Annotated in this window: 54 protein-coding genes, 11 tRNA genes and 2 rRNA genes (2 of these 67 only partly in view); 10 read left to right on the top strand and 57 right to left on the bottom strand. The window is 54.2% G+C overall.

Annotated elements, in window-relative coordinates; all coding sequences use genetic code 11:
• The 5 genes from L6439_RS07355 to L6439_RS07335 all read right to left on the bottom strand — a co-directional run.
• A protein-coding gene (locus L6439_RS07355) for a coproporphyrinogen III oxidase (protein ID WP_213471330.1) crosses the window boundary here: on the bottom strand, positions 1–248 show its 5' end (the start). The gene continues 1,321 nt to the left of window position 1, outside the view; 248 of the gene's 1,569 nt are visible here — the first part of the coding sequence; it begins with the start codon at positions 246–248; its stop codon lies beyond the left edge, outside the window.
• 119 nt (positions 249–367) lie between these two features.
• Positions 368–799, bottom strand: coding sequence for a flagellar basal body rod protein (locus L6439_RS07350; protein ID WP_168178697.1), 432 nt, complete (start codon positions 797–799; stop codon positions 368–370).
• Positions 800–1,038: 239 nt separating this feature from the next.
• The gene (locus L6439_RS07345) at positions 1,039–1,182 is read right to left on the bottom strand and encodes a hypothetical protein (protein WP_168178698.1); all 144 of its coding nucleotides are present in this window, start codon (positions 1,180–1,182) and stop codon (positions 1,039–1,041) included.
• A gap of 176 nt (positions 1,183–1,358) precedes the next feature.
• The gene (gene dtd / locus L6439_RS07340; protein ID WP_213471329.1) at positions 1,359–1,802 is read right to left on the bottom strand and encodes a D-aminoacyl-tRNA deacylase; all 444 of its coding nucleotides are present in this window, start codon (positions 1,800–1,802) and stop codon (positions 1,359–1,361) included.
• Positions 1,803–2,159: 357 nt separating this feature from the next.
• Complete coding sequence (locus L6439_RS07335; protein WP_213471328.1) at positions 2,160–4,337, bottom strand: RelA/SpoT family protein; 2,178 nt, start codon at positions 4,335–4,337, stop codon at positions 2,160–2,162.
• Between the two features lie 305 nt (positions 4,338–4,642).
• Between L6439_RS07335 and uraA the strand changes: the two genes are divergently transcribed.
• Positions 4,643–5,911 carry a uracil permease gene (gene uraA, locus L6439_RS07330; protein WP_168178701.1) on the top strand — a complete coding sequence of 423 codons (1,269 nt, stop codon included), beginning with the start codon at positions 4,643–4,645 and terminating at the stop codon, positions 5,909–5,911.
• 58 nt (positions 5,912–5,969) lie between these two features.
• On the opposite strand, the gene L6439_RS07325 is transcribed toward uraA, so the two are convergent.
• From L6439_RS07325 to L6439_RS07300, 6 genes are all read right to left on the bottom strand, one after another.
• The gene (locus L6439_RS07325) at positions 5,970–6,482 is read right to left on the bottom strand and encodes an adenine phosphoribosyltransferase (RefSeq protein ID WP_213471327.1); all 513 of its coding nucleotides are present in this window, start codon (positions 6,480–6,482) and stop codon (positions 5,970–5,972) included.
• Positions 6,472–8,925, bottom strand: coding sequence for a single-stranded-DNA-specific exonuclease RecJ (gene recJ, locus L6439_RS07320; protein ID WP_168178703.1), 2,454 nt, complete (start codon positions 8,923–8,925; stop codon positions 6,472–6,474). The genes L6439_RS07325 and recJ overlap by 11 nt, the downstream gene beginning before the upstream one ends.
• A gap of 21 nt (positions 8,926–8,946) precedes the next feature.
• Complete coding sequence (locus L6439_RS07315; protein WP_213471326.1) at positions 8,947–9,891, bottom strand: cation diffusion facilitator family transporter; 945 nt, start codon at positions 9,889–9,891, stop codon at positions 8,947–8,949.
• A 208-nt stretch (positions 9,892–10,099) separates the two neighbouring features.
• Complete coding sequence (gene secF / locus L6439_RS07310; protein ID WP_213471325.1) at positions 10,100–11,008, bottom strand: protein translocase subunit SecF; 909 nt, start codon at positions 11,006–11,008, stop codon at positions 10,100–10,102.
• Positions 10,998–12,278 (bottom strand): protein translocase subunit SecD, encoded by a 1,281-nt coding sequence (gene secD, locus L6439_RS07305; RefSeq protein WP_168178706.1) that lies wholly within the window; start codon positions 12,276–12,278, stop codon positions 10,998–11,000. The genes secF and secD overlap by 11 nt, the downstream gene beginning before the upstream one ends.
• A 96-nt stretch (positions 12,279–12,374) precedes the next feature.
• A complete protein-coding gene (locus tag L6439_RS07300; RefSeq protein WP_172879099.1) occupies positions 12,375–12,587 on the bottom strand; it encodes a post-transcriptional regulator in 213 nt (70 codons plus the stop codon).
• A gap of 242 nt (positions 12,588–12,829) precedes the next feature.
• Here L6439_RS07300 and spoVB point away from each other — a divergent pair, with 242 nt between their 5' ends.
• Complete coding sequence (gene spoVB, locus L6439_RS07295; protein ID WP_213471324.1) at positions 12,830–14,428, top strand: stage V sporulation protein B; 1,599 nt, start codon at positions 12,830–12,832, stop codon at positions 14,426–14,428.
• 14 nt (positions 14,429–14,442) lie between these two features.
• On the opposite strand, the gene L6439_RS07290 is transcribed toward spoVB, so the two are convergent.
• Together L6439_RS07290 and L6439_RS07285 are read right to left on the bottom strand one after the other, a co-directional pair.
• The gene (locus tag L6439_RS07290; RefSeq protein WP_213471323.1) at positions 14,443–15,270 is read right to left on the bottom strand and encodes a DUF421 domain-containing protein; all 828 of its coding nucleotides are present in this window, start codon (positions 15,268–15,270) and stop codon (positions 14,443–14,445) included.
• A gap of 159 nt (positions 15,271–15,429) precedes the next feature.
• The gene (locus L6439_RS07285; protein ID WP_168178709.1) at positions 15,430–16,743 is read right to left on the bottom strand and encodes an ArsB/NhaD family transporter; all 1,314 of its coding nucleotides are present in this window, start codon (positions 16,741–16,743) and stop codon (positions 15,430–15,432) included.
• Positions 16,744–16,955: 212 nt separating this feature from the next.
• Here L6439_RS07285 and L6439_RS07280 point away from each other — a divergent pair, with 212 nt between their 5' ends.
• Both L6439_RS07280 and L6439_RS07275 read left to right on the top strand, forming a co-directional pair.
• Complete coding sequence (locus tag L6439_RS07280) at positions 16,956–17,351, top strand: TIGR04086 family membrane protein (RefSeq protein WP_168178710.1); 396 nt, start codon at positions 16,956–16,958, stop codon at positions 17,349–17,351.
• Positions 17,352–17,465: 114 nt separating this feature from the next.
• Entirely contained in the window at positions 17,466–18,323 is an 858-nt protein-coding gene (locus tag L6439_RS07275) for a phosphatase PAP2 family protein (RefSeq protein ID WP_168178711.1), read from the top strand.
• 460 nt (positions 18,324–18,783) lie between these two features.
• On the opposite strand, the gene yajC is transcribed toward L6439_RS07275, so the two are convergent.
• The 18 genes from yajC to L6439_RS07185 form a co-directional block, all read right to left on the bottom strand.
• Positions 18,784–19,104, bottom strand: coding sequence for a preprotein translocase subunit YajC (gene yajC / locus L6439_RS07270; protein ID WP_168178712.1), 321 nt, complete (start codon positions 19,102–19,104; stop codon positions 18,784–18,786).
• 93 nt (positions 19,105–19,197) lie between these two features.
• Positions 19,198–20,337 (bottom strand): tRNA guanosine(34) transglycosylase Tgt, encoded by a 1,140-nt coding sequence (gene tgt / locus L6439_RS07265; protein ID WP_213471322.1) that lies wholly within the window; start codon positions 20,335–20,337, stop codon positions 19,198–19,200.
• Between the two features lie 23 nt (positions 20,338–20,360).
• Complete coding sequence (gene queA / locus L6439_RS07260) at positions 20,361–21,398, bottom strand: tRNA preQ1(34) S-adenosylmethionine ribosyltransferase-isomerase QueA (RefSeq protein WP_213471321.1); 1,038 nt, start codon at positions 21,396–21,398, stop codon at positions 20,361–20,363.
• 12 nt (positions 21,399–21,410) lie between these two features.
• Positions 21,411–23,597 (bottom strand): SpoIID/LytB domain-containing protein, encoded by a 2,187-nt coding sequence (locus L6439_RS07255; protein ID WP_237096777.1) that lies wholly within the window; start codon positions 23,595–23,597, stop codon positions 21,411–21,413.
• A 20-nt stretch (positions 23,598–23,617) separates the two neighbouring features.
• Positions 23,618–24,619 (bottom strand): Holliday junction branch migration DNA helicase RuvB, encoded by a 1,002-nt coding sequence (gene ruvB / locus L6439_RS07250; protein WP_168178716.1) that lies wholly within the window; start codon positions 24,617–24,619, stop codon positions 23,618–23,620.
• A 15-nt stretch (positions 24,620–24,634) separates the two neighbouring features.
• Positions 24,635–25,255: a Holliday junction branch migration protein RuvA gene (ruvA, locus tag L6439_RS07245; RefSeq protein WP_213471320.1), complete on the bottom strand. Its 621-nt coding sequence runs from the start codon at positions 25,253–25,255 to the stop codon at positions 24,635–24,637.
• Positions 25,252–25,755 (bottom strand): crossover junction endodeoxyribonuclease RuvC, encoded by a 504-nt coding sequence (ruvC, locus tag L6439_RS07240; protein WP_006679765.1) that lies wholly within the window; start codon positions 25,753–25,755, stop codon positions 25,252–25,254. Before ruvC ends, ruvA begins: the two co-directional genes overlap by 4 nt.
• A gap of 164 nt (positions 25,756–25,919) precedes the next feature.
• Positions 25,920–27,071, bottom strand: coding sequence for a cation:proton antiporter (locus L6439_RS07235; protein WP_168178718.1), 1,152 nt, complete (start codon positions 27,069–27,071; stop codon positions 25,920–25,922).
• Between the two features lie 105 nt (positions 27,072–27,176).
• A complete protein-coding gene (locus tag L6439_RS07230) occupies positions 27,177–27,908 on the bottom strand; it encodes a BofC C-terminal domain-containing protein (protein ID WP_168178719.1) in 732 nt (243 codons plus the stop codon).
• An 82-nt stretch (positions 27,909–27,990) separates the two neighbouring features.
• The gene (locus L6439_RS07225; RefSeq protein WP_213471319.1) at positions 27,991–28,782 is read right to left on the bottom strand and encodes an ABC transporter permease; all 792 of its coding nucleotides are present in this window, start codon (positions 28,780–28,782) and stop codon (positions 27,991–27,993) included.
• Positions 28,779–29,702 carry an ABC transporter ATP-binding protein gene (locus L6439_RS07220; protein ID WP_213471318.1) on the bottom strand — a complete coding sequence of 308 codons (924 nt, stop codon included), beginning with the start codon at positions 29,700–29,702 and terminating at the stop codon, positions 28,779–28,781. The genes L6439_RS07225 and L6439_RS07220 overlap by 4 nt, the downstream gene beginning before the upstream one ends.
• Positions 29,699–29,896: a PLD nuclease N-terminal domain-containing protein gene (locus L6439_RS07215; RefSeq protein ID WP_168178722.1), complete on the bottom strand. Its 198-nt coding sequence runs from the start codon at positions 29,894–29,896 to the stop codon at positions 29,699–29,701. The genes L6439_RS07220 and L6439_RS07215 overlap by 4 nt, the downstream gene beginning before the upstream one ends.
• Positions 29,897–29,918: 22 nt before the next feature.
• Positions 29,919–30,152: a sigmaY antisigma factor component gene (locus L6439_RS07210; RefSeq protein ID WP_213471317.1), complete on the bottom strand. Its 234-nt coding sequence runs from the start codon at positions 30,150–30,152 to the stop codon at positions 29,919–29,921.
• Entirely contained in the window at positions 30,149–30,559 is a 411-nt protein-coding gene (locus tag L6439_RS07205; protein ID WP_213471316.1) for a YxlC family protein, read from the bottom strand. Before L6439_RS07205 ends, L6439_RS07210 begins: the two co-directional genes overlap by 4 nt.
• Positions 30,543–31,085, bottom strand: a complete 543-nt coding sequence (gene sigY, locus L6439_RS07200; RefSeq protein ID WP_213471315.1) for an RNA polymerase sigma factor SigY — start codon at positions 31,083–31,085, stop codon at positions 30,543–30,545. The genes L6439_RS07205 and sigY overlap by 17 nt, the downstream gene beginning before the upstream one ends.
• A gap of 181 nt (positions 31,086–31,266) precedes the next feature.
• Positions 31,267–32,379: an alpha/beta fold hydrolase gene (locus L6439_RS07195; protein WP_213471314.1), complete on the bottom strand. Its 1,113-nt coding sequence runs from the start codon at positions 32,377–32,379 to the stop codon at positions 31,267–31,269.
• The gene (locus tag L6439_RS07190) at positions 32,379–32,969 is read right to left on the bottom strand and encodes a TetR/AcrR family transcriptional regulator (protein ID WP_168178727.1); all 591 of its coding nucleotides are present in this window, start codon (positions 32,967–32,969) and stop codon (positions 32,379–32,381) included. Before L6439_RS07190 ends, L6439_RS07195 begins: the two co-directional genes overlap by 1 nt.
• Before the next feature lie 438 nt (positions 32,970–33,407).
• Entirely contained in the window at positions 33,408–34,196 is a 789-nt protein-coding gene (locus L6439_RS07185; protein WP_213471313.1) for a hypothetical protein, read from the bottom strand.
• Between the two features lie 319 nt (positions 34,197–34,515).
• Between L6439_RS07185 and L6439_RS07180 the strand changes: the two genes are divergently transcribed.
• Positions 34,516–35,091, top strand: a complete 576-nt coding sequence (locus L6439_RS07180) for an RNA polymerase sigma factor (RefSeq protein ID WP_168178729.1) — start codon at positions 34,516–34,518, stop codon at positions 35,089–35,091.
• Between the two features lie 226 nt (positions 35,092–35,317).
• Here the strand turns inward: L6439_RS07180 and L6439_RS07175 are convergent, their stop codons facing one another.
• Positions 35,318–36,046, bottom strand: a complete 729-nt coding sequence (locus L6439_RS07175; protein WP_213471312.1) for a class A sortase — start codon at positions 36,044–36,046, stop codon at positions 35,318–35,320.
• A gap of 259 nt (positions 36,047–36,305) precedes the next feature.
• Here L6439_RS07175 and L6439_RS07170 point away from each other — a divergent pair, with 259 nt between their 5' ends.
• From L6439_RS07170 to L6439_RS07160, 3 genes are all read left to right on the top strand, one after another.
• On the top strand, positions 36,306–37,103 hold the full coding sequence (locus L6439_RS07170) for a DUF817 domain-containing protein (protein WP_213471311.1): 798 nt from the start codon (positions 36,306–36,308) through the stop codon (positions 37,101–37,103).
• A gap of 91 nt (positions 37,104–37,194) precedes the next feature.
• Entirely contained in the window at positions 37,195–37,671 is a 477-nt protein-coding gene (locus tag L6439_RS07165; protein ID WP_213471310.1) for a DUF2975 domain-containing protein, read from the top strand.
• Positions 37,672–37,680: 9 nt separating this feature from the next.
• Positions 37,681–37,902, top strand: a complete 222-nt coding sequence (locus tag L6439_RS07160) for a helix-turn-helix domain-containing protein (RefSeq protein ID WP_168178735.1) — start codon at positions 37,681–37,683, stop codon at positions 37,900–37,902.
• A 149-nt stretch (positions 37,903–38,051) separates the two neighbouring features.
• On the opposite strand, the gene L6439_RS07155 is transcribed toward L6439_RS07160, so the two are convergent.
• From L6439_RS07155 to L6439_RS07130, 6 genes are all read right to left on the bottom strand, one after another.
• A complete protein-coding gene (locus L6439_RS07155; protein WP_237096776.1) occupies positions 38,052–38,243 on the bottom strand; it encodes a TroA family protein in 192 nt (63 codons plus the stop codon).
• On the bottom strand, positions 38,233–38,460 hold the full coding sequence (locus tag L6439_RS07150; RefSeq protein WP_237096775.1) for a hypothetical protein: 228 nt from the start codon (positions 38,458–38,460) through the stop codon (positions 38,233–38,235). The genes L6439_RS07155 and L6439_RS07150 overlap by 11 nt, the downstream gene beginning before the upstream one ends.
• A 1,150-nt stretch (positions 38,461–39,610) precedes the next feature.
• Positions 39,611–40,405 (bottom strand): SDR family NAD(P)-dependent oxidoreductase, encoded by a 795-nt coding sequence (locus L6439_RS07145; RefSeq protein WP_213471309.1) that lies wholly within the window; start codon positions 40,403–40,405, stop codon positions 39,611–39,613.
• A 50-nt stretch (positions 40,406–40,455) separates the two neighbouring features.
• Positions 40,456–41,484, bottom strand: coding sequence for a helix-turn-helix transcriptional regulator (locus tag L6439_RS07140; protein ID WP_213471308.1), 1,029 nt, complete (start codon positions 41,482–41,484; stop codon positions 40,456–40,458).
• Positions 41,485–41,778: 294 nt separating this feature from the next.
• Positions 41,779–42,993 carry an MFS transporter gene (locus L6439_RS07135; RefSeq protein WP_168178738.1) on the bottom strand — a complete coding sequence of 405 codons (1,215 nt, stop codon included), beginning with the start codon at positions 42,991–42,993 and terminating at the stop codon, positions 41,779–41,781.
• Positions 42,994–43,124: 131 nt separating this feature from the next.
• Positions 43,125–43,427 (bottom strand): ArsR/SmtB family transcription factor, encoded by a 303-nt coding sequence (locus L6439_RS07130; protein ID WP_111156608.1) that lies wholly within the window; start codon positions 43,425–43,427, stop codon positions 43,125–43,127.
• Between the two features lie 303 nt (positions 43,428–43,730).
• Here L6439_RS07130 and L6439_RS07125 point away from each other — a divergent pair, with 303 nt between their 5' ends.
• Entirely contained in the window at positions 43,731–44,027 is a 297-nt protein-coding gene (locus L6439_RS07125; RefSeq protein ID WP_237096774.1) for a hypothetical protein, read from the top strand.
• 559 nt (positions 44,028–44,586) lie between these two features.
• Here L6439_RS07125 and L6439_RS07120 read toward each other — a convergent pair.
• From L6439_RS07120 to L6439_RS07100, 5 genes are all read right to left on the bottom strand, one after another.
• Positions 44,587–44,668, bottom strand: a tRNA-Leu gene (locus L6439_RS07120).
• A gap of 17 nt (positions 44,669–44,685) precedes the next feature.
• Positions 44,686–44,762 (bottom strand) — tRNA-Arg (locus L6439_RS07115).
• Between the two features lie 6 nt (positions 44,763–44,768).
• Positions 44,769–44,843 (bottom strand) — tRNA-Gly (locus L6439_RS07110).
• Between the two features lie 246 nt (positions 44,844–45,089).
• A complete protein-coding gene (locus tag L6439_RS07105) occupies positions 45,090–46,097 on the bottom strand; it encodes an asparaginase (protein WP_213471307.1) in 1,008 nt (335 codons plus the stop codon).
• A gap of 40 nt (positions 46,098–46,137) precedes the next feature.
• Positions 46,138–48,120: an alpha-amylase family protein gene (locus tag L6439_RS07100; RefSeq protein ID WP_213471306.1), complete on the bottom strand. Its 1,983-nt coding sequence runs from the start codon at positions 48,118–48,120 to the stop codon at positions 46,138–46,140.
• Positions 48,121–48,236: 116 nt separating this feature from the next.
• On the opposite strand from L6439_RS07100, the gene L6439_RS07095 reads away from it, so the two are divergent.
• Positions 48,237–49,109, top strand: coding sequence for a helix-turn-helix domain-containing protein (locus L6439_RS07095; protein WP_168178741.1), 873 nt, complete (start codon positions 48,237–48,239; stop codon positions 49,107–49,109).
• 61 nt (positions 49,110–49,170) lie between these two features.
• Here the strand turns inward: L6439_RS07095 and L6439_RS07090 are convergent, their stop codons facing one another.
• The 14 genes from L6439_RS07090 to L6439_RS07025 all read right to left on the bottom strand — a co-directional run.
• Complete coding sequence (locus L6439_RS07090) at positions 49,171–50,451, bottom strand: MFS transporter (RefSeq protein WP_213471305.1); 1,281 nt, start codon at positions 50,449–50,451, stop codon at positions 49,171–49,173.
• Between the two features lie 54 nt (positions 50,452–50,505).
• On the bottom strand, positions 50,506–52,194 hold the full coding sequence (locus L6439_RS07085) for a ribulokinase (RefSeq protein WP_213471304.1): 1,689 nt from the start codon (positions 52,192–52,194) through the stop codon (positions 50,506–50,508).
• A 16-nt stretch (positions 52,195–52,210) separates the two neighbouring features.
• Positions 52,211–53,320, bottom strand: coding sequence for an MDR/zinc-dependent alcohol dehydrogenase-like family protein (locus tag L6439_RS07080; RefSeq protein ID WP_168178744.1), 1,110 nt, complete (start codon positions 53,318–53,320; stop codon positions 52,211–52,213).
• A gap of 195 nt (positions 53,321–53,515) precedes the next feature.
• Positions 53,516–54,634, bottom strand: a complete 1,119-nt coding sequence (locus L6439_RS07075; RefSeq protein WP_213471303.1) for an ROK family transcriptional regulator — start codon at positions 54,632–54,634, stop codon at positions 53,516–53,518.
• Positions 54,635–54,854: 220 nt separating this feature from the next.
• Positions 54,855–54,930 (bottom strand) — tRNA-Lys (locus L6439_RS07070).
• A gap of 3 nt (positions 54,931–54,933) precedes the next feature.
• Positions 54,934–55,008: transfer RNA gene (locus L6439_RS07065), tRNA-Glu, on the bottom strand.
• A 17-nt stretch (positions 55,009–55,025) separates the two neighbouring features.
• Positions 55,026–55,102: transfer RNA gene (locus tag L6439_RS07060), tRNA-Asp, on the bottom strand.
• Positions 55,103–55,158: 56 nt separating this feature from the next.
• Positions 55,159–55,232, bottom strand: a tRNA-Met gene (locus tag L6439_RS07055).
• Positions 55,233–55,238: 6 nt separating this feature from the next.
• Positions 55,239–55,314: transfer RNA gene (locus L6439_RS07050), tRNA-Val, on the bottom strand.
• A 12-nt stretch (positions 55,315–55,326) separates the two neighbouring features.
• Positions 55,327–55,401: transfer RNA gene (locus tag L6439_RS07045), tRNA-Glu, on the bottom strand.
• Positions 55,402–55,405: 4 nt separating this feature from the next.
• Positions 55,406–55,497 (bottom strand) — tRNA-Ser (locus L6439_RS07040).
• A gap of 3 nt (positions 55,498–55,500) precedes the next feature.
• A tRNA-Asn gene (locus L6439_RS07035) sits at positions 55,501–55,576 on the bottom strand.
• Between the two features lie 46 nt (positions 55,577–55,622).
• Positions 55,623–55,739, bottom strand: a 5S ribosomal RNA gene (gene rrf / locus L6439_RS07030).
• A 60-nt stretch (positions 55,740–55,799) separates the two neighbouring features.
• A 23S ribosomal RNA gene (locus L6439_RS07025) occupies positions 55,800–57,671 on the bottom strand; it runs 1,075 nt beyond the window's last position.

Here is a 57,671-nt window from a genome sequence, read left to right as displayed (position 1 = left end):
TCCTTCCGCTCCAGCGAAGCGCGGACGCGAACCCGCCCCGGTGCCGCAAGCGGGAACGATTCGGGCGCAAGCCCGCCCTCCGGCTCGGTCTGCGCGAGACGGATAACCGCCTCGGCTTCCTCCGCCCGCTCGGCTTCCGGCTGCAGGCTGACCTGATACGTGACCTCCGGCCGCTCGATGAACAATTGAACAATATGAATAAGCGAACGTTCAAACGCCGCTTCATTGGCGATTAATCTAATGCGCATTTTCCTGCAAGCTCCCCCTCATAAGGCCCAAGTTGGCTCTTCGTCCCAAAAAGGCGCCCAACCATGCGGGCGCCAGTCCTTATCCTATCATATTGACTTACCGAAATAAAGGGAAGATATTAGCCCTCTTCTCCCGGATCGAAATATCCGTTGTTCTCGCGAATGAGCCGCGCCGCAGCATCATAGTCCGCTTCCTCCACCTTCGCGGTGACGACATAGCGCAGCCCGTCCGGCGGCTCCATGCGTTCGGAGGAAGCGGTATCGGTTCCTCCTTCATTATCGGTCAAGTCCGTGGCGGGAGTCGTCGCGATCGCCTCCTGCCCGTCATCGCGGGTCGTCACGAGGCCGCCCGGACCTACGGCGGAGATGCCGCCGTTATAAGCGGACCCATTCGCATTGCCGGTTATGAACGGCGCGAACAGCATCTGCTTGCTGCCAAGCGGGCCTCCCAATTCCCCGACCTCGATATTTGCGGCGCCGGCCGCGGTAAGCCGTGTGCGCAGCGTCTCGGCATCGTCCTCCGTCCGCGTGTATGCCTGAATTCGTCTCATCTTCCGTCACCTCGCCGTCTTCTGGTATCGTCACTTTTGTCACCCTAGCCGCCCTTCTGGCATGGTTACTTTTGTCACCCTCTCCTCATCCGTCGGGATCATGCGCCGCAAGATGAAGAGGCGGATTGTAGCGGAAGTCCTTCCGTACGACTTTATACCCCGGCGACCCAGCCGGCGAAACAGACAGCAATGCCCGGCCCCTTCCTGACGGAAGAAGACCGGGCATCGAATGACCGCGGCTAACGCTTTACATTGGCTCCTTGGCGGCGAAGGGCTTCCTGCTCGGCCTGCTCCTCCCGCAAGAGCGCAGCCGCTTCCTTGACGGATTGAACGGCTGCCCAGGTGCTGTACTGGATCGCGAGCTGATGCAAAGATTGTCGCACGATACGGCTCCTTTCCGCAGCTGCCGCCCGGTCCCGGATGCCAAGCGAAGCATCCGGCCGGTCTGGGCAGCACGCGCAGGGTTCCTCCCTAGTATGGGCCGCGTCCACGTCCAATTATTCCGCTATTCAACCCGATCGCTCCCCAGGCTGCGGGGCCGCGCTTGTCCGGCGCAAGATTACTCCCGGCTGTCCACGATGAGCGTGACCGGCCCCCAGTTCACCAGCCGCACATCCATCATCGCCCCGAAGCGGCCGGTCTCTACAGGGAGCCCGAGCCCGCGCAGCCGCTCATTGAAGCGGTCATAGAGCCGCTCCGCCTGTTCCGGCCGCGCCGCAGCCATGAAGTTGGGGCGCCGTCCTTTGCGGCAGTCGCCGTACAGCGTGAATTGCGACACGGACAATATCGCGCCGCCGATTTCCTGGACCGACAGGTTCATCTTCTCCGATTCATCCTCGAAGATCCGGAGCCCGGCAATTTTGCCGGCGGCCCAGATGACATCCTGCTCCGTATCCTCATGCGTCACGCCGACGAGCAGCATCAAGCCTGGGCCGATGCTCCCGACCGTCTCTCCCTCAACCGTTACCGCGGCTTCCTTGCACCGCTGAACCACGATTCGCATGCTTGCCTATCATCCCTTCCTGCAGCAGTTGAACTAACTCTTTGATTCCTTCTTTTGAAAAAATCTCTTTAAATTATGGGTTCAAAAAGTCCGGTTTTCGGCACCGAGAAGGTTGCTTGAACGCGAAGCATAAGCTTCCGAAGCGAATTTTAGCTTTGCAAAACTTACAGAGAGCAGCGGAGTGTAGGTAAGCTACATGAGCAGCTAAAATGTTTCCGCAGGAAACATGCTTCGAGAGCGTATGCTTCTCAAGAGTGAATGCAAGATTCGATGCCGGGTTGCGTCCTAAATTACACCGTGATCAAAAGCGGACTTTTGGAACTGCCTCTTAACATGCCAAAAAAAGGTGCAGCGAGCTCATTGCATGATCCGCTGCACCGTATACACGTCCTTCACCCGCTTAATCTTCTCGACCACCGAATGGAGATGGTCGGTATTGCGGATGAGAATCGTCATATGAATCATCGCCAGCCGGTTGCGATCCGAACGGCCCGAGACGGCGGCGATATTCGTCTTGCTCTCGGAGACGGCCTGCAGCACCTCGTTAAGGAAGCCTCTCCGATCCATGCCGGTAATCTCGATGTCGACGCTGTAATTCGCCTCGGAGGAATCACCCCATTGCACGTCGATAATCCGTTCCGCCTCTTCCCCATCGATCGTCGTCGGGATGTTCAGACAATCGGCCCGATGAATCGAGACGCCTCGTCCGCGGGTGACGTAGCCTACGATCTCGTCGCCAGGCACCGGATTGCAGCAGCGGGCGAAGCGAACGAGCAGATTGTCGATGCCTTCGACCCTGACGCCATGGGCCGGCCGGGATTTGCGCTCCGGCTCCTTCTTGACTTCCTTGACCTCGTGAGTCAATTCGATCTGATTGGCCTCTTCCGTTTCCTTGCGCAGCTTCTCCGTCAAGCGGGTCACGATCTGGGAGGCGGTAATGCCGCCGAAGCCGATGGCGGACATCATGTCCTCGATATCGTTGAAGGTGAATTTCTTCGCGACCTCGAGCAGCTTGTCGTCCGTCATCCATGCCGACGGCTCCAGCCCCAGCCGCTTCAATTCCCGTTCAATCCCCTCGCGTCCCTTTTGAACGTTCTCTTCCCGTTTCTCTTTTTTGAACCACTGCTTGATCTTGGAGCGGGCATGCGAAGATTGCGCGATTTTGACCCAGTCCGCGCTTGGCCCGTAAGAATGCTTCGACGTCAGAATCTCGACGATATCGCCGGTCTTCAATTGGTGATCGAGCGGCACGATGCGGCCGTTCACCTTCGCCCCGATCGTCCGGTTCCCGACCTCCGTATGGATGCGGTACGCGAAATCAAGCGGCACGGATCCGGCCGGAAGCTCGATGACTTCTCCTTTGGGCGTGAATACAAACACCAAATCCGAGAAAAAATCCATTTTGAGCGATTCAACGAATTCTTGAGCGTCGTTCGTCTCCTGCTGCAAATCAAGAATTTCGCGAAGGAACGTCATCTTCTCTTCGAAGCTGCCCGAATTGGATCCGCCTTCTTTGTACGCCCAGTGGGCCGCAATCCCGTACTCGGCCGTGCGGTGCATCTCCCAGGTCCGAATCTGCACCTCGGTCGGTTCACCCGTCGGACCAATAACGGTCGTATGAAGCGACTGGTACATATTCGTCTTCGGCATCGCGATATAGTCCTTGAACCGGCCCGGCATCGGCTTCCAGAGCGTATGGATAATGCCGAGGGTGGCATAGCAGTCTTTGATATTGTCGACGATGATGCGAATCGCGAGCAGATCGTAGATTTCATTGAACTGCTTGCTCTTGGCCGTCATTTTTTTGTAGACGCTGTAAATATGCTTCGGTCGGCCGGACAGATCGGCGGTGATGCCCATCTCCTCCAGCTTCTCCTGAATGCGCCCGATAACGCCGGTAATGTACTCCTCCCGCTCGGCGCGCTTCTTGTGCATGAGGTTGGCGATGCGGTAATATTGCTGCGGATTCAAATAGCGAAGCGCAATATCTTCCATCTCCCACTTGATGGCCGAGATTCCGAGCCGGTGGGCGATGGGAGAGAAGATTTCCAATGTCTCGTAGGCGATGCGCCGTTGACTCTCTTCCGATTGGTACTTCAGCGTCCGCATATTGTGAAGGCGGTCCGCCAGCTTAATAACGATAACGCGGATGTCATTGGCCATCGCCACGAACATTTTCCGGTAGTTCTCGTTCTGCTGCTCTTCCTTGGACCGGAACTGAATCCGCTCGAGCTTCGTTAATCCATCGACCAGCATCGCGCATGTGTTCCCGAATTTGGTGCGCACTTCCTCCAGGGAGACGGATGTATCCTCCACGACATCATGCAGCAGCGCGGCTACGACGGAAGTCGGATCCATCTGCATGCCCACGACGATGTCGGCCACAGCCAGAGGATGCAATATATAAGGTTCGCCGGATTTCCGGACCTGCCCCGAATGAGCCTGCTCCGCGAACAGATATGCTTCGCGGACGCGATCCAGATCCGATTCTTTCATATACGCCGAGGCCTTCTCTAATAATTGCTCGATGCCCATTGGAGTCGTTTCGGTTCCTTTCTTCTGCCGGGGATCATAATCTCCCAGACTACAGATTTATATCCTTCAATTATGCCTTTATTCGGTGTCTCCCGTCAATGGTCTCCCTGGGCTTTCCCGTTCAGCTTTGTCTTTTTTTGTCGAAAATTAGGTTTTTCATTGGAAACTTCCTCCTCTTTACTGCCCCGCCGCAAAAAATGTTGTTGAAAAATAGACCGAATAGCATGTAAATTATATAGTTGGGTCTAAGGGATACTATCCAGAAACGGATTGTGACAATTACATATTAAAGGAGTGCATTCGACTTGCAACGCGAAATTCAAGTACATGAAAAACCGGCTTTCGGGCCTGGACTGCTGCTAAGCATTCAACACATGTTCGCCATGTTCGGATCGAACGTGTTGGTGCCGAACCTGTTCCACGTCGATCCGGGCATCGTACTGCTGATGAACGGATTGGGCACCATCTTCTATCTTGTGCTGTGCCGGGGGCTCATCCCAGCCTTTCTCGGATCGAGCTTTGCGTTCATTTCTCCGGTTACAGTCGTTCTTACTGGCAATGGCGGCAGCTACGCCCAAGCGCTCTCCGGCTTCATCGTATGCGGAATCATCTTCGTCGCGGTTGCGCTTATCGTGAAGTGGGTCGGCACTCGCTGGCTGGATGTGCTCTTCCCGCCGGCCGCCATGGGAGCCATCGTCGCGGTCATCGGCCTCGAGCTTGTTCCGGTCGCTGCCGGAATGTCGGGATTTATTCCGTCCACTCCGGGAGCCGCGCTCGATTCGACGGCCATTACGCTGGCCTGCGTCACGCTCGGCGTGACCGTGCTCGGCAACGTGCTCTTTCGCGGGTTCTTCAAAATCATCCCTGTACTTATCGGTATCATTACCGGCTACGTCGTCGCTTATTTCATGGGCGTCGTCAGCATGGATCCGGTCCGGGAGGCCGCGCTGTTCAAAGTGCCGACGTTCACATTCCCTGAATTCAACTGGACGGCGATCGCGATTATCGTGCCTGCGGCACTGGTCGTCGTCGTAGAGCATATCGGCCATTTAATGGTAACCAGCAATATTGTAGGCAATGATCTGTCGAAAAATCCGGGGCTTCACCGCTCTCTGCTCGGCAACGGGCTCTCGACCGTCTTCTCCGGCTTTTTCGGTTCCACCCCGAATACGACATATGGAGAAAACATCGGCGTCATGGCGCTTACCCGTGTCTATTCTGTATATGTTATCGGCGGGGCGGCGGTCATTGCCATCATCATGTCCTTCTTCGGCAAAGTCTCGGCCCTCATCGCCAACATCCCGGTTCCCGTCATGGGCGGCGTCTCCCTGCTGCTGTTCGGGGTAATCGCGGCATCCGGCCTTCGGGTGCTCGTCGATGCCAAGGTCGACTACGGCAAACCGAAAAATCTGCTGCTCACGACGCTGATCATCGTCATCGGCATCAGCGGGGCCACCTTGAAGCTGGGCGCTGTAGAGCTGAAGGGAATGGCGTTGGCCACGGTGCTCGGCATCGTGCTCAATCTGTTCTTCATTATCATCGACAAGCTGGGCATGTCCAACGAGCAAGCCTGACGCATGCAAAAACCCCCTGAACGGGCATCGGCCCGGTTCAGGGGGTTTTGACATTCTATCAGTAAATCACCAGGGAACGGACATCAATATCCGGCAGCTTGTCGCGGCCGTTCAGGTCGCTCAGCTCGATCAGGAACAATGCCCCGACCACTTCTCCGCCAAGCTGGCGCACCAGATTGACGGACGTCGAGATCGTGCCGCCGGTCGCCAGCAGGTCGTCGGCAATCAGCACCTTCTGCCCCGGCTTGATCGCATCCTTATGCATCGCCAGCTTGTCGCTGCCGTATTCCAGCGCATAGCCGGCTTCGATCGTCTCGCCCGGCAGCTTGCCGCTCTTGCGAATCGGAACGAACCCGGCCCCGATCGCCAAGGCGAGCGGAGCGCCTACGACGAATCCGCGCGCCTCCGGCCCGGCAATCAGATCAATTTGCTTATCCTCGACCATCTGCTTCATCGCGGCGATCGCGGCTTGATAAGCCGAGCCGTCCTTCAGCAGCGTCGTAATATCCTTGAAGCTGATTCCCGGCTGAGGAAAATCGGGAATGACCCGAATATACGATTTAAAATCCATCTGAACTCCTCCTAAGTAATGAAACATCGCGGGCTTCGTCCCAGCAGGACCACAACCATGCCGCGAACGCCTCTGTCGCCGGTTCATACCAGCGCTGCTCCCAGGCGGCTGCGGCTGCCCAGTCCCGGTATCGTTGGGAAGCTTCCAACGAGGTCTTCGCCGGCTGTGCCGCCATTTCGAATGACGTTGTATGTCTATGATGAGTGCAAGTTAAAAATTGCAGCTCCTTGAACATATCGAGCAGCAGCATGAATTCCCGCAGGGACAGGTTAACGCGCTTGGCCAGCGACCGCATCGGCTCGGGTTCATTGGTCCATGTATGTACCCGTCTCAGTTCCGCATAAGCCCGCTTGATTCGATCGCGGGTCGGCATATGCAGCCGTCCTCCGATCGGTTCGCGAGGCAGCACGACATGCAGCCGTTCCATATGGCGAAGCTGGCGGGTTAACCGCCTCCAATCCTGCTCCGATGGCGGCATCCCGAACAGCACCATCTCACGGACACGCTCCGACATCGCGGCGATGAACGGATCGTCTCCCCGCCAAGCGCCCGGAACGACGACCGGTCCGTCCTCCTCGTCGCTGTACAGCCACGCGAAGGTTTCCGCGGCATGCACTCCCGCCTGCTCGCGGGTCGTGACGAGAACGCTTGCGCCGTCTCCATCCTGCTCCAATATGCGGGCCAGCTGCACGGCGGTCTCCCAAGCATCCGGGATCCCCCGCAGATCGAACAACTGCCGTTCCTGGATGCGGATATCTTGCATGAACAGCTGCGGCCTGCGCCGGCCGTTCCATTCATTGACCGACAGTTCGCCCAGCACATCCGCCTTCACGTCGCTCGCAATCCTCCGGGCCAGGCTTCCCCGGTGAAAAGCTACCGCATCCAATGTAGCACGGTCTTGGCTCAACATCAACTTCAAATGTTGGCCTTCCTTGCCCATCGTCCGGATCTCGCGCACCCGCGCGTTCCGGATGACGACCCGCGGGCTCGGATTGCCCATGCCGAACGGGGCCAATTGCTCGAGTTGCTCAATGACTTCCAGCGGGATCTCATTCAAGCCGCATTCCGCGTCCACCTCGACGCAAGGAACGAAGTGCTCCTCTGTCAGTATTCCCTCGGCAATCTGTTGCAAGCGCCGTTCAAGCTCCGCGAGCTTGTCCGCCTGAATCGTCATGCCTGCCGCGGCCTGATGTCCGCCATAATGCTCGAACAGCCCGCCGCACGATTGCATCGCCTCGTACAGATCGAAGCCGGGGATCGAACGGGCCGAGCCCTTGCATAATCCCGTCTCGCCATCGATGCCAAGCACGAAGGTCGGGCGGTAATATTTTTCGAGAATTTTGGAAGCGACAATGCCGATGACGCCGACATTCCAGCCCTCCGCGGCCAGAACGATGACATGGGGAGGCTCGCCCGTATCCTCCATTTTCTCCGCCAGCTGCGCCTCCGCTTCCTTGACGATGCCGTCGACGATCTTCTGCCGCTCCTTGTTCAACCGATCCAGCTCCCAGGCGAACGCCTCGGCCGCCGCGTCGTCTTCCGCCGTCAGCAGCCGGACCGCGATGTCGGCATGTTCGAGCCGGCCGCTGGCATTGATTCGCGGAGCCATCGAGAAGGCGATATGCGTCGAGGTCACTTCCTTCGGATCGATGCTGCACACTTGAAGCAGCGCCCGAATCCCGGCATAGCGGGAACGCTTCATCCGCTGCAAAGCCGCCCGCACGAGAATGCGGTTCTCATCCAGCAGCGGCATCAGATCGGCGACGGTTCCGATGGCGGCTAGCTCCAGCCACTCCTCCGGAATGCGTCCGAGCAGCGCGTGCGCCAGCTTGAAGGCTACGCCGACGCCGGCCAGCCCTTTGAACGGATAAGGGCAGTAAGGCAGCTTCGGATTGACCAGGGCGCAGGCGTCCGGAAGCTGCTCCGGAGGCTCATGGTGATCGGTTACCACGATGTCGATTCCGAGCTCGCGGGCATAAGCGATTTCTTCCACGGCGCTTATCCCGGTATCGACCGTTACGACGAGGGTGACGCCGCATGCCTTCGCATCTTCCAGCGCCGCTTTGTTCAGCCCGTACCCTTCGTTGGCCCGGTGCGGAATATAATAATCGAAATCCGCCTCCAGGCGGCGCATCAAATAAATCATTAGCGATGTGCTTGAGACTCCGTCCGCATCGTAATCGCCATAAATGCGAATGCGCTCGCGCTTCGCCAGCGCTGCCCGGATTCGCTCCACGGCGTCTTCCATTCCCGCCAATAAATATGGATCGTGCATCTCATCTATATCCGCATGCAAAAACCGGTGCGCCTGCTCTGCGTCTGCAATCCCCCGTACGGCCAGCATACGGGCGACCAGCTTCGAGACCCGGGCTTCCTGGGCCAGCTGCTCGATGCCGGTATCCGGCACGTCAGAGCAGATCCACCGGGAGCGTGGATGAAGCATCCTCCCACTCCTTTAACATTCTCATTGCAGCAGCGTTGACTCTCCGTCGGTCTCCGGAATCCGGTACGGATTGCCGGTGTCGAACGGGTTCACATGGACAAAAACATCGGCCACATGCAAAAAACGCTGCATTAAATGATTTTTGACCCGCTTCGCAATCGCATGGCCTTCCGCCACCGATATGCGGGGGTTTACACTGATTTTAACATCGACGATAACATAATGGCCATGCTCCCGCGCACGCAGATTGTCGACGGTAATGACGCCGTTGACCGACTGGACGGCCCGGATAAGCGGATTCGCTTCTTCATCATGAAGAACATGATCCATCGTCGAGTGAATCGCTTCCTTCACCAATCTTGTTCCCATCTGCAGCACAAGAAGCGCCACGATAAATCCGGCTGCCGGATCCAGATACAACAGCCATTCAATATGATACATCCCGCCGAGCATCGCGGCTCCGACCCCGATCAGCGCCGCGATGGAGGAATAGACATCGGAACGATGCTCCCACGCGTTCGCAATCAGAGCTTGCGACGATAAGCGCTTGCCCAGCCGGAACTTGTACTGGAACATCGCTTCCTTCACCACGATAGACGCCATTATCGCGGCGAGAGCGTACCATTTCGGGATATCCATCTGCCCTTGCCATACCGATTTCACGGCCGAGACGGCGAGCTCCAGCCCGACGACGAGCAGCAGCACCGAGACGATAATGGCCGCGATGGATTCCGCTTTGCCGTGTCCATATGGATGATCCTTGTCCGGAGGGCGCTTCGCTGCCTTCAAGCCGACAAGGACGGCGCCGGATCCAGCCACATCCGAGGCGGAGTGCCAAGCATCCGCAATGAGCGCCTGGCTCCCCGCGAAGAAGCCGGCGATCCCTTTGAGCAGGGCGAGCAGCAGATTGCCGATAATGCCCAGCCATGCCCCTGCCTCGGCCCTTGCAAACCGATCGGTCGTCATGTCGCAACCCTCGCAATTCATTTTTTCATTCCTATTGCGGATTCGACTTCGCATGAGTCTATTCTTGCTGGCAACATCAAAGCCGCGTCAGCATCCTGTACTGACGCGGCTTCATCTTTATGCTTGCGCCGCAGGCTGCGGCAGGTAAGCCAAGCCGGAACTCGAGCTCGTTCCATGGCCGCCGCATCCTTCGGCTTGAAGTTGGCGGTTACGCCTGCTTCGGCTTCGCCGGAGACTTGGACTTGTTCTTCTCCTTGCTCTTCAGGACGACCCACAGCGGGCTCGCGATGAAGATGGAGGAATAAGCGCCGAATGCCAAGCCGACCAGGATGGCCAGCGAGAACATGCGGATCGACTCGCTCGCGAAAATAAACAGACAGAGGGCCGCCACGAGAACGGTCAACACCGTATTGATGGAACGGGTCAACGTCTGATAAATACTGTCGTTCACGAGATGGGAAAGGTCATGAATATTCTTGATCTTGGCAAATCTCATATTCTCGCGGATCCGGTCAAAGATAACGATCGTATCGTTGATGGAATACCCGATGATGGTCAGCACCGCGATAATGAACGGCAGATTGACCTCAAGCCGGAAAATCGAGAAAATGCTGATAACCATAAACGCATCATGCAGCAAGGCGACGACCGCCGAGATGGCGAAGCGCCATTCGAAGCGGATGCTGATATAGATAATGATGCCAATGCTCGCGATCAGGACCGCGAGCAAGGCATTCCGCTGCAGCTCCCGCGCAATCTCGACATCGACCGTATTGATTTCGAACGAAGCGCCCGCGTCCAGCTTTTTGAAATCGGCCTTGAACTGGTTCTCCATCTGCTCGGTCAACACTTCCGTGAACCGGATCGTCACCCGGTCGCTGCCCATCGTAATGGCCGGCTCCTTCTTCAATTGGTACGGCTCCAGCATCTGCTCGATCCGGGCCTTCTCCACCGGCTTCGCGAGCTTAATGTCCACGTTCGTGCCCGAGCTGAAGTCTACCCCGTAATTCAGGCCGAGCACGCCGAGCGAGATGGCGCCCGCAATCGTAATAATAATCGAGAAAATAAAAAAGTATTTGCTGGAATGAACAAAGTTGAACGTTCCTTTAAAGCGCACGGATTTCACTCTCCTTCACGCCGAAATATCCCGGTTTGGACAGCACATTCGCTTTGACCAGCGCATGCAGCATGACGCGGGAGAGGAATACGTTCGTCATAATACTGACGATAACGGTCATCATCAGGATGAGCGCAAAGCCCTTGACTTGGCTCTCGCCCAAAATGTACATGACGACGCCGGCAATAATAGTCGTAATGTTCGCGTCCATAATCGTACGGAACGAGTTCTTGGAGCCCGCCTTCATCGCGGATTTGATCGACTTGCCGCTGCGGAGCTCCTCCTTAATCCGTTCATAGGTAATAATATTCGCGTCGACGGCCATGCCGAGACCGAGAATGAAAGCCGCAATGCCCGGCAGGGTCAGCGTAATCTCGGACAGCCAGAAGACAATCAGCAGAATCCATGTGAACAGAATCAGCGAGACGCTGGCAATGACGCCAGGCAGCCGGTAGATGACAAGCATAAATAACAGAATCAGCGCCGTGCCGATAATTCCGGCCTTCACTGTCTGCTCCAGCGATAGCTTGCCAAGCGTAGCCGTAACGGTCTGCGAGTATTTCTCGGTCAGCTTGAGCGGCAAGGAACCGAGATTGATCGTGTCCTTCAGCTCGTTCGCTTCTTCCTTCGTGCGCTGGCCGGTAATCGTCGCTTCCCCGCCTGGAATCTCATAATTGACGGACGGATCGGAGATGAGGGTGTCATCCATGAAAATCGCCAGATGGTTCCGCGCTTTCGTCGGATCCGGATCATACAGACCGGCGAGACGTTTTGTGATTTCGGCGAATTTGCTCGCATCCTTCAGCTTAATCGCGACGATCGGACGCTGCAGCTCGTCAAATACGACGCTGGCTCCGCCCTCGACGAAGTCCGTTCCTTTCAGTTCAATCTTGCAGTAGTCGGACGCGTCTTTACAGCCTTCAGAGCTGCGGAAGGTTAGCACGGCAGGCTCTTTGAGCTTCTTGCGCACCTCTTCCTCGTTCTGAACGTCCGCAATCTTGACGCGGATCCGGTCGGAGCCTTCAATCGTAATCTCCGGTTCGCTCGTTCCGGTTGCGTTAATCCGTTTATCCAGACTTTTGGCGGTCTGTTTAAGCGCATCGTTAGTCACTTTCCCGCCCGATTCCAGCGGAGAGGCTTGGTATAGAATCTCGAAGCCGCCCTTGAGATCGAGTCCGAGACGTATGTTGTTGACGATCGAAGGGCTAGTCCAGACAATGACACCTAGCGATACGACAACGATGAGCAGAAATGCTAACACCCTTTTCATATCGTCCCTATTCCCCTTTCATATTCAATATTCCTATTATATCGACCGTCATTTTTCGAGTCAATTTTTGTGATCATGGCATAAAAAAATCTCGCCTTATAAAAAGGGAGACCCGCGATAAGCCGCCATCGTCATAAAGTTCATGAACTGCGTTGCTTTCAAAGATAAAATATCATTGACGACCTGATGCATGGCCGGTTCAGCATCCTCTTTTTTATACTTCGCGCTGACGCATTCCCATACATCCTTCCCCGTTACCTGCTCGTAGCCGAGCAGCCTTAGTTCCTCCGCCTTGCTCTCACAGCACATTTCGATCGCCTCGACCCGCTCCTGTTCCGTGCATGGCTCAGACACGCCGCTCACTCCTTTCCGTGTCTATCTAGTATTCGCTATCCTTAATGCAATTCCTGCTTCGCGAACCATAGCAATCATTGGCTCTCCTGATTTTTCGCTTCCATCGGTACAAGCCAACCGTCATGGAATGGGGACAACCGCATATTTATGGTTATATCAGGTAGACAAGTCTCCAGGGGAAGAGGGATGATCGGAACGTGAAGAAGCAGTCATTCATACAGGGAACGCTGATTTTATTGGCCGCAGGCATTGTGAATCGCATACTCGGGTTCATTCCGCGAGTTACTCTTCCGCGCATCATCGGGGCGGAAGGGGTAGGAATTTACCAGCTCGGCTATCCCTTCCTGCTCGTCATCATTACTTTAATTACAGGCGGCGTTCCGCTCGCCGTAGCGAAGCTGATCGCGGAAGCGGACTCTGTCGGCGATCATTCCCGCGTGCGCCGCATTTTATCCGTCGCCATGAAGCTGACCGTGAGCGCGGGCATTGTCTTCTCCGCAGCCTGTCTCGTGCTCGCGCCGTGGATCACCACCCGCGTGCTGACGGATAGCCGGGTGTACTATACGTTCCTCGTCATGACGCCGATCATCGTTATGGTCGCCATCTCCGCGGTGCTGCGCGGCTATTTCCAAGGCATGCAAAATATGGTGCCGACCGCCGTATCGCAAGTGACGGAGACGTTCATCCGCATCGTGGCGGTTATCGGCTTCGCCTATCTGTTCCTCCCTTACGGGCTGGAATGGGCGGCTGCGGGGGCCATGGTCGGCGTCGTCGTGGGCGAGCTCGGAGGGCTGCTCGTGCTCGTCTTCCTGATTCGTTCGGCGCGCAGACAGAAGGAAAATGGCGCCGGAGAGTTCCCTCCGGATTCGGAGCAGCCGCTGCAGCAAGGGTATGGCCATAAGGTGGCTCCCCGCCTGCTCCGCATCGCGCTGCCCGTAACGGGAGGCAAGCTTATCGGCTCGCTCTCCTACCTGCTGGAGTCGATTGCGATCGCCCGCAGCCTGGCGGCGGCCGGGGTTCTCACTGCGATCGCGACGGCGCAGTACGGGGCTCTGCAGGGCATGATTATCCCGATATTGACGCTGCCCGGAGCGCTAACCTACTCCCTCGCCGTCTCTCTCGTGCCCTCGTTATCCGAGGCGCTCGGCCGCAATGACATACGCACGATTCACAAGCGGATCCATCAGGCGATCCGGCTGGCGCTCGTATGCGGCGCCCCGTTCGCCGTCATCATGTTCGTGCTCGCCCTTCCGCTCTGCGTCCTGCTCTATAATGATGCCAGCGTCGCGCCAATGCTCCGGTGGATGGCTCCGATTGCGGTCTTCATTTACTTGCAGGCGCCGCTGCAAGCCGCGCTGCAGGCCCTCGAACGCCCGGGAACCGCCCTCGTCAACACATTCATCGGGGCCGCGCTGAAGCTCCTGCTCATTATTCAGTTGGCTTCCCAGCCCCAGTTGGGCATTTATGGAGCTATTATCGCGATATGCATCAATATTGTCATCGTTACGCTGCTCCATGCGGGAAGCGTTATCCGTCATATTCAGCTGAAGATGCCTTGGCTTGACTTCCTCAAGGTGGGGTCCGCCATGGTGATTATGGCTGGCTGCATTCAGGCGGTCTATGTCCGCGCTCCGCTGCCGGAAAGCTACGGCCTGCTGCGGTTTATCGCTGGAGGGGCTGCGGGGGTCATCGTCTATCTCCTGCTGCTTATTATTATGGGCCTCATCGACCGCGATGATGTGACGCGGCTTCCGCTGCTCCGGCATTGGCTGCCGCCGAAGCCGCATCGCAAATAATCGTTCGGCGCCGCCTACTTGTGCTTCCGATCCACAAATAAATGGCCCCGATGATCGATGGAACAGAAAAAAACGTCTTTAAATTCGTTGACGCCTTTCAAATTAAGCTCGTTCTTCAACCAGAAGCGCGTCTTATTGATGACCGACAGGTTATGATCCTGCACCTTGCCATCCATAATCAGCGGCAGCGGCAGTGTCGTGAAATGGTAACGCTCCGGCTTGCGCAAGGCGGGGCGCTGCTTTTTGGCCTTCTTCCGGCCGCCCGCCGAGGAGGCTGAGCGGCCGGGGGTAACCGGACCGGGGCCTTTCGCATCCCCCGCGTAATCCTCCTCCAAAATGCCGCCCGATTGCTGGGCGCCGTTCTGGGCTTCCTCGGCGGCAGGGGTATCCGAGTCCTGTCTCAGGAATACGGTCAGCTTGCCGTTCGCCTCCAGGATCGCATAGCGGACATCCCCGATATTATCCACGCCCTGCTCGCGGAGCTGCTGCATCAGGTCGTCGAGATTGTAGCGCTGCCGGGCCATCTCTGGGCGGTCAAGCTGGCCGTTCTTGATAATAATGCTCGGCTTGCCATCGAACAAGTGCCGAATCCATTGGCTTTTCAAGGCTATGTAAGCCACGCTGATCTGAATGATGATAAGAACGATGATCGGGACAAGCCCTTGCCATAACGGCTTCTTGCTGTCTTCGATGACAAAGACCGCAATCTCCGCAATCATGATGGAGATGACGACATCGAAGACGGACAGCTTGCCGATCTCTCTTTTGCCCATCAGACGAAGCACGACGAAGACAACAATATACATCAGGATCGTGCGCAATACGAGAGTCCAGACTTCCATTAGCAACGCCTCCCGGTGCCATTTTCGGTGTGCCAGTACGTGTATTCTGACCCCGGGCCCAGAGAGGCATGCAGCTTTTTCTTATCGAAATGTTCCCATCCTGCATCTTACAATTCGGTTCACCGCCGATCCAAAAAGTCTGCTTGTGAGCCTGAACGGTTACAGGATGAAGAGGAAGATGTAAACGGTCGAAATCGCCAGCGACAGCAGCGTCAGCGGAGCCCCGATCTTGAGAAAATCCATATACCCAAAGCCATGTCCCTCGCGCTGCGCCATCCCGGCCACAATCACGTTCGCCGATGCGCCGATCAAGGTGCCGTTGCCCCCCAGGCAAGCGCCCAGCGCCAGTGACCACCAGAGCGGATTCAATTGGTTCGGATCCGTCATGCCCATCTGGCTCCCGACATCCTGCAGGAGCGGAATCATCGTCGCCACAAAAGGAATATTGTCAATGGTGGCGGACGCGATGCCCGAGCCCCAGAGCACGAACATGGCGGTACGCGTCATATCGCCGCTCGTGACGGTCAACATCCATTGGGCCAGTTGATTGATGACGCCGACTTCAATCAGCCCTCCCACCAGAATGAACAGGCCGATAAAGAACAAGATCGTCACCCATTCTACCCGATGCAGCGCTTCTTCCAGCTCTTCTTCGCCCTTCAGACCGATCAGCATCAGCAGCGTCGCCCCTGTCATCGCGATCACCGCCGGTTCCACATGAATGGCCGAATGAAGCACGAAGCCCAAGATCGTCAATACGAGGATCGTGACCGATTTCCTTACGAGGCGCTTGTCCGAAATATACGATTCCGCAGACAGCTGCATCAGGGCCTGGCGCTGACTGTCCGTCACCTTCAACTGCTTCCGGTAGATAAAGACAAGCACCGCAAGCAGCACCACCATAATCACCGCGATGACCGGGGCCAAATAAATCAAAAACATATTGAAGGTGAGATGCGGGTTCGCCGACCCAATCATAATATTCGGGGGATCCCCAATCAATGTCGCGGTGCCGCCCACATTCGAAGCGATGACTTCCGTGATCAGAAACGGAACCGGATTGATATTGAGCATTCGAGTAATGGAAAACGTAATCGGCACCACCAGCAGCACGGTCGTCACATTATCCAGAAAAGCGGATCCGACCGCGGTTAAAGCCGCCAAAATCACCATAATCCGGATAGGCCTGCCTTGTGTTCGCTGCGCCGCCTTCACGGCTGCATATTGAAAGATGCCGCTCTTGTTCGTAATTCCGACCAGTATCATCATTCCCACAAGCAGGAAAATCGTGTTCCATTCGATATGCTCGGTGAATGCGCGGTGCACATCTACGATTTGCAGCACAAGCATCGCCGCTGCTCCCAGCAGGGCGATAATGGCCCGGTTAATTTTCTCTGAAATGATGATGGCATAGGTCACCAAAAATACGATTACAGCAATCGTGACCTGCCATGTCGAGGCATCATGTTCCATGTCGTTCCATCCCTTCCTGCAGTAACTTCCATTCGGATCCGGACATTGCACGGCGGATTCGATATTTTTGCTCACACATTATAACGCCGTTCACTATTTTTCGTCTATGCCTTGTACTATTTCTATCTGCTTGCCCATACGATCTGTACTACGCATATATTTGTCCATCCCGCCCGGGAATGATAATTCAAGCCGAAAGGAGAATTCCAATCATGAATGCATTGCAGCGTGTATCTCAATGGAAGCCGAATCACCCCATTTTGGCCGGTATCGTCAATTCATTTATTTGGATGGCCATGGGCGCCCTGGCCTTATCCGTGCTGCTCTATTCCAGCTCCGCCACCGAGGACAAGACACTCGGCTATATTTATCTTGTCCATATCATCGCACTTTTTATCGGAGGCTGGACGGCAGGGCGGCGCAGCGGTCGCAAGGGCTGGTATTATGGAGGTCTGACCGGTTTCTGCTACGCTATGCTTGTGCTCGTTATCGGGTTTCTCGCCATGGATGCCGGCATTACCTTGCAGAAGCTGATTCTCGTTGCCGCGGCATGCGCCTGCGGCGCGCTCGGCGGCATCTTCGGCGTGAACATGAGCCGCAACAAATAAGCCCCCGAACCGGCAGCAAGAAATGGTCGCTTGGGTGCATATGTTCCCCCTTCTCTTTATGGTATACTAGATGAATTAAATAACCGTTTACCGGAATTATATAGGGGGATAGTTGTGGTATTATTTCACTCCATGCAGACGGTCACCTTATGGACTATCGCGGTCGTTATCCTGCTGCTATGGTTCGGATCCGGCAAGCAGCCGCTGGCTGTCGTCGCTGCATTTTATAAGGCTTTGCGGCATTCCCGCTCTTTCCTGTTCGCTTTTATTGGTCTCATCCTTATCTTGCTCGTGAACAATTTTGAGCTGACCATCGAAAAAGCGCTGGCCGTCAATTGGGACTTTACCTCCCATATTCATCAGCTGGAAGGCCAATTCGTGCACAGCATTCAGAAGCTGTTCCATCATCCGCTGCTTACCCAGGGCGTCGCTTTCTTTTATATTGTGGTCTTCCAGTCGCTCATAGTCGGATCGATCGCAATCTATATCGCGAAGGATAATCTTCGCATGGCGCGTGCGGTCTGCTATGCGGTCATCATCAATTACGCGGTGGCCATCCCGTTCTACCTCTTCTTCCCGGTGAACGAAGTGTGGTCCTATCCGCCGGCCGCCGTAGAGTTCCGCATGCTGGACGTGTTCCCGTCCTTCGAAGAGAACTATCGGCAATTATCCGGACTGGACAACTGCTTCCCGAGCTTGCACACGTCGATATCGGTGACGGTCGCGCTGCTCGCGTCGCAATCCGGCAACCGCCGTTGGGCGATTTTCACTTCGATAAGCGCCCTCATCGTCATCTTCTCGATCTTCTATCTCGGCATTCATTGGCTGACCGATATGATCGCGGGTACGATATTGGCCGTTACGGCCTCCTGGCTAGGGATGAAATGGGCGGGGGTCCGCGCTTCCTGGAAAACGGATCTATCCAACGGCGGCAAAGCGTACACCAAATCGTATCCGGATTCAAAAATCTGAAAATGGCAAAATTCAGATTGAAGACAAACTCCCGCGAAATACGGCAATCGCGGGAGTTCTTTACGTTTTTATCCCTATCATCTGCTCTACCAATACTGCAAGAATGCAGCAATTTCATGGACACGAGGCTGCGAAAATACGATTACTGCAAAAATACAGCAATTCCCGTGTGGCGAGGCATAATTAGTGTTTAAAATGGCGAAATAAGGTAATTTTGCAGGATTTTCTCGGAATTTAGCCTATTGAGGTTAAAAATGCTGCGCCTGTGCAGCAATTTCATACGGAGATTCGCTTGCTTCATGCGCAGATGCCCAGACCATCAAGCTTCACGCAGGGACCAGCTTGCCTTAGCCTAACTTGTTCTGCCTTCCCCGGCCCTGCCTTCCTAAGAAAAAGACTGTCGACAGGACTTTGTCGACAGTCTGAAGCGATAAATATCGTGTTCGGTAAAAGGCGACAACTATGATGACGCGCTTGCGGCTTCCTCGCTCTTGACCACCGTGCTAATCGCATTGCGGTCAAATGTCATCTTCGTCACATCATTGACACGCAGAACGACGATGTCGTCGGTAATCTCCATAATCGTGCCATGCAGGCCGCCAATCGTCACGATTTTGTCCCCTTTTTTCAATTGGCTCAGCATCGAATTGCGCTGCTTCTGCTTCTTCTGCTGCGGGCGGATCAACAGGAAATAGAATACCGCAAACATCGCAACGAATGGCAGCAGCATCGTCAACAACCCGCCGCCAGCGCCCGGATCAGCTGCTCCGGCTAAAAACATGGACCATCCCCCTTTCTCCAAATGGTTAACCTATGTATGGACTCCACCTGCCAATGCCCTTGTCTATCTGCGCACTCAGCCATCGGCGGTCCATTAAAAGCCGCTCTCGTTGCGATCCATTCCGTAAGCTTCAAAAAATTCATCCCGGAAATCACGCAAACGATCTTCGCGAATGGCTTCACGGACTTGACGCATCAGATTCAACAGGAAGTATAAATTGTGATACGTCGTCAGGCGCAAGCCAAACGTCTCATCCGCCTTGATCAAATGGCGGAGATACGCACGCGAATAATTGCGGCACGTATAACAATCGCAGTTCGGATCAAGCGGTCCGAAATCCCTCGTGAACTTGGCATTCCGCACGACGAGACGGCCTTGGCTCGTCATCGTTGTCCCGTTCCGCGCAATACGGGTAGGCAAGACGCAATCGAACATATCGATTCCGCGCATCGAACCTTCGACCAATGCATCCGGCGATCCGACGCCCATCAAGTATCGCGGCTTGCTGTCAGGCAAGAGGGGCACCGTCGTCTCCAATACCTCATACATCAACGGCTTCGGCTCGCCCACACTGAGTCCTCCAATAGCATACCCCGGGAAATCCATCGAAGTCAAATCCTTGGCGCTCTGTATGCGCAGATCTTCATACATTCCGCCCTGCACGATGGCGAACAGCGCTTGATCATGCGGCCGCGCATGACTGTTCAGGCATCGTTCCGCCCAGCGGGTCGTCCGCTCCAGCGAATGCTTGACGTAGCTGTGTTCGGCCGGATAAGGAGCGCATTCGTCGAACGCCATCATAATGTCGGAACCGAGCGCGTTCTGAATCTCCATCGCTTTCTCCGGGGAGATGAACAGTTTGTCTCCGTTCAGATGGGAACGAAAATGAACGCCCTCCTCTTCAATATTGCGCATCTCGCTTAAGCTGAAAACTTGGAATCCCCCGCTGTCCGTCAAAATCGCGCGATCCCAGTTCATGAATTTATGCAAGCCGCCCGCTTCCCGTATAATCTCATGTCCCGGGCGCAGAAAAAGATGATACGTATTGCTCAAAATAATCTTCGCGCTCATCTCCTTCAATTCTTCCGGGCTCATCGTCTTGACCGTCGCCTGCGTTCCGACCGGCATGAAGGTGGGAGTCTCGAACGAACCGTGCGGCGTATGGACGATGCCCAGGCGCGCGCCGGTCTGCTTGCATGTCTTTATCAATTCATAGGTTATTGCTGCTGCCATCGAATCATCATCCTTGTCGTAGGTTAGTCGTCTGTAAAGATAAACATCACATCGCCGAAGCTGAAGAACCGGTATTCTTGTTCTATCGCTTCCCGGTAAGCCGCCATAATGTGCTCCCGGCCGGCGAAGGCGCTGACGAGCATCACCAGGGTAGATTTCGGCAGATGGAAGTTCGTCAGCAGGGAGTCGACAAGCCGGAATTCATATCCCGGGTAGATAAAAATATCCGTCCACCCCGAGCATGCCGCCACCGGCTCCGATCCGTAGCGGCCGGCTACGGTCTCCAGCGTCCGGCATGAAGTGGTGCCCACCGCGACAATTCGGCCGCCCGAGCTTCTCGTCTCGTTGATAAGGGCCGCCGTCTCCTCTGACATTTCGTAATATTCGGAGTGCATCACATGCTCCTCGACCACGTCGGCCGACATCGGCCGGAACGTGCCCAGACCGACATGAAGGGTGATCATGGCGATTCGCACCCCTTTAGCCCGAATATCCTCCAGAATGCGATCCGTAAAATGAAGACCGGCTGTCGGAGCCGCAGCCGAGCCTTCGTGCTTCGCGTATACCGTCTGATAACGCTCCCGGTCTTGCAGCTGTTCCTTAATGTATGGGGGCAGCGGCATCTGTCCCAAACGATCGAGAATCTCATTGAATATGCCTGCATACTCGAAGCGAATGAGCCGCCCGCCCATCTCCCGCTCCTCGATGACGGTCCCCGTCAGTTCGTCCCCGAAGCGGACGGTCGATCCCTTCTTCAACCGCTTGGCTGGCTTCGCCAGCACTTCCCATACATCATCCTGCTCCTGCTTCAGCAGCAGCACCTCGACATGCCCGCCCGTATCCGGCTTGACGCCATGCAAGCGGGCCGGGATGACCCGGGTATCGTTCAGAACCAGCAGATCCCCCGGCTTCAAGTATTCAATAATATCGGGAAAAGTCCGATGCTCCACTTCTCCGGTCCGCCGGTTCAAGGCCAACAGGCGCGATGCCGTTCGCTCCGGCAGCGGCGTCTGAGCGATGAGGCGTTCCGGCAAATCAAAATCAAACAAATTTACATCCATGTCATTTATGCCCTACCGTTTCACTAAATCTACATTTTTATAGTAGTATTTCAAGATTGCTTCGTAGTCATACCCTTGATCGGCCAGACCCTTCGCGCCCCATTGCGACATGCCGACGCCATGGCCGTTGCCGCGTCCAACGAAGAGGAAGGAAGGTTCCTTCGACAGCGCCGAATCGGCCGACAAAGGCGTTCCGTTGCCGGCGCCGGAGCCTTGGACTGCCGAGCCGGCCAGCTTCGTGTCCTTCACCTTGCCGTCCGCGCCAATCACAGCGGCGGTTCCGGCCGGCACGATATCGAACAGCGTGCTCGGCAAGCCGCCGAACGCGCTGCGGAAGTTATCCGGATAGCTGACCCCGACCGGAACCCCGTTGGCTTCGATCTTGGTTACGCGCCCGGAAGGTCCGCGTTCGGTAATCTTCAAGTTCGTTACCGGTCCGTTCAGCTCCGTCTTGGTCCGCTCCTTGAGCCAGGCGGTAATCTGGGCCGAAGTATAAGGCCCCCGGATCCAATTCATCTCGGTTGATTCCGGCACCGTATCGATGACCGTCATCTCGGTCCCTTTATTCACCTTCGCCACGGGTGCAACGTTCGATTGAATCGCGGGGATTGGTCTTACGTTCGTTCCGTCCTCAATCGCGGTCACCTGTTCGAATCCGGCTTCATTGTTGCGGTTCACCGGACGAACGACATCTTCCCGCACATAGCCGTTCTTGCCGTCCGGCAGGATCACCTGGAACCATGATTTTTTGCCTTCCAGCACCCCTTCGTCCGGGCTGTCCACCACTTGAAAATAGCCATAGTCTCCGCCCCAAATCTCGCTCGGATCGGCAGTCTTCCCTCCGGCATTCGAGTGGAAGATGGCTTCGATCAGCTTCCCGTCCTGCATGAGCACTTCTCCCGCCGTCGCCTCGACGGCTTTGCGGATATTGTCATGCTCTTTCTCTACGCCGAAATACGCCTGGCTTAACGTCGTATCCACCACGTTGGCAATCTCGAACTTGTCATTCTGGTAGAGCGCGAACGTCCGGGCGGCGACCGCCTGAGCCTTCAGCGCTTCCAGCGGCCATTCGGCATATACCTCGCCGCCTACGACAGATACCAGATAATCCTCCAACGGAACTTCATTGACGAGCGCCAGCTTATCCTTGTGCACACTGACCTCCATATCGCCCCGGTAGGCCCGGCCGTAGCGCTCCGTGACCTGGATCGTGCTTGGCGCGCTCGTCGACACCATCCATTTGGCATCGCCATTTACGCGAAAATGCGCCATTGTCGTCTTGTCTTCGCCGGCTTCCTTCGTATGTATAAGGGCGCCGCCCGCCTGCACAGTTTCGGCAGTCAAGGAAGTGCGGGCTATTTTCTGCTTCGTGTCGCCCAGATCGGCTGCCGAGGCCGCTTGCCCGGCCCATACCGCTGTCCGGTTCTTCCCGTTGTCCGGCAGCGTCACGAGATAGGCATCGATATCGGCATCCAACAGCGTCTTCAGCGCCGATGCCGCCTCCTTCTCCGACGGATAGGTTCCTGCCTGCAAATAATTCGGACCGGCTAATCTGGGCTTGTAATCCTGCACCAGTTCCATCAGGGCTTGATCGCCTTTGATGCGGTCAAGCGCCTGTCCGGCCGCCTTCTCGGTCGGGTAGCTCCCCGCATAGACCGAATAGAATGCGGCGCCGCGGCGGCTGAATTCAATCATAACGGCGGTGTTGCTCGCCTCCGCCTGCTTCAGCACGGCCAGAGCAGCCGCCTTGTTCTTCGATTCATACAGCTTGACTTTGTAATCATCCGCACTGAAGCGGATCGCCCCATCTGCCTTCAATGCTGCAGACGTTCCGGCTTCACGGGCTCCAATCTGAAGCCCGACGGTTGAATTCAGGGTCACCTGAGGCGTCTGGCCTGGTGACCGGCTGCCCAAATCGGCAAATAATGCGACACGAATCGGTTCGGATACGATCTGCTCCGGTGATTGGGCTCCCGCCTTGGCTGCTGGTCCGTTATCTGCAAAGGCTACAACCGGCGCCGCGGGGAAGCCCCCTGGAGGCAGCATCGCGCCTCCCCCGAGCAGCAGCGTACCTGCTACGGCGCCGGTGACGGTTCTTCGAATCACATTCCGGTAGGTGGTGGTCATACTCTTCTGTTCCCCTTCCTGCTCGTCGAGTCTAGTAGATGTCGTTCCTATGATCCGTTGGTTCCATTGCATAATATCGATCGCACCTGAATTTATTTCTCTGGAATGGGCAATCCTAGATGGTGGTAAGCCTGATGCGTAACCATGCGCCCTCGGGGCGTCCGCTGCAAAAATCCGATCTGCAGGAGATAAGGTTCATATACATCTTCGATCGTCTGGCTCTCCTCCCCGATCGTGGCGGCAATCGTATCCAGACCGACCGGGCCGCCGCGAAAGTGCGAGATCATCGAATGAAGCATCTTGTGATCGATCGCGTCAAGGCCGAGCGCGTCGACCTGGATCAAGCGCAGCGCTTCTCCCGCCAATGCCGGGGTGATGATTCCGTCGCCTCGCACTTGAGCGAAGTCGCGCACCCGCTTCAACAGCCGGTTCGCAATCCGCGGAGTCCCTCGGGAGCGAACCGCGATCTCGTCGCTGGCCTCGCCTGTAATCTGGACGTCCAATATATCGGCGGCGCGGGTCACGATGAAGCTAAGCTCATCCTTGCTGTAATACTCCAGCCGGCTGACGACGCCGAAGCGATCGCGAAGCGGCGCCGAGAGCAGGCCTGCCCGCGTCGTCGCTCCGATCAGAGTGAAGCGGGGCAGATCAAGGCGCACGGATCGCGCGCTTGGGCCTTTGCCGATAATGATGTCGAGCGCGAAATCCTCCATCGCCGGATACAATACTTCCTCCACCGTCCGGTGAAGCCGGTGGATCTCATCGATGAACAGCACATCGCCTTCCTGCAGATTGGTCAGCAAAGCCGCCAAGTCTCCCGGCCGCTCGATGGCCGGACCCGAGGTCGTGCGGATGTTGACACCCATCTCGTTGGCGATAATGTTGGACAGCGTCGTCTTGCCCAATCCGGGGGGACCGTACAGCAGCACGTGATCGAGCGCTTCCTTGCGCATTTTGGCCGCTTCGATGAATATTTTCAGATTGTCCTTCACCTGGTTCTGCCCTATGTATTCCGACAAATAGCGCGGACGCAGGCTCAGCTCGACCGCCTGATCCTCCATCATATAATTGGCTGAAATGATGCGTTCTTCCATCTGTACCGCCTCTCTTTACCCTGTGAACAGCAATTGCAGCGCCTTCTTCATGAGCGAGTCGACCGACTCGTCCGCATGGACCCGATTCTGCAGATCGTTCCAGACCCGATCGAGCTCCACATCCTTGTACCCAAGCGCCTTCAGCGCTTCGCGGGCTTCGTCCCACGCGCCGTCTTCCCGCTCCTCCTCGATCGTCTGCATCTCTGCGAACAGAGATCCCGGCTCCACATCCCAGCCCATGCCGTCAAGCTTGTCCTTCAGATCAAGCACGATGCGCTGAGCCGTCTTCTTCCCGATTCCGGGCAGCTTCGTCAGGAACGAATAGTTCTCCTGCTGGATCGCCGCCACGACCGAATCCGGCTTCCCCGCGCTCAAAATGCCGAGCGCCACCTTCGGCCCGACGCCGCTGACCTCGATTAGGCGGCGGAACAGCTTCTGCTCCTGCCGCGACGCGAATCCGAACAGCAGAATCGCGTCTTCCCGCACATGATGATGCGTATATACCGTAACGGCCGCTTCCGATTTCGCAAACGCGTACGGGTTCGGCGTATAGATGCGATATCCGATCCCTTGAACATCCAATACGACATAATCGGCTTCCCAATGGACCACCGGTCCGCGAACAAAATCAATCATGGACGCAATACTCCGTTCAATTTGTCATGTAATCCGCTGGAATGGGCGTGGCATAGCGCCACGGCCAAGGCGTCCGCCACGTCGTCCGGCTTCGGTATCGCCTTCAGCTTCAGCAGCAGCCGCACCATCTCCTGCACCTGTCTCTTCTCGGCGTTGCCGTAACCGACAACCGCCTGCTTCACCTGCATCGGGGTGTACTCCCCGATCGGAATGCCCCGCTTCGCGGCCGCGAGAATGACGACGCCGCGGGCTTGTCCTACGCTGAAGGCATTCGTCACGTTGCGGTTGAAGAACAACTTCTCGATCGCCATCGCGTCCGGCTTATAGCGGTCCAGCAATTCCTCCGCCGCTTCGAACACTTGCAGCAGCCGGATCTCCGGCGCGGTCGCCGAATCCGTCTGAATACAGCCATATTGCACGGGAATGACCTTGTTGCCGATTTTATCCACAAATCCGAAGCCGACAATGGCAATGCCCGGGTCAATTCCTAATATTCGCAAAAAAAATCTCTCCCTAACGATTCCGTGTATGTCTAGCGAACATATGTGTTCACTCCATTATAACACAGATCGTAAGGAAGAGAATGAGTCTTTCCGCCGCAATTGGCAGGCCTGAACGGGGGTGGATGGACGCATCCGAAGCCGTCCGGACGCCGCGCTTGACGTCAAGATCGGTTTTCGGCCCGGCGAAAGGCCGTTTTGAGCATCGGCGGGGTAACGAGCGTCGTCACAATGATGACGATGACGAGAGGCGTGAACAGGGCCGGGTCGAACAGCGCCCCCTCCAGGCCTGCGGTGGCGATGATGAGGGCGACCTCGCCGCGGGATACCATCCCCGATCCGATGCCGAACGCGCTCCGGCGGCCGAAACCGGTCATGCGTGCCCCCAGCATGCAGCCGAAGAGCTTGGTGACAATCGCGATAACCGAGATTAGCAGCATAAATCCAATATGCTGGCCCAGTCCGGCGAAGGTGACCTCCAATCCGACGCTGACGAAGAAGACCGGCACGAATATTCCGTAAGCGATCGGCTCCAGCCGGTGCTCCACCTCCTGCTTGAAGTCGGTCTGCGAGATGGCGATGCCGGCGGCGAACGCGCCGATAATCCCGGCCACGCCCAATTGCTCCGCGGCATAAGAGAAGGCGAAGCAGATGATGAGCGCCGCGCTGATCACCGCTTCGCTTACCTTCAATGGAGCGAGCCAGCGCATCAGGAGGGGAACGGCAAAGATGCCCGCGGCAATCGCCCCGGCGAAGAAAATGACCTTCTTGCCGACGATCCATCCTAGGGAAGCCTGCTCCGTCCCCGCTCCGAGAAGACTCAGCATGAAGGCCAGCAGGATGACGACGAGAACATCATCGACGACGGCGGCTCCGAGAATCGTCGTTCCTTCCCTGGAGCTGAGCTGTCCGAGATCCTTGAGCGTCTGAACCGAGATGCTGACGGAAGTGGCGCACAGCAGCAGCCCGATGAACAGCGAGTGTCCTTGATCCATACCGAGAGCAATCCCTCCGAGATACCCGCCGACGAAGGGCAAAATAATGCCGCCGAGCGCGACGGCCACCGACGCTTTCCAATTCTGCTTCAATTGATCCAGATCGGTCTCCAGACCGGCGATAAACATAAGCAGGATGACGCCGACCTCGGCCATGTCGCGAACGATGTCCCCGTTGGTCACCCAGCCCAGGACCGCTGGACCGACTATGATGCCGATGATCAGCTTCCCCAGCACGGAGGGCTGGCCCAGCCTGACCGTCAAATCTCCGGCCAGCTTGGTCGCCGTCAGCACAATGAGGAGCATCAGCACGATATCCATACGCATCCTCCTTCCTTGGAATCGGATGATTCTTATCATTCCACCGCAGCGGACAAAAAATAAGGACGCCCAAAAGGATGTCCTTAGTCGTATGTGATCCGGCTGTCACTTGGCTTCCTCCGCCGGCTTCATCACTTTCTGCGAGGCTTCCACCGCATAATCGCTGAAGGTGGACAGCACGCTGTGGTATTCATCGGTATCCGTAATCAGAATCCCGTCATACAGCTGCTGAAGCACATTGGGCGGGAGGGCGCTCTCCATCGATTCGACATCGATTTGGAAGAAGGTCCGAATTACTTTTTTCTGCCCGGGCGGGCCTTCGTACAGCGTCAGATTCCCGTCCTCGTCGAGACTGATGCGGGCATCCTTGCAGCGATCGGATATTTCCTCGATCTGTTCCTCCATAATGACCCGGCCCGCATCATCCATCGTGGCGCCCCAATCCGGATGATTCAGCATCAATTGAATGATAGCAGCCGAAGAATGCTTGCCCATCGTCTCTTCCCGCTGGCCGCAAATGAACTGTTGGCGATGAATGACTTCGCGCTTCCGGTCGTCCTGCTGGAGCAGCTGATTAAGCACCAGCCGGGAAGATTCATGCAGCTTCGCGAACTCATCGTCCTGCATGGCCGCGAACGTCTCCATCGAGACGGGCGTCTCCCGCTCGTAAATGAGCTGACGGATCTCCATCGACATGCGGATTCCTATGGTCAGGGCACCAAAAAATAAAACAATAGCGACGAGCCACCAGATCGGGCCTTTCATGCGGCGAATATCTTGTTTCCATTGCTTCATCCGAACAGAGAACCGGGAATGGGAACGATGTTCTCGAGTCATGACAATCCCCTCTTACTTTTTTATCCATAGTGTGGCCCAATAGAGGGGGTTGTTATACCAACAGACGCGTTCTCCGAAGGCCTCAGCGGCCATCCGGGAGAATGCTGTTCCGGGTCTCCAGCAAAATGACGGCCAAGACCGCGCAAGCGGCGCTGAGGACGATCGCAACGGCGATGGCGCCGGAGATCGGTTCGGTCCGGGCGTCCGGCATCAGCAGCGCGGCCGCATTGGCGGACAGGGCCGAAGGCAAGTAACGGGCGCCCGGGATGCGCCAGCTCTGAGCGAGCGACAAGAGCAGCACGAGTCCAAGGGTCAGGGCCGCAGACGCCGCTCCGCTGCGCAGCCAACTGCTCATCAGCAGCGTGACGTTGGCGGCGAAGAGCATCCACAGACCATAACAGGCTCCCGCCGCCACGCCCTCTGCTGCCGGGACGTTCCCGAATAACATCTCCGTATAATACCAGCCTGCCCCGTACCCGAACAGGAAGGAGACAAGGGTCAGCGCTGCAGCCGCCAGGCATTTCGATGCGACAAATGCCCCGTAAGATACCGGTCGGACCAAGACGGCACCCGCGGTACCGGTATGGATCTCGCCCGAGACGGTTGACATTAGCGACAATACGAGAACGAGCAGGCCGACGGTTCCGAACTGGTTTAATATCTGTGCCATGATTGCGCCCGGCTGCAGTTCCGGGAAGGCCATGTCCAATCCTGGCGGCAGGCTTCCCGACCATGACAGAATATCGGGCAGGTACTTCATCACAAGAGGCTGGCTGATACCCAGCATCAGAAATACGAGCGGAACCCAGAGCAATTTGTAGCTGCGGACCATTTCCAGCCCTTCTTTGCGCGCTAGCACATGCCATCGGTTCATGAGATCATCGCCTCCATGAACATATTTTCCAGACTCGTTACGCCGCATTCCAACCGGAGAAGCGGAATATCCATGTCCGCCGCCTCCGTCAGTATCGTGCGGCGCGCCTCGTCTATGCTGCGCACCGTGAATTCCGCCCGCCCCCGGGCAATACGGCTGTGCTCCACTACCGGCTTCCCTGCCCAGCGCCGCAGCCAATCGATCGCGGCAGGATCCGGCTCGACCTCGACGGTTAGCCGGGGACGTTCCGCTCCGCTTCGCAATTGCTCCCATTGCCCTTGCATGACGATGCGGCCTCGGTTCATCATGATCAGATCGTCGCATAATTCCTCGGCATCGGACAAGATGTGAGTGGAGAAAAGCACAGTAGTCTCACCCGCTATCTCCTGAAGCAGCGTCATCACCTCTCTCCGGCCAATCGGATCCAGCGCCGATACCGGCTCGTCCAGAATGACCAGCTTCGAGCCGCCGATCATCGCCTGAGCAATGCCGAGCCGCTGCTTCATCCCTCCCGAGTAGCCGCCGATTCGGCGTCTGCCCGCATCGCCAAGCCCGACCTTGTCCAGCCATTGCGAGGCCGCCGACCGCGCTTGCTTGCGGGGCATGCCGCACAGCTCGGCCTGATAGACGAGCCACTCGCTTCCGCTCATCCAGCCGTAGAAGGCGGGCTTCTGGGACAGAAAGCCTACCCATTGGCGCAAATCTCCCGCCGCTGCCGTCCCGTCTTCTTGCAGCAGCCGTACTTCGCCGGATGTCGGCCGGATTAACCCGGCGAGCATATGGAGCGTCGTCGTCTTTCCGGCTCCGTTCGGCCCGAGCAGAGCCGTGCAGCAATGCTTGCGTATGCTGACCGTCACGTCCTGGACAGCCATATGCTCCCCGTATCGCTTCGTCAACTGATGAAGTTGTATCGCATTCATGCCGCATCTTTCCTTCCCATCATGAGATAAGCGATCGTCCCCGGGATATTCAACAGGACGATAATGATCGCCCACAGCCATTTCGGGCCGTTCGCCCGCTCCGATCGGACCAGGGAGACCAAGGCTACGCACATCAATACGAGCTGGACCGCGAGCAACGGCACAATTAGCGGCCATGGTATGTTTTCCGGCATGCTGGCTTCTCCTCCCCAAGTGTCATCTGTCCGGATGATTCCAATCGCGGTTCTTCCGCCAAGGCTTCACGACGAACAATAAGTAGCACAATAGGGGCGTCGGCGTGCCTGTAAAGCCCCATATTCCCCAGAACCACGGATATTTTCCGCGCTTGCGGGCATCCAGGAACAGCCATGTGCCTTGCATAAGGAGGATGACTGCAATGAGGACCCATAGCCACCACGGAACTTCGTCGACTGTGTAATGCGGTTTCATTCGCGTTCACCCTCCTCCCCAGCGCGAATAGGCGACTTCACGAGACAGAACAAGACGCCGCCCAACAGAGCCGCTGCCTGGAAGCCCGCAAATGCGCGCCAATCTGTCATGGCCAGCGACAAGCCCCCGCCGACGAGAATGCAGGCCGCTCCCCAGAGCAGAAGCAATTCCTTCCACAGACGGCTGCGGTTGCGCAGGAAGCGGCTGTGCAGCATGCGCTGCAGCTGTTCCACATCCGGAATCTCCGCATTCCGCTCGCTGGCCTGATCCAGGCTGGCCCAAGCTTGGTGCAGCCTGCGCAGCGATTCGGGGTCGGCCTCCCATTCCGCGGGCGCCGTGTGCGGCTTGTTCGGCCCCGCCTCGGCAGTCACCGAGATATCCAGCTTCTTCTTATTGCGCTTGTTCATCCTTACTCCACTCCTTCCGCAGCTTCTCCAATCCGTAATGAATTCGGGATTTGACGGTGCCTTCATTTACATTGAGCATGACCGCGATCTCGGGAATCGAGTAGCCGTAATAATGCTTGAGCACAATCGGGGCACGCTGTTCAGCCGACAATGCTCCCAGTTGTTCAAGCAGACAAGACCATTCGACATCGCTCGACTCCATATAATAGCGAAGCTGGCGCGCGGCCTCCTTCTCCTCCGCTTCCTGCCAACGCTGTTCGACCTTTCTCCTTCGCAGCATATCGATATACAGCCGCGAGCCGATCATGATGAGCCACGACGAAAACTTCATTTTCCCGTTATAGGTGTGTATTTTCTCAAGACAGCGCACCATCGTGTCCTGCACGACATCTTCAGCCACGCTCGGGTTCATCGTCAGCTTCAGCATATATTTGTGTAAAAAGGAATAGTGCCTGTGCAGTAAATTGGCCAACGCATCGGTATCGCCGCGAATGGCCCGCCGAATCCATTCCTGCTCCTGATCCACGTGTCCCCCGCCTCCTTTTCTCCTGCAGCAGGTAAAGTACTTATATTACGTTTCAGTCTGTCCGATCGTTCGATCGGAAATCACGAATCGATCATAATATCATCCGTTGCATGCAAAAAACTCTTAAGAACCAGTGTAAACCGTTTCCTAAGAGTCTGCCCTTTTGTATCGTACCCGTACGTTACTTAAGCCAATCCAAAATGGCCTTAATCGCCAACCCGTGATTGCCGATTTGACAATGCTCGGCTCCCCCTTCTTCCTCGGTGAACATTCTGCCCGTTACCGTGTTGGCGTTGGTAAGCCGGTTCATCAATAAATGATAATGAGTACTGGGAATATAATGATCGCGCTCTCCGGCGAGCAGCAGCACATCGCATTTGATCTTCGAAGTGATGCCGCGCAGCGTATGCCGCTTCAAGTCCATGTAAAAATGATACGGACTGTCTGTGCCGGTAATATATTGCCCATGCGAGATCGCCCAGTCCAAAATAAGCTGCTTTTTCATGGCCTGCCGCAGCACGAAGTTAATCAGGCTCTTGGCTCTCATCCGGAACATCAGCTTGATGACCGTCTGCATCGCTGCGGGAAACGGGTTGATAATACAGTCAAACCCGTCATAAAGGACATCATAGGCAACCGTTTTCGCTATTCTCCGCTCAAAAGCCGCCGCGCGCAGCGCCAAATAGCCGCCCCACGACACGCCAATCAGGCACACATCCTCCAGCTTGAAATAATCAAAGAGGGCGCTCACCGGCTTTTCCCAATGCGGTTCGAAGGCGAGACCCTTTTTTAGCGACTCTCCTTGTCCCGGCCCCTCGAAAAGATAAATCGTATAACCGCTCTTCGCCAGGTCCTGAATCGCCAAATAGAATTCTTCGATAAAGGAATCGTATCCCCCGAAAACAACCATATTCCCCAGCGGATTTTCCGTTTCAAAAATAAACGTTTTCATCGAGGAATGTTCGTAAGGCACGTATTCCACCCGCAAGCGTTCATCCCGATCCATTACGCTGCGGAAGTTATGAAGCGATTTCTCGTACATTTTCTGTTTTTCAGGCCCTTTTTTGAGAAAAAACTCGGCTAGGCGGTAATAATAGGCGGCATGGAGCTTCCTGTTGTCGGCCTCCGCCTGTTCTCCCAGACGGAGCCAGGCCCGGTACCAAGAGTCCAAATCAACGATTTGCGGAACGGCGCCCTTAATCTCGTCGAAGCTGCAGGCTTCATCGCCATACGTTAAAATTCGATTGATTTGAAAATCAAACTGTTTTATCGGATGCAGGGGAATATACGGCATTACCTGCTCCTCCCTTCGCTGATGCCTAACGCCGCAGAAGTCAGCCGTTCGATTTCCGCTTGACGAGTCTGATGGGAGTCCTCATTTCTCCCCATGTGGAATACCCCCGATAGCCCATGAAGCAGAAATTGCGCCGTGACGGCAGGATGCAACACATGGAATATCCCCTCATCGCATCCTCGCCGAATGAACGATTCCAGCTCCGGGGAGAGTTTGTGCAGCATAGCCTCCACAATCCTGCGATGCTGCGGGCCTGTGACCGCATTCTCACGGATGACCTGCGCCGTTTGATCCATTGAGGTGACAAATTCGTCCACAAGCCGTTGAAGCCGCTCTAGCCCCGTCAATTCTTCGCATTGGAGCAGGGCTTGATATTGCTGTATTTGCCCCATGACATAGCTTTCCACAGCCTCATCCAGGAAAACCTCTTTCGACTTGAAATAGTAGTAGAAAAGCCCTGTCGCAACTCCGGCTTCCCTTACAATATCTTGCACAGATACGCCCGCAACTCCATTGCGCAAAAACAATTCAATCCCAATATCCAAAAGTTGTTGACGCCGTTCTTCCGGCGGTTTTTTCGTCCTTGACATAAAAAAATCCTCCCAACTGAATTTAGTTCAGTTAGGGGGATTATAGCATACTGAACATTGTTCAGTCAAAAGATTCCCATTTATTTATACGTAAAACGTATTGAAATCTTCCAAATTCCCCAAGTGGAGATCTGCCTCGATCACTGCCGCCTTCCCTTTTTCCAGAACGGTTTCGAAAGTACCGCCATCCTCGCTTGTTAATGCTTCATGATTGATGTAAAAGGTATTTTGATATCGCGCTCCAGGGGGGCCGAATAAGGTAAGGTCCCATGAAGGGTGCCCTGGTCGTTGATCTGGTGTTTGTCGTCTGCCAATGAGCCATCGAATTGCAATAGGCTGTATCCTTGATCGTCAGCTTCGTCAATCGATTCCGCACCGGCGTCAACCAGCAGTTCCTGCGTCAGCGGGGCAGCAGAGAGGCGCACATTGCTTATGTACTCATTGCGAGGAATCGCGGAACGATCCAGAGTATCTGCGTCTCTGGCAAAAGCGACGGAGCCAACCGCCTCTCAGGATCGCATGATACCCGCCATAGGAGCTCGTCGCAGCCAAGTCCGGGATGAATGCCGGGCTGTAGACACTGGCTATGCTAACCGGCGGGGTATCTCCTTGCTTCCCCGTAACCGGGGTAAACAGAAACGCAAGCGGTGTCTCTTGATCATCCTTCTCCGGATCGATAATGTGCATATATTGATAGGGGGCTTCCGGCGCATTCAAACGATAAGGCTGCGGAAATCCGTCCACGAAGAGAAGAAAGCCGACATTTTTCGCTTCCCCGGAGGCGCTCACGGAATAATCGATTTTTAGTTCGCCCCCATCGTAACGCAGAGGAATCATTTCCCCGTTATTATCGTATTTCAGATTGGTGAATTGATGAGCGAGACTGCCCATGACGACCGTCGTATTCTTATTTTCTTCAAGCTGATGAGGCTGTATCTTGGAGGTATTAGAAGGCAGGCCGGTCCAATAGCCGCCCAAAGAACGATCTCCCCGTCTGCTCTCGAGTTTCTTTTGTGCGATAAGCGTCTTTCCGTTTAAAATTGCATTGTCAGGATTACTAGTCACCGAGGTTTCATAATAGCGCCCTTCTAACGTGCCTTTCAGTTGCCCATATCCCGTCAACTTCGCTGATTTGGTGTCTGCAAACGCCGCCGTTGCCACTGACACGCAAGCCATAATTGCTACCATGCCGACAATCGTTTTTTTACCGATTTCATTTCCATTCATCTCCCTTTCTTTTTTTGAAAATTTCCCCGCTAGAACTTGATGTGCCCCTTCCCAAAAAACGTTCTGTTCTGCCGAAAATACACCTCCTCTCCGCAAGATAAGAGATGCAGTTTCGTGATGATCGCCTTTCTACATGGTTAGACGGCTCATCCTTCCAAAATATGACCTAATATTTCGTTATTTTCATATTTTAGTAGTTTTGCTCACATTATCGACACTATTCAAATATGGATTTATATACGATATAAGTATATATTAGTATATATAGGGAATTAAATTGGATAATACTTGTATCCAACGATGTGGGGGGGGGGGCATTATGGAACAGTGGTTATCTTTTTTGCGCGATGGTTTCCAACAATTAGATCGTCAATCTCAAAAACTGACTTATCAATCCTACCGAAAATTCATCTATCACGATATTTACTTCTTGCTCCGAAATCATGATCTGACGGAGGACGTCATTCAGGAATCATTCCTCAAAGTGATTGCCTCATCACCTAAATCACAAAATCCCGTAAAGATAAAGGCCTGGCTCAAACAAATTTCGAGGAACACCGCCTTTGCGTACTTGAGAAAAAACAAAAAATGTTATTCACTATCCAACCTGGAGGGCATGGATGAGGAGGTGCTTTTCGCTTCGGCGGCCGAGACGGCCGTAGCCGATCAGGTGGAGGAGCAAATACGCGATGAAATGCTTCATGAAGCGCTTGACCAGCTCAATGCGCGCTACCGCAATGTGTTGTTTCGCTATTATGTGGAAGATAAGTCGCACCGGGAGCTGGCTCGGGAATTAGGAATCAGCGAGCAAGCTTCTGCGCAATTATTGGTTAGAGCGCGCAAAAAATTGCGTTACTATTTTTGCAAAAAATGGGTTGATAACGAGGAAGGATGATGGTTCTCCCCTCCTGCTTCCCTTCGTATGCAGCTATCAATTTCATGTTTTCAGAATAATACAATTTGGATGGGTTGAACACGTCCAAATTTGTCATTCTTCGAGGTCCATAATTCCTTGCCGCCGATTCCCCCGGCCCCTTTTTTCATAAGAAAAAAAGCCTTTTAAGCTCCAGCTCCTTGCTGAATCTCAAAAGACTTTGGCGGCACCTTTGCATGGCAGATGGCTATAAGTTGCTCATTTCCAGTTGAAAGGCTTCCTTCATTTCCCTGGTCGCATCCTGAATCGGCGTCTTGCCGACGAAGCGGCCTCGGGTCAACACCCGGGCCTTGCCGGTCTCATCGCAGGTGATCAAGGTCAATAATGGTTCCGGTCCCTGATCCTCAATGACTTCCACCGCCGTGGCCTCGATTGTTTTCTGTTCCTCTATTTTGTATTCATAGATGTACTCCATATCGGTCAAATAAGCGGCGGCGCCGGTTTTGACTCGCAGGAGCGGGCTGAACAGCAGATCTTTGCGGTTCATGTGATGGCCCGCCAACGCATAATTGCCTTCCCCCATAACCTGGTCACGCTTCATCGTCCCCGCGGTGAGCGCCAACGTATACGGAGCAACGCCTTCTCCTATCGGCAAATTCATGTCAATGCTCGGAATGCTGATGCCGCCAATCACATGAATATCATCTTTGTTCAAATTCGCCATCAGGATCGTCTCGAAATCAAGCTCCGCGACCTCTTCAAAATTAAAAACGGGCTCTTGCTTCCGAATATGGCTGTCGTCCCGCTTCACCGGGTCAGCCGCAGCCACCTTGTCAAGTCCCAATGAGCTCGTCCCTCTGGAGATGAACCAGCTCTGGATAGGCTCGTGCAGCAGGATGAACAGACCGGCCAGCAACACGGCGGCACAGACGGCATTATAGATTATTCTGGAAGCGGTTCTCTTCTTTGCGGCCATTGCGATCCTCCCGTTCGTTTCTTTCCGGTTTTATTATAGACGACTTCATCAAGCAGCGACACCGGAAAACTAGACAAATTCTGAACACGGATATACTAAACAATAAATATTTATCGATAAACAATAAATTTTTATTGACCAAGAGAAAACCGCCGATTATGATAGTACCTATCGAGCCGCCATGGCGGCTCATTCAAGGAACCGTTGCGGAGGGGGCGAAGCGTCCCGGGAGGCGGATTCCAATGCAGGAGGAACTTGTATGGCTTTCAAGCTGAAATCATTTGTCGAGTTCGGGTGGCAGCAGGCGCTGTCCTGCCTGTTCCCGGCCATTATTTTCGGGGCGCTGGCGCTGACGCGGGCGATCGAGATCCCGTACATTCCCGCTTATGACTTTATGCTTCTGGTCTGTATCGCGGTTCAAACCATCATGCTCCGTTCCGGTCTGGAAACGATCGATGAGCTAAAGGTCATTTGCGTGTTCCATCTGATCGGGCTTGCGCTTGAAATTTTCAAGGTACACATGGGATCATGGGCCTACCCCCTCGACGGATGGACCAAGGTGTTCGGCGTGCCGCTCTACAGCGGATTTATGTATGCAAGTGTAGCCAGTTACTTATGTCAGGCGTGGCGCCGCCTGCAGGTGAAGCTGCACCGGTATCCGAAAGCGTGGTGCACGGTCCCGCTCGGCGCGACGATTTACCTTAATTTTATGACCCACCATTTCATATCCGATCTGCGCTGGGTGTTGACCCTTCTGCTGTTCGCCGTCTTCTTTCGGTCGTATGTCGAGTATACGGTGCTGGGCGTGACGCGGCGCATGCCGCTCGTGCTCTCGTTTGCGTTGATCGGTTTCTTTATTTGGGTAGCGGAAAATATCGGAACCTTCCTGGGCGCTTGGCGCTATCCGCATCAAGCCAATGGTTGGCATCTCGTTCAGTGGGGAAAATTCAGCTCGTGGTTCTTGCTGGTCATCGTGTCGTTCATGATCGTCGCCCAGTTGAAGCATGTGAAGGAAGGGCGCTCCCAGAGCAAGGAACGTACGCTTCCTATGCACTAATATGAAGGTTACCAAGATACATCCAAAACATATTGATAAACGATAAATGCAGTGATATGCTAATGCCATTCATTTTTATGCGAGGTGCTGTATGCTGCGAAGTAAAACTGCCTTCCTCAAGCTGGCGATCGCCATGATTGGGCTTGCGGCTTTGATTCTGTCTCTGTTCTGGCTGCCCGGATTCGTGACAAGCCATGCGGCGAAGAACCCCGATTATGTCCCTTTGAAATATCCGGCGCTCATCGTTGTATATACGACGGCAATACCGTTTTACATTGCTCTCTATCAATCCCTGAAGCTGCTCAGCTATATCGAACGGAACCATGCTTTTTCCGAAAGCGCGGCAGCATCGTTGAAGCATATCAAGCAGTGCGCCGTCGTGATCGCGATCTTCTATGTGTTAAGCGGGGTATTCCTTGGGATGCAGGGCGTCCTGTTTACTTCCATCGCCGTGATAGGGGGAGTCATCATTTTTGCCGCTTCCACGGTAGCGATTTTTGCGGCAGTGCTTCAAGAGCTGCTGACCCGCGCACTTGAAATCAAATCCGAAAACGATTTGACAGTCTGAGGTGTTCCAATGGCGATCATCATCAATCTCGATGTTATGTTGGCAAGACGAAAAATGAGCGTCACCGAGCTGTCGGAGAAGGTCGGAATTACGATGGCGAACCTGTCCATCCTGAAAAATGGCAAAGCAAAGGCGGTCCGCTTTTCCACCTTGGAGAAAATATGCGAAGTGCTGGACTGCCAGCCAGGCGATATATTGGAATATGTGAAAGAGGATCCGTCCGGAACGTGAACCCGCCCCGCGCTTCATCCAAGCCGGGGCGTTTTTCATTCTTTCTTAGCGGCCCGCCAGTTCCATAAAATTCTCTGCGGCCAGCCTGATCGCAGGACGCTTCCCGTATTCAGGGAAGTATCGAAAAAAAGAACATGATTGTTTTTGACTCATTTCAATGATTTCCACACGGCGGAAGACTCTTTTTCCTGGACTGCGGCCTTTGCAATGTCAACATCATGCTGGAAAATGATATAATCGGGGTTCATTTCCGACAGAGCCTCCAGTGACAGTACGGCACTGTCTTCGGGATATCCGTTCGGCGCCAACAGCCCAAAGCCAGCCGATGCATCATCGTACATCGTGTTTTTTCGTTCCCTGAGCGGTAAAATTGGCTTTGCCGTCAACTCGCAACAAGGCCAAATTCTTATTTTTCAGATCGCTCAGCCGCTCTTTGGTTTTCTCGATTAATTCTTTTGTTTCCTTGATGAGCCTGGCATTCATGATCGCAGTTTTCTTCTTCCCTCTTGTCCAGGCGATAAAAAACGGAATAAGACTCCAACTCGGATTGACCTGCAACTTGCGATTCCATTTGCATGCCTGGAGCCGCGTGCAACACGGATCCTGCCTGCAATTCGTAGGCCGTGCCATTCACGCTTATTCTGGCTGCTCCACGAATGATAAAAAGAAATCCGTACTATCATAGGAATCATTAGCAAAGACCTCGGCTAACTTGTCCACATCCATCATCATGTTTGGAGACAGCTCCCATAATCTTTTTCGATTCAAATGGTAACGTTGAAGTTATCGACAGGTGCTTAAAGAGTATATACCCTAGAAGCTGCCTTACTATCTTCAGCATGGTAACAAACAAGAAGCTGTAAACCAACTAGATACTTGCCAAAGAGGCAGCTCACATTCAGGAAACAGGAGGCGAGTTCTTTTTTAAGTAAAAAATGGGCATCTCTGCTTAACTTAAGCATAACCAGTACAGTCAATAGCAGTATCGGTTGGTGGCGAGCAAATATAACAGGAAATTCCGTTATTACGATTGATGCAGGCAGCTATGCTAACCATACGTTCCAAATTAAAACAAGCACGAACGAAGCGAATTCCAAAAGTGCCTATTTTCAATGGTATACCCATAATTAAGATGTTATGGGAGCCTGTCTGCAACCCGAAGAAAGCACTGCCTCAGGGCCAATGTCATTAAGATAAGGCGCGAAACCATAATCAAGCAAAAGAGCAGGTTATCGAAAAGATAGCCCGCTCTGAATTCCTGGAATCCCAAGGTTATAACCTTCTGCTGCATTTTGAACGCAGCCTATGACCTCTGCAACAGACTTTACGTGGATGCCCTTGTTCAGCCACGAAGGTTATTTATTGAGGGAAGGGCGCTGGCGACCATGGTCGACCGTTCCCCGATCAAGGGAAAAACCATTGTGATTGCCGATCGAGGTGATGAAAGTTACAACAATTTCGCGATCTTGAACGCACAGGGTCGAACTATGTCATCTGGGTAAAGGATTTGAATCCTTTGATTTTTTGGATTTGCATGAGAACTCGTTTTACCCGATATTCAGGGAGCTCTCTGTCTTTTTCCGATCAGCACGTTAATGTCGCATGTATTGAGTTATGCTGCCCAATTGTTTAACGAGGGTGCCCGATGTATTCCGCGGCAACCACATGATGTATTAATGAAACTAACGTTTCCTGTTAGAGCAAAAAATTAAAATATTGTCGGTACCATTCCCCCATCTATGCGGATCGGTGATCCTTTGAAGGCGGAGGCCATCGGGCTGCAAATGAAAGCAGTCAATCGGCCGATCTCCACAGGTCTGATAAACCGTTGGATTTCGGATTGAGGCAGGTTCTTCGTCATAAAGTCTTTCTCTTTAGCCTCGAAGGTCATCTCTTCGTTCGAATAAATGCTTTCGATGATCTGCCGCACGTTCTCGGAGAGGGTCGGTCCCGGCAGGATCGTGTTCACTGTAACTTCGGCGCCGCGGGTCAACTTGGACAAGCTCTTGGACAATGACAACAGCATGGATTTGGTCACGCCGTATTGAGGCATCTGTCCGGAAGGCATGACGGCTTCCTCACTCGCGATGAAGATAATACGGCCGTATTCGCGACTCAACATGGAAGGCAGATAAAACTTGGTTAAGTCGTTGGCGGCGAGAAAGTTCGTGCGGAAGTACTTCTCCCATACGGCATCGTCTACGTCGTCATAGGACATGATTTCATAGATGCCCATGCTATTGACGAGGATATCGACGTGGGGGAAATTCGCAAATAAAGCTTCTCTTTGTCGCGAATCGACGAGATCGGCCGTTGCATTTCGAGGTTCCGTTTCCGGGAACGCCGCCTGGATCTCACCTACCGTGCGCTCTACCTCATCGTTGTTCCGACCATTTATGAGAACATGAACGCCTTCCCTGGCAAGTTCAAGAGCAATCGCTTTTCCTATGCCTTTAGTTGATCCCGTTACTAGAGCCGTCTTATTCTTCAATCCCATATCCATCTGCCTGCACTCCTTATGTCTAGGATAGGGATCATGATACATCGTTTCGCCTACTCGGTAACTAGCACGGAACGCCAATTCTCTTGCGCGACGCGCCAATTGGCGGGAGTCTCCCCTTTCCATGAGCGGAACGCGCGATAAAACGAATTATGGTCCTCGTAGCCGACGAGAAAAGCGACCTCTTTGATCCCCAGCGCAGGGTCTGCCAAGTAAGCGACGGCCATCTCCCGCCTAGTTTTCGCCAGCAACTTCTTAAAGCTTGCGCCTTCTTCCGTCAGCCTGCGCTGCAAGGTGCGCTCGCTCATCCCCAACTCAGAGGCTACGGTGTGAATGTCGATTCGCCCTCGAGTTAGGCATCGGGTCAAGATCGACTGCACCTTAGCGCTCACGGTGAGCTGGCTCTGTCGTTCTTCCAGCGTACGATCCAAGGCGGGAGCCAGAATCTCGAGAAGTTCTTCGTTGTACGACGTGAAGGGGCGGTCCAGATCGTCGCGATTCAGCATTAGCCGATTGCGTCCCGTCCCCATCCGAACGCGGCAACCGAAATAACTTTCAAGGGTTTGAACGTCTCCCATGGGGTGTATGAATTCGACGGAATGTGCCTTCAGATGACGGCCGGTTCCCCGGCGCCCTAACTCCAGCAGGTAGGCGAGCGTAATGCCGACAAGCACCTGCGGTCCGGGTAGCTCGGCATGCTGCCACTCCAATTCAATAGAGCATTGCTCGCCTTCTTCCTGAATCCTCAAGTTTTCCGGAGGGCACATTTGCTTATAGCGCGCCATTCGGTTCAGCGCGTCCCGGTAGTCGCGAGCGTGAAAGGTCGCCACAGCAGCCGGCGGATACTGAGCTGTCTCGTACGCTGTCGCAAGCTTAACAATTCCCGTAGCGATATCCCCGACTAGTTCGGAATAGGCTTGCCAGATCGAATAATATTGTGCGGTCGTGACTAACGGTTCGGTGATGACGGTTAGCGGTAGACGTGCTTGGCGCGCTACATCAATGGGTTCTACCCCTATCCCCCTCAGGCTAGTCCAGAAACCTGGCGCGATCTTGATACGGTCTGCGGAAGGAGTATTCATGGCTGTCGACCTCCAATGACAAAGTCCAATTGCATTAATCCACGGAGCCCGCGGACCATTGATTCTTGATTATAACCTAACCGGGCGGGGTGACCCACCCGGTTAATTAATTTGCGATGGCCTCATGATATATTTTCTGCGCTATCGTTCTCCGTTTAGAGCGCAATGATCTAGGTATTCTAAATGATACGGCGCATTGAAAACCGAAATGAAGAAGTCGCTTGGTAATGCATCATCTTCCGAAATCCAGAAGATGATGCATTTTAGTCGTTTGCAGTCAGGTTCAACTCCAATTCATTTAATGGATGCCTTTTTAGACTTCATCCCAGGAAACTCTCCGGCACCTTGGCTGCCGGCACTCATTCGCATCTTCAAGAACGACACCACCACGATCGCAATAGCGACTCCAACCATCCCGACCCATGTAATCGATGACAGGGATACCCGGTCGACCATGACGCCTCCGATTCCTGCACCCGCAGCCATGGACAATTGCATCATGGATTGGTTCAGGCTCAGCATGATTCCAGAATAATTCGGTTCAATCCGAACCAGATTGAATTGTTGCGTTGGACCGGAGGACCAAGCCGCAAACGACCACAAGATCAGGAGGATGACAATCGGCTGCCACGAGTGCGTAAGGGTAACGGTTATAGAGAGGAGAAGCAGCGCTGTAGCGTGCAAGAGCATTCCCCCGGACAAGGTCGGGAATACCCCCCATTTATCTGTGCTGAATCCGCCGAATTTGGATCCGACCAGGCTAGCGATGCCGAACGCCAACAGCACTCCGCTTAGCATTCCTTCTTTCAATCCGGCAACATCAAGTAGATATGGTGAAATGTAGGTATAGGCGATCGAGTATCCGCCGAGCCAGAAAAAGGTAATCGCAAGCCCTAGCGCTACGTTTCCGTTTTTCAAGAAGGCAAGCTGCTTGGACAACGGAATCGGTTTATCCCCTTGAACTCGAGGGATGATGGCATACAGAACGAACATAGCCACCAGACCGGCCAGTGCCAATATACCAAAAACGGATTTCCATCCGAATTGTGCTGCAACGATACGTCCAAGAGGCACGCCGATAATCAAGGAAGCCGTAAAGCCCATCACCACGGTAGCAATCGCGCTGGCTTGTTTGTTTGGGGCGGCGATTTTCGCGGCGATGTCCAAAGCGGTTACCACGACCATTCCCGCGCCTAGAGCCATGACGACGCGAGCTGCGAGAAACGATGAATAGCCAGGCAAAACGTAAGACAGAATATTCCCAATTACGAAGATACCCAGCGCCCAAATCAGCAGTTTTTGTCTTTCCACCTTAGCAGTCAACGCCATGAGGATCGGGGTGCTAATGGCGTACACGAAGGAAAAAATCGTGACCAACTGCCCCGCAAAAGTAACGGAAATACCCATTGTATCCGATATCTTATCCAAGATGCCGGAAATAACGTACTCGGATGTACCCACCAAAAAAGTAACCAAAGCCAAAAAATAGACTCTCCACGTGTTAGACAATACGTTCACTTCCCCTTTTTTGTTGTTTTAATAGTTCCCGATGTGAGGATCCTTTAATAAATTCACATATCACGATATGTCGATTTATTAGGCCAAAAAAAACTGAATACGTTTGAGGTATTCAGTTCAGATTAGAGTTTCTGATTTAAGAAAGCAGCTAATTCGCTTATTTTCTCTTCGTTTCGCTTGTAGTACGTATATTTGCCGATCCGCTCGGTTCGAATCAGTCCGGCCCGTTGTAGAATGGACAAATACTGCGAAGCCGTCGACTGTGTCATGTTCAATTTATCCGTCACTTGACTGACACACACCCCGATTTCCCTCATATCCACTCCTTCATGGGGCACAAAATGTTTTTCGGGCTCCTTAAGCCACTGTAAAATCTGTAACCTCGACTCGTTAGATAACGCCTTGAACACTTCAATTGGATCCATGCCTCTTATTATATCTACATTTTTCGATATGTCAATAACATGTTGTTCTTGATATTAACTGGACTTCCTCCAAACATCTCGTAAGCATAATGTTTCTATGCGGTAATAATATACCTGCTTAGTACCTGTGCTCCTTCTACCCCTCGCTAATTTTATTCCTCGACGGCGATGCCGGCAGCTCTTAAATGCCCGTAGGCAACGATTCTACTAAACTGAGATGAAACTTCATCTGCGGAAGGGGTTTATCGGATCGGCGTTCTTCTTGATGCAATCTTCCTTGCTGAATTGGATCGGATTCCGGCTATGCCGCTTCTCGTACTGCTAATGTTCTTCTCCGTGCCGCTTCTGAACATGGCCCCGGAGTTCTTGACACAGACGACGCGAGATTGGATCTATTCGTGGACGCCACTACGGTTCGCGGCAGGAGGGCTGCGGGAAGTGATGCACTTCGGCGGACTGGACGCGGCCGGCTCGAACGCCTTCGTTTTGTGGGGCGTCGCCGTGGGATTTTTGGTCCTGTTGCTCGCTTCCAGATTTAAGGCGCCGGGCGAGCGACTGATGAGACCCCAACTTCTGTTACAGGCGATTAAAATAAAGTAAGAACAATCAACGTTGCGTTGTCGGTATTTGGTTTGGACAGTGTGGTTCGATAGGTTTGTTGGACGAAATCATGCGCACGAGATTAGCCGGTCGTTTCCTTGAGAGGGAGTGGCCGGGATTCGACTCTTTAGGTTGAAATTCGCTCAGCGTACAAAATTTCCGAAATGCTGACGGTACCCCACTTATCCAGTTTATTGATGGACTGCGATTTATTGCTTGAGAACGAGCGACAAACACCATCTACGGCAACCAGAACAGTGGTAGGTCTGCCAGGCGACGATCCCACAGATAGGATAATGATACTTACGGTTTGAACGCTTCACAGCATTGACCGTCGCGCCATCAGCATGAGGCGTGCTCATCGCCATGACCCGCAAGAGGTATGATGATACTTCTGACTGGCCAGCATCACTCCATTGGGGGCAGCCCGCTCGGATGAGGGGGGAGCTTTGATCAAAAAGCTAGGTATGGGCTAACCATCCGCAGCTTGGAACGCATTCTTTTAAAAATAAAAAAAGTTCATTAGAAAATGCTCTCTAATGAACCTTCGACTTTTAAGTGGTGCCGGTGAGAGGACTCGAACCTCCACGGTTTCCCTCACGATTTTGAGTCGCGCGCGTCTGCCATTCCGCCACACCGGCTTATGAAGTTAATAATGTGGCGCGCCCTGAGAGATTCGAACTCCCGACCTTTTGATTCGTAGTCAAACGCTCTATCCGGCTGAGCTAAGGGCGCATATTCTGGAGCGGACAACGGGATTCGAACCCGCGACCCTCGCCTTGGCAAGGCGATACTCTACCACTGAGCTATGTCCGCGCATCGGCTGTGCAGCCTGTCCATTGTCATTCCATCGCCGGCCGCGAGAGCATGCTTCAAGAAGGACATTTATTAATATAACAGACCGCATATCGAAAATCAATTCTTTTTTGCTGAAAATCGATGTTTTTTTCTTAACTCTCCTATCTTCAATATCCGGGCAGCAATGGAAAAAACCGCCTTGCCTTCAGGTTATCCCTTCGGACAAGACGGTATAGACTTATACTTTCTTCTTATTTTTTAACCTCACTGCAATTTGAACTTCGCTTCTCGCATGCCGACGATCCGCCCATTGTCATTCTTCGTCTCCGGCGGACTGAGCTGCCGCAGGCGCTCGATCGTCTCGGCGTTCGGATATTGAATCTCCTCCAAAATATGGGCCACGATGAGCGGCCATTGATCCTCGGAGCCGTCCATCACTTTGAAGGCGATCCCCATGCGCTCTTTCCGCAGGCCGAAGCAGTAGATTCCTTTGGCGCCGCCCTTGGCGACGATATTGTCGTCCTGCAGCAGCGTCGGACAAATGAGCTGCGTGCCGGATACGTAGAACGGGTAGCGGTTCATCAACGCCGTCAAGCGGATGACGGCCGCTCGGACCGCCTCATCCGGAATCAGATCCGGGCAAGCCAGCCGCAAGTACAGCGTCGCAATATTGCGGATAGGCAGCGCATACACCGGGAAGCCGCAGCCGTCCGTTCCCAGCCTGATCTTCTCGACAGGCACATCCGAGAGCGCGGACATCAGAGACAGCACCTGCTGCTGAACCGGATGATCCGGCTCGGCATAGTTTTCGGTCGGCCAGCCTTTCATTTTGCAGAGCGCCAGCACCCCGAGATGCTTGCCCGAGCAATTGTGGTAGATGGAGCGCGCAGGCGCGCCATGGGCGATCAGCTCGTCGCGGGCCGCTCCGTTCAGCGGATACGTCGGCTTGCATACGAACTGCGACTCCGAGATGCCCGTCTTGCGCATGAACGATTCCAACGCTTCGACGTGGAATTTTTGCGCCCGATGCGATGCCGTCATAAGCACGATTTCCTCGTCGCTCAACCCGTAATGCTCCGGCACTCCGGCCATGAGCGCAGGCAGCGCTTGAACCGGCTTCGACGACGAGCGCATGAAGCTGACATAATTCTCGTCCCCCACCGTGAACAGCGTCTCTCCCTGTTCGTTGACGCCAACCATATGGCCGGTGTACGCGCATTCCAACCAATTGCCACGATACTCTTCTACTAACACTTTACCCAAGTCTACCACGTTGGTTCCTCCTCGTAACTCCGGGATGTCTGTCCTGCTGCTATTCATTATACTCTACGACGACCATTTGGTGGCATTCCAATTGCGGCACGGTAAATTGCACATCGCCCCCGGACGCCTTGAACCCGATATCCGTCATTTGCGGAGCGAGATAGACCCGCTTCACTTCCGCCACCGGCAGCCGAAGCTGCACCTCGACCTGTTGGAGCGGAATGATATCTTCAATGATTTCGACCCGTTCGCCGCGCTTCACCGGGGAAGCGTACAGCAAGTGATTAATATAGCGGCGCTCCGCTGCTTGGTGCTGGAGCGTCGTCACGCCCTGGGCGGGCAGGGTCGTGTTCAACGTAATTCGATGGCCGAGCAGGCGGCGAAGCGCGAACAGAACCATTTCCTTCAAAATAAGACTGCCCTTCGTCGCATAATCTTCAAACACGTTCCAGGCGATATATATCCCTTGCGCGGATTCAACCATGCCCGGTCCGCCATCCTCCCCGGAACTCGGCGCATGCTGGTGAGAGCAGAAGCGGAATGCCTGACGGTTGAAGTACGGATCCTCTCTTCTTCCGAGCTCGACGCCGCCCGTCAGCTCGATGCGGCGCCCTTCCCCGTACATGATATACGCCGCTTCTCCGAGAGTGGCCATTCCTTCGCAGAGCGGACGGAAATAATCCGGACGGAACGGATTCGCCCCGATATCGGTAAAGCCGAGGGGCAGCATCTGCCGCGTCAATTCGACATTCAGGCCGGAACGGCCGGACGCCAGCACTTTGCCCCCCGCGGCCAAGAACGCTTCCACCTTCGGCAGAATCGTATCCTTCATCACGATCGAGTCCGGGAGAATGAGCACCTTGTAACGGCTCCAGTCGCTTTCGAGATCGACGATATCGAACAAAATTTTGCCTTCCAGCAGGATGCGGACCGCGCCCATATCGACTTTGCCGGAATACATGGCTCCGCTTTCCTGCTGCACGCCGGCGGCTTCTACCGTAAGCAGCGCCACATCGGCATGGTTGACGGCATTCACGCACCATGCTTCCTTGGCCTCCACCTCCGCGTACGCCTTTCCGATCAGCTCATAAGTTGCCCGGTCCATCTGTCCCCCAGGGTGTAGCTGGTCTCCGATCGAGCAGCGGGCGCCGTTCGCCAAGCTCAGCGCGGTCTCATAGCGCAAGGCGTTCGGATGCTTGTAACCGCCGAATTCGCCCCAGAAGGTATGGAACTTCCCGGTCATGCCAAGGAAGTTGAACCCGGTTGGCTGCGCATAGCGGGCAGACAGCGGAAAATGATCGTACCCCCAGCCGCCGGTCGGCAGCGACTCCAGCTCAAGATGAGAGTTCATGCCCATCAGATCGCGGCGGCCCTGATGAATATGGCCGGCGTTATGGAAGACCGGCAAGCCCGGCTTAATCGCATCGATCGCTTCCCGGATGCGGGCCGTGTAGTTCGCGTAAATGCGGCGGCCGTTCGCGATGACATCCTCCTTATTATGCGGATCCAGACCGTCCGCTTGCATTTGCTTCAGACAGGTGGTGCAGTAGCACGTCCGCTCGCCTACAATATCGAGGAAAATGCCGTCGCCGTCATACTTGCGCACCACTTCCTGCACCTGCTCAATGACGAGATCAAGATACGGCGTATTGAGACAAAATTGATGATATCCCGGCTTCATGAAGGAGTCGACCCAGTTCATCCGGTCGGTCTCGTCCCGCATCAACCATTGCGGCTTCTCCCAGGCGAGCTTCTCATCGAAGCCGACGGACAAATAAATCGGCACCTTGACGCCGATCTCATGCGCCGCTTCGATCTGGGCCCCCAGGAGATCAAATTCAAGTCCCGGATGAATTTCATTCGTTTCGGAAGGGAAATAGGCCCAGCCGTGATGGCATTTGGCGAACACGGTGATCGAGTCCACATGTCCCAGCTTCAGCATTTCTTGAAAATTCTCTTTAGAAAAATTTCTCCCGATATCAGAAATATGCTCCGACGTATGGAAATCGAGGTGAACCTGTCTGTAGCGCATAATATCCTCCTATACATGACATTTTCTTGAGATCATTGTATCATCTACGTAGGCGTACGTATTTAAGACAGGTTCCTGTCATTTATACAAAATTCCGATCATGTGGGAGGAAAACAATGAAACCGCTCAGTGAGGTAAAGCCCCATATCCGCGCGGCGCATATGTACAACTATCGCGGGGCTCCCGAGGAGCAGCGGCGCAGAGGCTACAGCTATGCCTTCCATCTCTTTACGGAAGGCCATGGACATATGATCGTCAATGAGCAGGTCTACCCCGTGGCGAGCGGGAGCCTGATTTTCGTGCGTCCGGGAGAAGGACATTATTTCGTTCCGGCGCCGGGGGAGACGATGGATGCCTGCAATATTTACTGCGACCTGTGGTGCGTTCCCCGGCCCAAGCAGCCGACCTTCGCTTATCAATGGGATGACTATGATCCCCGGTGGTTGACGGAAGAAGCGGCCTGCTCCGAATTGGATGCGCTGCCGACAAGCATGTCGCTCCGTCCTTACCCGCACCTGATCGAGCTGATCAAGCAGACGCTGGCTGCGTTCAACCGTTCCGGCAAATATACGGCCCAAGCGGTCTCCGCCTCCTTTTATTCGTGGATACTGCAGTGGCATGAAGCGGGCAGCCTGACCCAGACGGCGGATTACCGGATTACCCGCATCTTGGAGCAGATGGAGGCCTGTCCGGAGCAGCGGTTCTCGGTCGACTACTGGTGCAGCGAGTGCGGACTGGAGAAATCGCAATTCTATCGGCTGTTCAAGCAGGAGACCGGCATGTCGCCCAAAGCGTACGCCCTGCAGGCCCGCATGAAAAAAGCGGCCGTCCTGTTGATGGAAAGCCGCCAATCGATTACGGACATCGCGCTTATGCTCGGGTACGATTCCATACATTATTTCTCCAACCAATTCTCCTCCGTCTACGGAGTCAGCCCGTCATCCTACCGGATGGGCAAAGGCTTTCAAAAGCCGGATCGCTGGTCATAAATGATCGAAGCAGCCCTTTGCCCGCCAGGCGAAGAGCTGCTTTTTCACGCCGGACCATAACCTAAGCGCTTACGATTTCGCTGTTTAGGTCCGGATCGGTCTTCTTCTTTTTCTCGTCCGGAAGCGTAACAAAAATCATCATTATGCCAGCCGCCACAAACAGGCCTGCAAAGAGCCATGTCAGTCCGGCGTAACCAAGACTTCCAATGAACAAAGCGACAAGAGCCGGTCCTACGAAAGCGCTTAAACCCGCTCCCAAGTTCAGGATGGACATGGCCGCGCCTTTTTCCTGTTTCACGAGAGACGGCGCGATGGCCGACAATGGCACGAAGCCCGCAAGGCATCCTCCCCACAATATCCCGATCACTTGCGTCAGCAAGACGTTGCCGGCCGCAAGCTGGGGGACATAAAACAGTAACAGCGTAAAGAAGGCCGAACCTGCGCACCCGAACCACATGACCGTATTTCTCCAGCCGAACTTGTCGCCGACAATGCCGAATATCAGGTTGAACGCGATATTGCCGATGAAGATCATCGCCCACAGATGGAGCCAGGACGAGATGCTGATTCCTTGGCTCTCCATATAGAGAGGCATGTAGACAGGGAAGCCGAATTGAGCCGCCGTATTAATAATCCGGACGAGGCCGACTAACACGATTTTCGGTTCTTTTTTGACAACCGCCAAGCCCGTGACGATCTCCTTCAGCTTGCTTTCCCGCTGCTCCGCTTTGGCTCTGTCGATTTTGCCGCCGCGGTTAATGACGAGCGCGAACAAAGCCCCGATCAAGACCCATACGAGCGCGCTCCACAACGTATTGATATGCCCCAAATGCTTCAGCGCCCAGGTAGAATAATACGCGCCGAGCACGTTCATGCCTCCGGTAAAGACGAACCAGAACCAGCCGACCGCCGTTCCCAGCTTTTTTTGCGGCGTCTGATAAGCGATCCACACGAGGAAGGAATAGGCAAACAGGGGATAACCGAGACCTTTGAACGCGTACGTCGGCAGCATCGTCGCAAAAGACAGTTGGCTGATTCCGATTCCAATAAAGCCGACGGAACCAAGAATATACAGAATCAAGCCGGTCAGCATCGCTTTTTTCGGCCCCATCGCATCCACGAATAAGCCGGACAGGAAAGAAGACAAGGCAATCGTAACCCCGTATACCGTAAATAAAATGCCTGATTGCTGTACCGTAAGCCCCTGCTCTACCAGATAAGGACTTAACCAGCCCTGCTCCAACCCATCCCCCATCATAAAAATAAGAACGCCGAGATAGCCCCAAGCAAGGGATGCAGGAATGCCTGCTTTATCCAGAAAATTCGACCCCTTCAAGTGCATCACTTCTTTCCTAGTATCATTTTCTTATCGTCTTTGCTGCGGCTTACCCGATCTTCAAGGCTTGGCCGCATTTCCCCTCATCACTTCCAATTTAATCGCTTTCAATCTTTTGATTGGACTGTTCTCATTGCGGCCGAAGTAATCATGCAGCTGGACATACTGGGCATAGAGCTGATCATAAATCTCCCGATACTCGCCATTCGGTTCATACGTTTTTTGGATCCCTCCGCCCATCGCTTGTCCGGCCTGCTGGATCGAGTCATAGCCTCCATGCCGGCTGCCGGCCGCCACGGCTCCCAGCATCGCCGCCCCCATCGCCGTCCCTTGCCGGGTCGCCGCGACATGAATCGGCATGCCGATAATATCCGCGAAGGTCTGCATAACGAACGGGCTTTTTTCCGCAATCCCGCCCGTCGCCACGATTTGCCGGATCGGAACGCCATGCTGCACGAAGTTCTCGATAATCACGCGTTTGCCAAAAGCGACGGCTTCGACAAGCGCCTTGTACATTTCCTCCGCCGTCGTGGCGGTCGTCATTCCGAACATGGAGCCTGTCAAATCGGCATCGACCAGGACGGAGCGGTTCCCGTTCCACCAATCGAGAGCGAGCAAGCCGCTGGCTCCCGGCTTGATTTGCGCCGCTTTCTCATTCAGGAGCTCCAGCACTTTTTTGTTCGCCGCTCTGGCCTCTAGTTCCACTCGCTCCGGCACGCAATGGTTGGCGAACCAGGAGAAATGATCGCCCAGGCAGGACTGCCCGGCTTCATAGCCGTAATACCCCGGCAAAATGCCGTCTTCACAAAGTCCGCTGATGCCTGGCACCTTCACCGCCGTCTCGCTGACCAACATATCGCAGCCGGATGTCCCCATTACCATCAGCAAAATATCGGGAGTCGTGATCCCGCAGCCGATGACGGCGGAATGAGCGTCTCCGATCCCCACGGCTACGGCAGTGCCTGGCGCCAATCCGGTCCATGCGGCGCTCTCTTCGGTGATGGTCCCTGCCTTGGCGCCAACCGGATAGATCGTTCTCGACATTTTGTCGTCAATGACATGCTCCAGTCTTGGATCCAGTGCTTTGAAAAACTCATTCGAAGGATAGCCATGCTGCTTATGCCATATCGCCTTATACCCTGCCGTGCAGCTGTTACGTTTTTCTTCGCCCGTAAGCTGGAGCGTGATCCAATCGGCGAGCTCCATAAATCGATCGGCGGCTTCGTAGATTTCAGGCGCTTCATTTAAGATCTGCCATATTTTCGGGAACATCCACTCCGATGATATTTTGCCGCCGTAATTGTCTAAAAAGGATTCTCCCCGCGATTCGGCGATGGCATTCAGTCTGTTCGCCTCCTCCGCAGCCGCATGATGCTTCCAGAGCTTCACATAAGCATGCGGATGGCTCTTATAGGCATCCAGCACGCATAGAGGCGTTCCATCGGCTTTTACTGGCAGCATCGTACATTCCGTAAAATCGGTTCCGACCCCGATAATCTGCTGCGGATCGACGCCAGTCGTTGTCATAATCTCCGCCAGCGTTGTGGAAGCGCACTCGATATAGTCCAACGGGTGCTGCAGCGCCCAATCCGGTCCCAGCCTCGTTACCCCATCAGGCAAGGTCTGCTCCATCACGCCATGAGGATACTCCATCTCGGCGACGGCCCGAATCTCTCCCGTGGCCGCATTGACGAGTATGGTGCGGGCGCTCAACGTGCCGAAATCGATTCCTACCACATATTTTTCCATCTTCCCTCACCCTTTGTTAAAACGTGATTGCCACCTTGAAATCGCCGTGTCTGCCAGACGCATATTCGAACGCTTCCTCCCATTGCTCGATCGGGAACTTGCGGGTAACGATGCCGTTCGTTTTCAGATTTCCGTTTGCCATATTTTCAATGACGAACGGGAAGCAATATGGACTTAAATGAGCGCCCAAGACGTCCAATTCTTTGCGGTCGCCAATGATGGACCAATCGACGGTAGTCGGCTCGCCGAACACACTGAACTCCACGAAGCGGCCAAGCTTTCTGATCATGCTCAATCCTTGCGTCACGCTCGAAGGGTGCCCTGTCGCCTCGATATAAATATCGCATCCGTAGCCGTCCGTCATCTCAAGAATGGCTTGGACAACATCCGTTTCTTTCGGATTCAAGACGATATCGGCGCCAAACTCCTTCGCTTTTTCGAGGCGATTTTCAATCAAATCCAGCACAATCAGTTTTTTCGGATTTTTCATGCGCGCATACGTAACCATTCCTAGCCCAAGCGGACCTGCTCCGGAAATGACAACGATATCCTCGCAGCCGATCTGCGCCCGATCGACCGCATGCTTCGAGCAGGCATAAGGCTCAATCAATAGCGCGGACGCCAGGTCCATGTCGGCAGGCACCTTGTGAACGACGGCCGTCTTCGGATAGCGGACATATTCAGCCATACCGCCGTTGTTCGTCCCCTGGAACCCGAAAATATTATGAGGCTGGCACATCCAATAGTTGCCTTGCTTGCAAAATCTGCATTCCCGGCATGGCACAATCTGATCCGCCGTGACCCGATCGCCTATGGCGAAATCGGTTACATTTTCTCCGACTTCGACGATCGTCCCCAGAAATTCATGGCCGGGAATAAAGGGAGGCTTGACCCACTCCGGTTGCGTCTCATCGCCCCAGAACATGGCTGCTCCATGCAGACATTTCAAATCCCCCGCACAAATGCCGCATGCCTCGGTTTTAATGATGATATCATCTGGCCCGCATTCGGGCGTAGGGTAGTTCGCTTCAAAGCGATAATCGTGTTTCCCGTAAGCTACAAGCGCTTTCATCGTTGCCGGCACCTTTCTCTTCGCGGCTCCCAAGCTAGAGGACTGTTGATTCATTGATGCATCCACCCTTCGATAATAAATGAGTTTTATTAAAGTGTTTTAAAAAACTACTTAACGTAAGAATAGCCGCTCTGGGCTGCCATGTCAATATGCAAAAAGATGCAGCGCAAAAAACGCATGGAGCCGGCGGAAGATACGAAGGATTCCTCCAGCCTCATCCCATGCGTTAAGATGCAAGCTTTATTTATTTTAAATTTGATGGATAAACTGATCGATAAACGGCAGAGCCGCTCCGGCCGCGATCGCTTCCGTTTTATAGTTGCAGATGCGCAGAAAGTCGGCATGATCCTCAAACGTATTTCTGGAGGCCACCAGCTTTTTCAATGTCTCGATATGATCCTCCATGTACGCGCCAACATAACCGCCAAGAATAATATCGCAGTCAAACAGCATGCGAATATTATTAATCGCGATTGCCAGATGCCACAAATATTTTTCCCACAATGTAAGCTTTTCCGGGTCCCCTTGTGCGACCTGTTCAAAAAATTGAGCCAAACTGCCATCGGCCGCATCGGACAATAAGGAAGCTGAACAGTAGGCTTCCAGACAGCCCTTTTGCCCGCAATAACAAGGCAATCCGTCCGGAATAATCGTAATATGTCCAATCTCTCCGCTCTTCTGATTTTCCCCCGCGAACACCCGATCGCCGATATAGACAGCCCCCCCGATATTGTTGCTCAACGAAATATAGAAGGCATTTTTCGTGTCCGGAGTCGCCCATATTTCCGCGATGCCCGCTGCGTTCGCATCGTTCATCAGGATGGCCGGGTAGGGAATATACTTGGCGAACCGCTCCAGCGTCTCTCCGGTAAAATTAAGAATTTTTCCATAGAATACGGTCTGACGGTCTTCCGTGATCAAGCCCGGAACACCGATGCCAACGCCTAATATTTTGGACTCGTCGATATTCAATTCCCTGACTATCTCTTGAAGGATATCCCCCAACAGCCGAAAATACGGGTCTGAAGCCTCAAATTTCTGTCTTCTTCGATTGATATTGATAATATCTCCATTTAAGTCGACGACCACGGTCGTGATATGGTTTCGCGTAATGTCCAAGCCAATCGCGATCTTGGCGTCGCTGATATAGGAAAAGAGTTGCGCATTCCGTCCCCCGGTATTTCCGATCGTGCCGGTATTCGCAATCAACTTTTGTTTCAGCAAATAATTCAGGTTTTGCGTCACCGTCGGCAGACTGATCTGCAATTGCTGTACAATCTCTTGCTTCGATAAATGTTGTTTTTGCCGCAGGAGCTTATAGATTCGATTTCGGTTGAATTCTTTAATGTTTACGGTTTTTTCCTCCATGCCGATCCCACCTTATTGAAACCCTTTTATAAAAGCGCTTATTTAGCAATTTCCAATTAATCATAATGCCTTTATCCAAAAACATCAATAGCAAGGGACGGCAACACGCGGGAGAGCAGGAATAAGCAGCGGCCATAAGGGGGAATATAGCTCAAGCAGGTCTGGCGCTCTAACATACAAAAAAAGCCTGCGCGTCTGCACAGACTTGTGGAATACATGCTGGTGAGCCATGAAGGACTCGAACCTTCGACACCCTGATTAAAAGTCAGGTGCTCTACCAACTGAGCTAATGGCTCGCATGGTGACCCGTACGGGATTCGAACCCGTGTTACCGCCGTGAAAGGGCGGTGTCTTAACCGCTTGACCAACGGGCCCCAGCATTGAATAAACATGGCGGAGCTGACGGGATTCGAACCCGCGTTCTCCTGCGTGACAGGCAGGCATGTTAGGCCTCTACACCACAGCTCCACGAACTATTCATTTTCCGCATCGAAGTTATGTATCAACGCGCGATGGAAAAAGTATTGCGGGGACAGGATTTGAACCTGCGACCTTCGGGTTATGAGCCCGACGAGCTACCGAACTGCTCCACCCCGCGATAATATGGTGGACACTAACGGGTTCGAACCGCTGACCCCCACCCTGTCAAGATGGTGCTCTCCCAACTGAGCTAAGTGTCCATATTCATGAAATGGTGACCCGTACGGGATTCGAACCCGTGTTACCGCCGTGAAAGGGCGGTGTCTTAACCGCTTGACCAACGGGCCACGCTGGCGGAGAGAGAGGGATTTGAACCCTCGAGACGCTTGTGACGCCTACACGATTTCCAATCGTGCTCCTTCGGCCAGCTCGGACATCTCTCCGTATGGCTCCCCGAACAGGACTCGAACCTGTGACAACTCGGTTAACAGCCGAGTGCTCTACCGACTGAGCTATCAGGGAATATTACGACCTCACGGTTCACCGGAGACCGATATGTAGAGCTTCTGCTTGGCAGCGTCCTACTCTCCCAGGACCCTGCGGTCCAAGTACCATCGGCGCTGGAGGGCTTAACGGTCGTGTTCGGGATGGGTACGCGTGGAACCCCTCCGCTATCGCCACCAAACAGATAAGGTATTGTACCTTAAAAACTGAATGCGAAAGTAAATCATCAAATCATCTTCGTTAGGATAAGCCCTCGACCGATTAGTATTGGTCAGCTCCATGCATTGCTGCACTTCCACCTCCAACCTATCTACCTCGTCGTCTTCAAGGGGTCTTACCAATGTGGGAAATCTCATCTTGAGGGGGGCTTCACGCTTAGATGCTTTCAGCGCTTATCCCTTCCGTACTTGGCTACCCAGCTATGCCTCTGGCGAGACAACTGGTACACCAGCGGTACGTCCATCCCGGTCCTCTCGTACTAAGGACAGCTCCTCTCAAATTTCCTACGCCCGCGACAGATAGGGACCGAACTGTCTCACGACGTTCTGAACCCAGCTCGCGTACCGCTTTAATGGGCGAACAGCCCAACCCTTGGGACCTACTTCAGCCCCAGGATGCGATGAGCCGACATCGAGGTGCCAAACCTCCCCGTCGATGTGGACTCTTGGGGGAGATAAGCCTGTTATCCCCAGGGTAGCTTTTATCCGTTGAGCGATGGCCCTTCCATGCGGTACCACCGGATCACTAAGCCCGACTTTCGTCCCTGCTCGACTTGTAGGTCTCGCAGTCAAGCTCCCTTCTGCCTTTGCACTCTTCGAATGATTTCCAACCATTCTGAGGGAACCTTGGGGCGCCTCCGTTACTCTTTAGGAGGCGACCGCCCCAGTCAAACTGCCCGCCTGACACTGTCCCCGAACCGGCTTCACGGTCCCAGGTTAGAACTCCGATACGATCAGGGTGGTATCCCAACGGCGCCTCCACCGAAGCTGGCGCTCCGGCTTCTAAGGCTCCCACCTATCCTGTACAGACCGTACCAAAGTCCAATATCAAGCTGCAGTAAAGCTCCATGGGGTCTTTCCGTCTTGTCGCGGGTAACCTGCATCTTCACAGGTATTAAAATTTCACCGGATCTCTCGTTGAGACAGCGCCCAAGTCGTTACGCCATTCGTGCGGGTCAGAATTTACCTGACAAGGAATTTCGCTACCTTAGGACCGTTATAGTTACGGCCGCCGTTTACTGGGGCTTCGGTTCATAGCTTCGCCTTACGGCTAACCACTCCCCTTAACCTTCCAGCACCGGGCAGGCGTCAGCCCGTATACTTCGCCTTACGGCTTCGCACAGACCTGTGTTTTTGCTAAACAGTCGCTCGGGCCTATTCACTGCGGCCCCCTCGGGCTATTCACCCTACCGGGGCACCCCTTCTCCCAAAGTTACGGGGTCATTTTGCCGAGTTCCTTAACGAGAGTTCTTCCGCGCGCCTTAGAATTCTCTTCTCGCCTACCTGTGTCGGTTTGCGGTACGGGCACCTTCACCTGGCTAGAGGCTTTTCTTGGCAGCATGAAATCAAGACCTTCGGTACTGTAATTTTCCCTCCCCGTCACAGCCCAGCCTTACGGTCAGCGGATTTGCCTACTGACCAGCCTCACTGCTTGGACGAGCATCCATCAGCTCGCGTCCCTATCCTTCTGCGTCCCCCCATTGCTCATAACGGCTACGGTGGTACAGGAATTTCAACCTGTTGTCCTTCGACTACGCCTTTCGGCCTCGCCTTAGGTCCCGACTTACCCTGGGCGGACGAGCCTTCCCCAGGAACCCTTAGGCTTTCGGCGGACATGATTCTCACATGTCTTTTCGTTACTCATACCGGCATTCTCACTTGTGTACAGTCCAGCAGTCCTTCCGGTCTGCCTTCAACCCGGTACACAACGCTCCCCTACCACTGATGCAAGAAGCATCAATCCATAGCTTCGGCGGTACGTTTAGCCCCGTTACATTTTCGGCGCAGAGTCACTCGACCAGTGAGCTATTACGCACTCTTTAAATGATGGCTGCTTCTAAGCCAACATCCTGGTTGTCTGGGCAACTCCACATCCTTTCCCACTTAACGTACAC

The organism is Paenibacillus dendritiformis (assembly GCF_021654795.1).
GTDB lineage: Bacteria > Bacillota > Bacilli > Paenibacillales > Paenibacillaceae > Paenibacillus_B.
The sequence above is the reverse complement of the archived record's forward strand: the minus strand, read 5'-3'. Positions and strand labels throughout refer to the sequence as shown.

Excerpts from the sequence above, each read along its gene's own strand:
- L6439_RS07350 (WP_168178697.1), bottom strand. The coding sequence starts at position 799 with ATGAGACGAATTCAGGCATACACGCGGACGGAGGACGATGCCGAGACG.
- dtd (WP_213471329.1), bottom strand. The coding sequence starts at position 1,802 with ATGCGAATCGTGGTTCAGCGGTGCAAGGAAGCCGCGGTAACGGTTGAG.
- L6439_RS07335 (WP_213471328.1), bottom strand. The coding sequence starts at position 4,337 with ATGGGCATCGAGCAATTATTAGAGAAGGCCTCGGCGTATATGAAAGAA.
- L6439_RS07325 (WP_213471327.1), bottom strand. The coding sequence starts at position 6,482 with ATGGATTTTAAATCGTATATTCGGGTCATTCCCGATTTTCCTCAGCCG.
- recJ (WP_168178703.1), bottom strand. The coding sequence starts at position 8,925 with ATGCTTCATCCACGCTCCCGGTGGATCTGCTCTGACGTGCCGGATACC.
- L6439_RS07315 (WP_213471326.1), bottom strand. The coding sequence starts at position 9,891 with ATGACGACCGATCGGTTTGCAAGGGCCGAGGCAGGGGCATGGCTGGGC.
- secD (WP_168178706.1), bottom strand. The coding sequence starts at position 12,278 with ATGAAAAGGGTGTTAGCATTTCTGCTCATCGTTGTCGTATCGCTAGGT.
- L6439_RS07300 (WP_172879099.1), bottom strand. The coding sequence starts at position 12,587 with ATGTGCTGTGAGAGCAAGGCGGAGGAACTAAGGCTGCTCGGCTACGAG.
- L6439_RS07290 (WP_213471323.1), bottom strand. The coding sequence starts at position 15,270 with ATGGAAGTCTGGACTCTCGTATTGCGCACGATCCTGATGTATATTGTT.
- L6439_RS07285 (WP_168178709.1), bottom strand. The coding sequence starts at position 16,743 with ATGGAACATGATGCCTCGACATGGCAGGTCACGATTGCTGTAATCGTA.
- L6439_RS07280 (WP_168178710.1), top strand. The coding sequence starts at position 16,956 with ATGAATGCATTGCAGCGTGTATCTCAATGGAAGCCGAATCACCCCATT.
- yajC (WP_168178712.1), bottom strand. The coding sequence starts at position 19,104 with ATGTTTTTAGCCGGAGCAGCTGATCCGGGCGCTGGCGGCGGGTTGTTG.
- tgt (WP_213471322.1), bottom strand. The coding sequence starts at position 20,337 with ATGGCAGCAGCAATAACCTATGAATTGATAAAGACATGCAAGCAGACC.
- queA (WP_213471321.1), bottom strand. The coding sequence starts at position 21,398 with ATGGATGTAAATTTGTTTGATTTTGATTTGCCGGAACGCCTCATCGCT.
- L6439_RS07255 (WP_237096777.1), bottom strand. The coding sequence starts at position 23,597 with ATGCAATGGAACCAACGGATCATAGGAACGACATCTACTAGACTCGAC.
- ruvB (WP_168178716.1), bottom strand. The coding sequence starts at position 24,619 with ATGGAAGAACGCATCATTTCAGCCAATTATATGATGGAGGATCAGGCG.
- ruvA (WP_213471320.1), bottom strand. The coding sequence starts at position 25,255 with ATGATTGATTTTGTTCGCGGACCGGTGGTCCATTGGGAAGCCGATTAT.
- L6439_RS07235 (WP_168178718.1), bottom strand. The coding sequence starts at position 27,071 with ATGGATATCGTGCTGATGCTCCTCATTGTGCTGACGGCGACCAAGCTG.
- L6439_RS07230 (WP_168178719.1), bottom strand. The coding sequence starts at position 27,908 with ATGACTCGAGAACATCGTTCCCATTCCCGGTTCTCTGTTCGGATGAAG.
- L6439_RS07225 (WP_213471319.1), bottom strand. The coding sequence starts at position 28,782 with ATGAACCGATGGCATGTGCTAGCGCGCAAAGAAGGGCTGGAAATGGTC.
- L6439_RS07220 (WP_213471318.1), bottom strand. The coding sequence starts at position 29,702 with ATGAATGCGATACAACTTCATCAGTTGACGAAGCGATACGGGGAGCAT.
- L6439_RS07215 (WP_168178722.1), bottom strand. The coding sequence starts at position 29,896 with ATGCCGGAAAACATACCATGGCCGCTAATTGTGCCGTTGCTCGCGGTC.
- L6439_RS07210 (WP_213471317.1), bottom strand. The coding sequence starts at position 30,152 with ATGAAACCGCATTACACAGTCGACGAAGTTCCGTGGTGGCTATGGGTC.
- L6439_RS07205 (WP_213471316.1), bottom strand. The coding sequence starts at position 30,559 with ATGAACAAGCGCAATAAGAAGAAGCTGGATATCTCGGTGACTGCCGAG.
- L6439_RS07195 (WP_213471314.1), bottom strand. The coding sequence starts at position 32,379 with ATGCCGTATATTCCCCTGCATCCGATAAAACAGTTTGATTTTCAAATC.
- L6439_RS07190 (WP_168178727.1), bottom strand. The coding sequence starts at position 32,969 with ATGTCAAGGACGAAAAAACCGCCGGAAGAACGGCGTCAACAACTTTTG.
- L6439_RS07185 (WP_213471313.1), bottom strand. The coding sequence starts at position 34,196 with ATGAATGGAAATGAAATCGGTAAAAAAACGATTGTCGGCATGGTAGCA.
- L6439_RS07180 (WP_168178729.1), top strand. The coding sequence starts at position 34,516 with ATGGAACAGTGGTTATCTTTTTTGCGCGATGGTTTCCAACAATTAGAT.
- L6439_RS07175 (WP_213471312.1), bottom strand. The coding sequence starts at position 36,046 with ATGGCCGCAAAGAAGAGAACCGCTTCCAGAATAATCTATAATGCCGTC.
- L6439_RS07170 (WP_213471311.1), top strand. The coding sequence starts at position 36,306 with ATGGCTTTCAAGCTGAAATCATTTGTCGAGTTCGGGTGGCAGCAGGCG.
- L6439_RS07165 (WP_213471310.1), top strand. The coding sequence starts at position 37,195 with ATGCTGCGAAGTAAAACTGCCTTCCTCAAGCTGGCGATCGCCATGATT.
- L6439_RS07160 (WP_168178735.1), top strand. The coding sequence starts at position 37,681 with ATGGCGATCATCATCAATCTCGATGTTATGTTGGCAAGACGAAAAATG.
- L6439_RS07155 (WP_237096776.1), bottom strand. The coding sequence starts at position 38,243 with ATGTACGATGATGCATCGGCTGGCTTTGGGCTGTTGGCGCCGAACGGA.
- L6439_RS07145 (WP_213471309.1), bottom strand. The coding sequence starts at position 40,405 with ATGGATATGGGATTGAAGAATAAGACGGCTCTAGTAACGGGATCAACT.
- L6439_RS07140 (WP_213471308.1), bottom strand. The coding sequence starts at position 41,484 with ATGAATACTCCTTCCGCAGACCGTATCAAGATCGCGCCAGGTTTCTGG.
- L6439_RS07130 (WP_111156608.1), bottom strand. The coding sequence starts at position 43,427 with ATGGATCCAATTGAAGTGTTCAAGGCGTTATCTAACGAGTCGAGGTTA.
- L6439_RS07125 (WP_237096774.1), top strand. The coding sequence starts at position 43,731 with ATGCCGCTTCTCGTACTGCTAATGTTCTTCTCCGTGCCGCTTCTGAAC.
- L6439_RS07100 (WP_213471306.1), bottom strand. The coding sequence starts at position 48,120 with ATGCGCTACAGACAGGTTCACCTCGATTTCCATACGTCGGAGCATATT.
- L6439_RS07095 (WP_168178741.1), top strand. The coding sequence starts at position 48,237 with ATGAAACCGCTCAGTGAGGTAAAGCCCCATATCCGCGCGGCGCATATG.
- L6439_RS07090 (WP_213471305.1), bottom strand. The coding sequence starts at position 50,451 with ATGCACTTGAAGGGGTCGAATTTTCTGGATAAAGCAGGCATTCCTGCA.
- L6439_RS07085 (WP_213471304.1), bottom strand. The coding sequence starts at position 52,194 with ATGGAAAAATATGTGGTAGGAATCGATTTCGGCACGTTGAGCGCCCGC.
- L6439_RS07080 (WP_168178744.1), bottom strand. The coding sequence starts at position 53,320 with ATGAATCAACAGTCCTCTAGCTTGGGAGCCGCGAAGAGAAAGGTGCCG.
- L6439_RS07075 (WP_213471303.1), bottom strand. The coding sequence starts at position 54,634 with ATGGAGGAAAAAACCGTAAACATTAAAGAATTCAACCGAAATCGAATC.